The following is a 56,357-nucleotide window of genomic DNA, read 5'->3' as shown; positions in this document are numbered from 1 at the left end:
AGACATAATCGGTCTCGACTCCGGGCACAGACTCCGCCAGCCAGTCATTGAGAAAACTCTCGACCGCCATGACGCCGTCACTCATCGCGTTCAGCCCAACCATGCGACAGCTACCTTTCAGCGTATGAAAACCGCGCCGCAGAACAATGACGTGCGCCATATTGGCGGGCTCACTACGAGAAGCATTCAATGCTTTTTCCAGCGTACTCAGAATGTCATCGGCCTCGATCAGGAAAACGTCCAGCAACTCGAGGTCGATATCTTCTTCTGCCGGCTCTTCCGCCACCACATCTTCGGGTAAGTCAGGCGCGGCCTGCTCCAGCGGCTCAACCTTCTCGGCGTGTTCAGCTTGCACGACCGGCACCAGGACATCACTCTCGCCTCCAGCCATATCGTCTTGTCGGCCTCGATAAGGCATTACGGAGCCATGCCGCATCAGGGGCAGAGACAAACTCAATGCGGCGAGGTTGTGCACGGTGTTTCTCACCGCGGAAGACTCCATGGTCACCGCTTCGCCGGCATCGGATATTTTTTCGATGCTCAGAGCATCTGCACTCAGCAAGGTCGCGGATTCGTCAAACTGCAGGCGGCCGGCCATGACAGCGAGCTCACGCATTGCTTTTACAACTTCGGCCCAGCTGCGTTCGCCATTGAAACTGTCCTCCGTTAACGCTTCCACACGCGCCAAGGCAGTCGCCAATTCCGTCAGCGCAGTTTCGCGGGGGTCTTGTAAAAACCTTGCGGAGCGTTCCGGATCGGGGGCCGCATAGTAAGACTTCTGATAGTCGGTCTGCTGCAGATCAGGCAAAGAATTGGCCTGCTTGATCATACCTGCTGCGACATTCGATGCCGGGGCCAGTGCGATGAAAAACAAGCCTTCGCGCAGTAGTCGCGGATCGCCTTCGCATGTTCCACCGACCAGGCGCCGTAGTTGTAAATTAACCTGGCCAAGAAATTTCTTTGCGTACTGATCTACTTCCACGTCACCGTCAGCAAATAAGGTAACGACGGTGTTGATAACACGCCAGAAATTCCTGTGAGAAGTAACTGCTGGTGTATTGACTACGTTGCCGACAATCTCTGCCATGCACCGAAGAATCTTCGCATCACTTTTTATCTCAGCGGTCCGCAGATAGTTAAGCAGATGGCCCTCGAATCCGGTGCGGCAAGCTGCCAGATCTACATTTGACGATACCGGATCTGCCTCGCCGGAGGCCTCGAAACGCACGTCGTTTTCGTCAATGCCAGTTGGCAAAGTTGGAAAAACCAGATCGGCAGGGTGAAGCTTTTCCTGGCCTCTCGCCACCAGCAGCATTTTATAAATGCTGAATAACCGTAGAGTGGACGGCGCCGAGATTCCATTCACTTCTTCGAGATAGTGCAGCAAGGACTTACAAGCCGTTACAGCGGCATGTACTTTTCTGGCGGGGATAAGCTCTGGGTTCTCCTCCTCGAGTACCAGATCGATGGCGCTGACAAAAGTTGCCAGCGGCTGCTCATCGACAAAGCACAGCGCCTTCGCAACGGTTTGCATCGTGGTGCGAATGGGAACAATGTCTTCACTCGTCTTTGCCGCTTCCAGCGAACGGCATGCCTCAACGATCGCCGCCTTCAAACCTGCCGCAAGCAGAATCAGGCCATCTGGAGCACCCCGCGCCTCCATTGCAGGAAAATCACGGCTGGCGGCATCGGTATTCATCGCGGCATCAGGAGATCGTTACCCGGAACCGAGAAACCGAGTTCTTGAGCAATTCGGCGAGATCGTGCAGCTCATTGAATAGTGAAATCACTTCCTCGCGGCGCTCCTCAATGCTTTCGTTTTCGCTGAGAATATTCTGAATATTTTGCGCCACGCTGTTGGCGGACGTAGCCTGGTTGCCGGTGGAAGAAGAAATGTCCTGAATCAGTTCCGCCAGTTGATTGGATACGCGCCGGATATCCGACAGCGATGCGCCGGCGGCATCTGAAAGTTTTGCGCCTTCGACCACACCCGCGGTTGATTTTTCCATCGCAGCAACGGCATCGTGCGTATCCGCCTGAATCATGCGCACCAGTGCGCCGATCTGGCGGGTCGCAGCACTGGAGCGTTCCGCCAGCCGCTGCACCTCTTCCGCCACCACGGAGAATCCGCGTCCGGCCTCGCCCGCGGAAGCAGCCTGGATGGCGGCATTGAGCGCCAGCACGTTGGTTTGCTCGGTAATGTCGGAAATCAGCTCCGTAATTTCCCCGATCTCCTGCGACGACTCGCCAAGACGCTTGATGCGTTTCGACGTTTCCTGAATCTGTTCGCGGATTTCATTCATGCCCTTGACGGCATCTTCCACCGCCTTGGCGCCGCGTTCGGCCACCACCACCGAATGCCGCGCGACGTCGGCGGACTTGTTGGCCGAGATCGAGACGTCGGTGATCTGGATCGACATCTCCAGCATGGATTGTCCGGTTTCCAGAATCCGGCGAGCCTGAATCTGGCCTGCGCTGGTGAGTTCCTGCGTATTGTTGCGGACCTGGTTCGATGCCGCCGCTACCTGCGACGCCGTGCGCGTGACCTGGCCGACCAGCCCGCGCAAGGCTTCGACGGTATAGTTCACAGAATCGGCGATGGCACCGGTGATGTCTTCCGATACCGTGGTGTGCACCGTCAGATCGCCGTCCGCCACTTTCTGCAATTCGTTCATCAATCTCAAAATGGCCGCCTGGTTGATGGCGTTGGTGCGCATGGCGCGCTCTTCCTGCTGCTGTGCGTGCAGTCGCTGCGCTTCAGCATCCTGACGCCGCAATTCCGCTTCTTCGGCATTGCGCCGGCTGCTCTGCAATTGCACCCAGGAGATACCAATGCCGCAAATCAACGCGGTCGCCATGGACAGCAGCATGATCCAGAACGTCCAGGAACGCGTCTCCTGCGCCAGCCGATAATCATTTTGCAAGATGGTCAGATGTTGCTTGAGTGTTTCATTCTCCAGAAAGACCAGTTGTTCGGATTGCTTGGCAGCGATGAAATTTTGCAGATTGCCGAGGATGCTGGCGACCAGCGGCTGATACTCGCCGAAGACTTTTTCCAGTTCGCTCAGCTTGTCGCGCACATCTTTGTCGCGAACGGCAGTCAGGCCGAGGATTTCGCTACCGTTCATAAAGCCATCGATGATGTCGTGGAAGGTGTTGACGTCTTTTCCGAGCAGGAAGGCCGTCTCGGGGTTGACACCTTCAGAAGTCAGAAATTCATTTGCGCTGCGCCCCAGCCGCAGCGTCAACAGGACCAGTTGCCCGGCAGCGGCAACTTCGCGCGGAGAATTTCCCCCCTGCGATTGCTGCATCGAAATCTGTTCGCTGAGATCCAGCAGATTGGGGGATAGCAGACGCAAGCGCGCCAGGGTGGCGCCGAAGCCGGTGAGCTCGGGTTGCAGTTTGAGTATGGTGGCGGCGGCTTTGTCGGTGTGGCCCCAGATTTTCTGCACATCAGTCAGCACCGTGCGCATCTCCGGCTCCGGCTTGCGAATGGTATAGCCCTGGTATTCGCCGCCTTGCATCAGCACGTTCATGCCTTGATTAAATTCCTTTCGGCTTTCAGTGAGCTGGCTGAAGGCCTCGCGATTGCCTTGAATGGCGTTGGGTACGGCTTTACCGATGCGCTGGGAATGCATGACCAGATCGCTGGTAATGTGCGCCTGAAGGCTGGCGTGAATGTAGTGCTTGGATCCCAGCCACAGAAAGAAAAACGTCGAGATCAATGCGAGGATCAACAGCAGCAGCAAAATACGTGTCTGCGCGCGCAGCGAGTGGCGGCCAATGAAAGGCAAGCGCGTGTGCTGATAGCGCTGCATGTATTTTTCTGCCTTGGAGCTGACGGTCGTTGCCATACTCGCCGGACTTTCCGTGGGCGCGGCCGTTTTATTTTTTGACATCTGCGGCAGCTTGAATGCCATAAGTGAGACTCCTTGTTACCTGCGTTTCCCGGCAAGCGGGCAGCGCACGCCGTTACAAACCGACCTGCAAAAAGCGCGCGTCGCCGATGATGGCGGCGAGGCTGATTTCCAACCATTCCTGCCGGTTGCGATCAAGATAGCGCCGCCCTGCGCCGATGTCCGACACTTCACCGGCGTCCTGCAACAAACTCATTTCCTGGATGTGACGCAACCCCAGCACGCGCGACACCAGGAAGCCGCTGGTTCCAGACAAACCCGCAGAGACAACGATGACGCGACTTTCCTTGCCCGAGGCCTGCAATCCACCGCCAAGAAAACGCTCCAGATCAACCACGCCAATGAGGTTGCCGCGCACGTTGGCAAGCCCCAGATACCAGTCTTTGGTCAGCGGCACTTTGGTGACGGACAAGAAATTGGCGATTTCACTGGTTTCACGCAAGTCGAGCAGGCAGTGCCGGCTCCCCACGACGACGCCGAGACGGCTGTCGCGCATGCCGGAGCCGTCGCGCGCGGCCTCCATGCGCTCCAGCAGACGTGCCTGGAATTCACGCAGACGGTTGCTCTTCCATTGTTCCGACGGTGAAATCATTGCACCCTCTTGCATCATCACGTCTCTTTTCCATCTTTTACCGGCACCAGCCCCCTCGTTACGCGAGGGCGGCGATTTTGGCGACCAGTTCGTCGGCATTGACCGGCTTGACAATATAGTCGCAAGCTCCCTGGCTCAGCGCCCAAATGCGATCGGTCTCCTGACCTTTGATGCTGCAGATCATTACCGGAATATGTTTCAGATCAGGATCGCGCGCAATCTGGCGCGTGATCTGAAATCCATTTTTCCCCGGCATGACGATATCCATCAAGATCAATTGCGGCTCAAATAATCGTATTTTGTTGAGAGCCACGTCGCCATCATCCGCAGTTTCAACCTCGAATCCTTTTTTGATCAAGATATCCGCCAACAAATATCGATCCGTTGGCGAATCGTCGACGACAAGTATTTTCTTTATCCTCATTAAGCCCTTGCTCCACGCTTTGAAAAATACGCTGATCAGGACTCAACGGCGGTGTAGCGTCCTTTCGCATATGTATTGACGGCCTCCAGCAAACCATCCTGCGAAAACGGTTTGGTCATGAATGCGGCCGCACCTACCACTGCAGCGCGAGCACGATCAAACAGCCCGTCCTTGGACGACAGCATAACGACCGGAGTTGCATGAAATCTTGCATTTTTTTTAATTAATTCACAAGTCTGATAGCCGTCCAGCGTGGGCATCAGAATGTCACAAAAAATAAGAGCGGGGTTGCTCTCCGCGAGCGCGGCGAGCGCATGAAAACCGTCCGTCGCCAGGATAACCCTGTGACCGGCCTGGCGCAGAAACAGGTCCGCCGAGCGCCGTATGGTGCCGCTGTCGTCAATGACAAGGATAGTGAGGTGGGCTTGCGGTGCAGTATCGGACATCGATTTCCCTCTGGAATGCCGCCCGATAGGGGCCTGTCCGCCGACTATAGCAAAATGACAATCAGGCCATAAACGGAACAGGCCTGCCTTCCCCCCTCATTTGGCGGGAAAGCAGGCCTGCCGATGCAGCAGACGTCTGCTGCAGGATAAATTGCCGGTTTAGAGGGCAACCATCTCAAAATCTTCCTTGCGGGCGCCGCATTCAGGACAAGTCCAGTTGATCGGCACGTCTTCCCAGCGCGTGCCGGGAGCAATACCTTCATCCGGCAGGCCGGCCTCTTCGTCGTAGACCCAACCACAGATCAGGCACATCCAGGTCTTAAATTCTGTTTTGCTATCGCTCACGGCTGACTATCCCTCAAATCAATCAAGTAAAATGGTAAACCAGATATCTTAATCTACTCGTCGTGCAAAACCAAACTTCTCCTCTGATATTAACTTTTGGCGCAGCCGACCCAGTCGGGGCAACCGGCATCCAGGCCGACCTGGCCACCTTTGCCGCCATGGGCTGCCACGGCCTGTCCATTATCACGTCGCTGCTGGTCAGCGATACGGCGCGTATCGAAGATATTCAGGTCATCGATGTGGACTGGATGGCCGATCAGGCCCGCGTCATCCTCGAGGATATGCCGGTAGCCGCGTTCAAGGTCGGCGCGGTCGGCAGTATTGAAAACATTTCGGCCATCGCCGAGATTGTCTCGGATTACCCCGATATTCCGCTGATTCTGGATCCTTTCATCACCGCCATGCCCGCACAGGATGGCGATGATGACGATAACCTGATCGCCATCCGCGAGCTGCTGATCCCGCAAACCACGCTGATGCTAGCCTCTGCGGTCGAGCTTAACCGCCTGGCGGAAACCTGGCGCGAGCCGGTGCCTGGCGACGCGTTGCAACTTGACGCCACACGCATCGTTGAGATGGGCTGTGAGTACCTCTTTGTCACCGGCATGCCGGGCGAAATGCATGAAGTCGTCAACGCACTGTTCGACGACACGGGCATCATCCGCCGCGACAGCTGGCAGCGCCTGCCGGGTTCGTTTACCGGTGCCGGCACGACCCTGTCCGCAGCCATCTGCGCCATGCTGGCCAACGGCCTGGAAATCCCGGAGGCCGTCTCCGAAGCACAGGAATTCACCCTTGCCGCTCTTGCCCATGCGCAACGCCTGGGCATGGGCAAACTGATTCCCGACCGCTACTTCTGGGCCCGCGAATCAGACGAAACCAACTGAACCGACTACTTTCTCCCACATTCTCGTATGAACCAGAAAAGCTCCGGCACCACCAACGAATCCCTGTTCGCGCGCGCTCAGCAAACCACGCCCGGCGGCGTCAACTCGCCGGTGCGCGCCTTCCGCTCCGTCGGCGGTACGCCACGCTTCATCACCAAGGCGCAGGGCCCTTATTTCTGGGACGCTGAAGACCGCCGCTACATCGACTACATCGGCTCCTGGGGCCCGGCGATTGTCGGTCATGCCCATCCTAAAGTCGTGCAGGCCGTACAAGAAGCCGCCGCGCGCGGATTGAGCTTCGGCGCGCCGACCGAAGGCGAAATCGAGATGGCAGAGGAAATCTGCAAACTGGTGCCGTCGATTGAGCAGGTGCGCCTGGTCTCCAGCGGTACCGAAGCGACCATGAGCGCCCTGCGCCTGGCGCGCGGCGCCACCAAACGCGACAAGATCGTCAAGTTCGAGGGCTGCTACCACGGTCACGCCGACTCTCTGCTGGTGAAAGCCGGCAGCGGCTTGTTGACGTTCGGCAACCCGACTTCCTCCGGCGTACCTGAAGATTTCGTGAAGCACACGCTTGTGCTGGACTACAACAATACGCAGCAACTGGAAGAAGCTTTCAAGGCCGCCGGCAATGAAATCGCCTGCGTGATCGTTGAGCCGATCGCCGGCAACATGAACCTGGTGCGCGCAACACCGGAATTCCTGCAAACCATGCGCCGCCTCTGTACCGAGTACGGCGCCATTCTGATTTTCGATGAAGTCATGTCAGGCTTCCGCGTAGCGCTGGGCGGCGCACAATCGCTGTTTGGCATCACGCCGGATCTGACCGCATTGGGCAAGGTCATCGGCGGTGGCTTGCCGGTTGCCGCCTTTGGCGGTCGCGCTGACATCATGAAGCATCTGGCGCCGCTGGGAGGCGTGTATCAGGCCGGCACCCTGTCCGGCAACCCGGTGACCGTCGCAGCAGGCCTGACAACGCTGCAGATCGTCCAGGAAGCCGATTTCTACACTAAGCTGAGCACACAGACGCGCAAGCTCGCCGACGGTCTCTGCGAGGCTGCCAAGGCCGCCGATGTGACGTTCTCGGCCGATACCGTCGGCGGCATGTTTGGCCTGTATTTTGCGCCGGGCGTCCCAACCAGCTATGCGGAAGTCATGCAAGGCAACAAGGACAAGTTCAACGTGTTCTTCCACGCCATGCTGGATGCGGGTATCTATTTGGCGCCGTCTGCGTTTGAAGCGGGATTTGTTTCGGCTCAGCATGACGATGCAGTGATTGACGCGACTATCACCGCTGCACGCGGCGCTTTCGCAGCGATCAAATGAGCATGCAAAAAATGCAGCAAATAAAAAAGGACGCTTAAGCGTCCTTTTTTACGTCTGGAGAAACAGTTGAAACTGTTGTTTCCCGGTCAGATTATCCTGGCAAATTAAGCCGAGAACGACGAACCGCAACCGCAAGTGGTAGTTGCATTCGGATTCTTGATCACGAATTGCGCGCCTTCCAGATCATCCTTGTAGTCGATCTCTGCGCCGACCAGGTACTGGTAGCTCATGGAGTCGATCAGCAGCTGGACGCCGTTCTTGGTCATGGTGGTGTCGTCTTCGTTGACGATTTCATCAAAAGTGAAACCGTACTGGAAGCCCGAGCAGCCGCCGCCTTGCACGAACACGCGCAGCTTCAGGTCTGGGTTGCCCTCTTCTTCGATCAGTTGCGCAACCTTGGCGGCGGCGCTGTCGGAAAAGATCATTGGCGATGGAATCGAGGTTTCTGGAATTTCTGCAACGGCATTCATATTAAGCTCCTGCTAATCAGCGGACAATGGAGTGATTATAAGGCCTATGGAAAATTCATGCATCGCCGCCAGCCGAAGCCGCCAGTTTGAGCACCGGCGCCTCTTCGGTCTGACCGTGGCTGAGCTTGCCGGACACCAATGCGCCGCCGTGCATTTCCAGAGCCTTGTAATAGACATCTCCAGTTATGCGGGCTTTTGGCTGTAATTCAAGGAGTTCGACTGAATGTACGTCACCGATAATTTCACCGTTGACGATCAGGTGCACAGCGCGGATCTCGCCGACGATCTTGGCGTGCTCCGAAATGACCAGCACGCTAGGCTGGCCCGCTTCGGCGTTGATGTTGCCTTTGATATGGCCGTCAATACGCAGGCCGCCCTTGAAATTGACGTCTCCCTGGATATTGGTGGAAATGCCGATCAGGCTGTCGATGGTGCTTTTGGATTTACGTCCCAACATGATTCACCTCACAAATTCACGGATTGTTGAGCTCGCATCTGGCCTCTTTCGAGAACGCGAGCCTGAACCGCCTTGATGGTTGCACCTTCGGGAAGCGTTAAGACTCCGTCAACCCGTTGATAGTACTTGAATGCGAGCTTATAGCGCGCGAGATCCGTGGCGTTTTGCTCGGGGAAGTTGATAATAACACTTTTGCCGCCCTGCAACACTGTTACGCTGAACTGCAAATTACCAACGAATTGCCGGCCTTTTTCACCCTGAATAGCGAGCAATTGGTAACGCACCTGGTTCGGCGCGACAATCTCGGCTTTCAATCTCTGGATGGTGACGCCATCTGCGCCAACGTTGGTCGGGAGCAAGCTTTGGAAGAAAGAGAGATCTTCTTTCAGCTTAGCATTTTCCGCCTCCAGTGTCTTGATCTGTCCGGCCAGTTGCGCCTGCGCCGAACGCTCGATATTGAGCTGGCTTTCCGCAGCATTGGCCGTCGTCGAAAACTGATCGCGCTCGGCGTTGAGCTTCTTGACCTGTTCTGACAGCGCCTCCACGTGGTCGCGCATGCCGTCAGGGTTCAAGCCCGAAAAATTATTGCGCCCCAGGTCGTAAGCCCACATCGCCATCGCACCGCCGACCGCGATCACGACCACCAGTATCAGCGCACGCAGCGGCCACGGCATGTGGCGCTTGATGGTCATCTTCGGCGCAGAAATCGACATGCGCCGAACCCATAGCTTGTATTTCACGGTAAGACTGGGACGTGCATCAGACCGGTGGTTTCTTCCAGTCCGAACATCAGGTTCATACATTGCACCGCCTGGCCGGATGCGCCCTTGACCAGATTATCCTGCACTACCAGCACGACCACGGTGTCGCCGTTGTCGGGACGATGCAAGGCGATGCGCAGCATGTTGGAAGCACGCGTAGTGCGGGTTTCCGGATGCGAACCGAACGGCATGACGTCAACGAAAGGCTCGTCCTTGTACGCGTCTTCGAACAAGGCCTGCAGCGTGGCGTTATCGATGTCTTTGGTCAGGCGCGCATAGAGCGTGGAATGCATGCCGCGAATCATCGGCACCAGATGCGGCGTGAACAGCAGGCCGACCTTGTCGTCCGTCAGCTTACCCAGTTGTTCCAGGGTTTCCGGCGAATGGCGATGGCCCGAGACACCATAGGCTTTGAAATTGTCCGATGCTTCCGAAAACAGGGTAGCGATTTCCGCCTTGCGACCGGCGCCCGACACACCTGATTTGCAATCGGCGATGAGATGCGACGCATCGATTACGCCGGCCTTCAGCAGCGGCGCATAACCCAGCTGCATGGTAGTCGGATAGCAACCGGGATTGCCGATCAGGCGCGCCTTCCTGATGTTTTCGCGATTGAGTTCCGGCAGACCGTAAGCAGCTTCTTTCAGCAGCTCAGGGCAGCTGTGCGGCATCTTGTACCACTTCTCGAACGCTGCGATGTCTTGCAAACGGAAGTCCGCCGCCAGATCGATGACCTTGACGCCGGCTGCCAGCAGCTCCGGCGCCTGCGCCATCGCAACACCATGCGGCGTTGCAAAGAAAACGACGTCGCACTCGGTCAACTTGGCATTGTCAGGCGACGAGAAAGCGATATCGACACGGCCGCGCAGCGATGGGTACATTTCAGCGACCGGCATGCCATCTTCTTTGCGCGATGTCACTGCCTGCAACTGCACTTGTGGATGCATGGCGAATATACGCAGCAACTCCACGCCTGTGTATCCTGTGCCGCCGACGATACCTACCTTGATCATGTTTTTTCCTTGCTGAAAGAGCGTGCCCGAGAGCGTTTTATTTTAACAGGAGAATATTTCTGTCACATTACCCCAAACTACAGCGATTCAAAGCGCGAATAAGGCGGAAAAATGACTTTGATACTGAAATGAAGTCTGGTCCTACGCTACCGATACCCGCGCAAACAGGTCCGCAAAATACAAAAAGCCGCCAAGCTTGAAGGCTGGCGGCTTTTTGGTGTGCTGAAACAGCACGCGTCGTGATTAACGCTTCGAGAATTGCTTTGCGCGACGTGCTTTGCGCAGACCAACCTTCTTACGTTCGACTTCACGTGCATCACGTGTAACGAAGCCTGCCTTGGACAGTTCTGGCTTCAGTGTTGCATCGTAGTCGATCAGAGCGCGGGTGATGCCGTGACGAACAGCACCAGCCTGGCCGGATTCACCGCCGCCATGGACGTTGACCATGATGTCGAAACGCTCAACATTGTTGGTCAGTTCCAATGGCTGACGAATCACCATCAGACCGGTTTCGCGCGAAAAGTATTCATTCGCTGGCTTGCCGTTGACGACGATCTTGCCCGAGCCGGACTTGATGAAAACGCGAGCCACTGCACTCTTGCGACGGCCGGTTCCGTAATTGTAGTTACCGATCATGTCTATTCCTTAGAGTTCGAGTGCTTTAGGTTGCTGAGCAGCGTGCGGATGGTTGCCATCTGCATAAACCTTCAGCTTCTTGATCATCGCGTAGCCGAGCGGGCCCTTAGGCAGCATGCCCTTGACCGCTTTTTCCAGCGCGCGACCTGGAAAACGCTGTTGCATTTTCAGGAAATTGGTTTCGTAGATGCCGCCTGGATAGCCGCTGTGACGGTAGTACGTCTTTTCAGTTGCTTTAGTGCCAGTGACACGCAGTTTGCCGGCATTGATCACGACGATGAAATCGCCCGTGTCGACGTGCGGAGTAAATTCTGGTTTGTGCTTGCCGCGCAGTCGGAGTGCCACTTCGCTGGCAACACGTCCGAGGACTTTGTCCGTCGCGTCAATCACGAACCACTCGCGCTTTACCTCATGGGCTTTAGCGGAAAAGGTTTTCATGATGACTTCCTAATGTAATTAAATAAACGCTCAATTTGGCGGTTCTGCGGCTACCGAAACGATGCTGATCCTATGCTTCGTATTCGTCATACCGACGCAGACTCTTCCTTGTTGTCTTTCCAGAGCGCACGGAAAGCCGAGAATTATAGCCTTTTCAAGGACTTAGCGTCAAACCCTTTCTTCGCCCAGCCGCGCGCCATGGGCTTTTCCGCACATTTGCCTATGAGAAGATGTTCTGAACACAGGGGAGCTAGGGACAAAAAAAACCCGAAACGAGGGTTTCGGGTTTAAATCCACACCAAAGGAGGAGGGTGGAGGAGACTCGGTTTGATTGCGCCGGAACGTCAATCAGTGAATTCAATATAGCAAACGGAATTGTGCAGCGCAAGATTTAATTTTTACTATGTAGCTTGATACAAAGTTAAATAAAAGTAAGTATTTTTGCTGCTTTGCAATATGCATATTTTTGCCTATTTCCTTATCCATTCCCGCCATCGAAATCAAACGCGATTTCCCGGAAAAGCTACAATAGCCGCCTCCCTCTAATTACCCTGTGAGAACGCACATGGAATGCACAGTACGCTGGACCGGTCTTTCCGGCATGACCTTCTTGGCTGAAACCGGCTCCGGCCATGTTGTGGCAATGGATGGCGCCCCGGACGGCGGCGGCCGCAACCTGGCGCCGCGCCCGATGGAAATGGTGCTGCTCGGCACCGGAGGCTGCACTGCTTATGATGTGGTGGTGATTTTGCGCAAAAGCGGCCAGGATATTCGCGGCTGTGAAGTAACGCTCAAGTCGGAACGTGCGGAACAGGATCCCAAAGTTTTTACCAAGATCCATTTCCACTTCACGGTGCGCGGCCGCAATCTGAAGACCAATGTTGTCGAACGCGCCATCAAGTTGTCGCATGACAAATACTGCTCCGCCTCGATCATGTTGGAAAAAACTGCAGAAATGACACACTCTTTTGAGATCGTGGACGATCTGAGCGATGAAGTACAGGTTCAGGCACAACAATAACTGCCCCCCTCTCTCGTCCTTCGCTGTAGTCGACGCAGCCGGCGAAATGAAGGATGCAAAACAAAACAGGGCTTCACGCCCTGTTTTTTTATACCCGATAAGCCACCGCGGTCATGACTTTTGACATCATTTTCATGACGCCGCGAATCGGCGCCGGCATCTCCGCGGCGCCTAACGCCTTGGCCGCCTCGCCGTGCGCCACCTCATCCTTGCGCATCTGATCGACGATGGCGCGTGATTTGGCGTCTTGCGGCGGCAATTTCTCCAGATGGCTGATCAAGTGCAGTTCAACCTGGCGCTCGGTCTCGGCAACGAAACCGAGATTGCGCGCATCGCCCACGCGTGCAGCAATGGTGCCCAGCACGTAGGAACCCGCGTACCACAGGGGATTGAGCAGACTGGTGTGCGAACCGAGCTCACGCAGGCGCTCGGCCGTCCATGCCAGATGATCTTCCTCTTCAATGCCCGCATGTGCAAACTGCTGCTTCAGCACCTGCGCCTGGGCAAAACGCCCTTGAGCATCGTACAACGCCTGTGCGCACACTTCGCCGACATGATTGACGCGCATGAGACCCGCGCTGTGCAGCTTCTCCGCATCGCTCATGGCGGCGTCGCCGATCTGCGCTGCGGGATTCGGACGCGATGACGCGACCACGCCGCTGACTACGCGCAAGGCCTTGTCCAGATCAGTAATCAGTTGATCAACGAATTGCATGAATACAAATTCCAGTAAGAATTAATGCCGAGCGAACGATAAGGCAGGCGACTCCGCTCAGACCATCTTCCAATTGATTGTTTCCCCGCCATTCAACGGCACGACCGTCGCATCGCCCATCGGCAACTCGGCCGGAATCGTCCAGTTCTCGCGACGCAAGGTAACGGTACCCTCGTTGCGTGGCAAATTGTAGAAAGCCGGACCGTTGAAGCTGGCAAAGGCTTCCAGCTTGTCCAGCGCGCCAGCCTGATCAAAGGCTTGCACATACAGCTCCAGCGCATGCAACGCGGTATAGCAGCCGGCACAACCACAGGCATGCTCTTTCAACCCCTTGGCATGCGGCGCAGAATCGGTGCCGAGGAAGAATTTGTCGCTGCCGGAAATCGCCGCTGCCACCAGCGCCTGGCGGTGCGTCTCACGCTTCAGGACAGGCAGACAGTAGTAATGCGGACGGATGCCACCCTTGAAGATTTCATTACGGTTGTACAGCAGATGATGCGCTGTGATCGTTGCCGCAGTCGGTCCTTCGGATGCCATGACGTAGTCAGCGGCGTCTTTGGTGGTGATGTGCTCGAAGACGACTTTCAGCTCAGGCATGTCCTTGCGCAGCGGCGTCATGACGCGATCGATGAAGACGGCTTCGCGGTCGAAAATGTCGATCGCCGGATCGGTGACTTCACCGTGAACCAGGAACGGCATGCCAACCTCCTGCAAGACCTCCAGCGTCTTGTAGCAGTTGCGCAGATCGGTGACGCCGGCATCGGAATTGGTCGTTGCGCCGGCTGGATACAGCTTGACGGCTTTCACGAAACCGCTTGCCTTGGCCTTGCGGATTTCCTCCGGCGGCGTGTTGTCGGTCAGGTAAAGCACCATCAGTGGTTCGAACTTCACACCGGCAGGCAATGCGGCAAGGATGCGGTCGCGGTAGGCGCTGGCCTGCTCAGTCGTCGTGACCGGCGGCTTCAGGTTCGGCATGATGATCGCGCGCGCGAATTGATGAGCGGTATGCGGCAATACGCTTGCCAGTGTCGCGCCGTCGCGCAAATGCAAATGCCAGTCGTCCGGACGGGTAATGGTCACTACGTCGCTCATCGCTCTTCTCTTCCCTCAGAATTAGTGCTCGTGCGAGTGCACGAAACCCCTTATTTTACCGCAAGGGCCAACATCTCCGAATTGCGGCGCATCAAACCCAGCCCTGAAAAACAAAAACCGCCGCGGCCTGAACCGGGCGGTTTTCGTCAAACGGCTGAACTGGCTGAATGGGCGCGGACAACCGTACCCATTCAGCAGATCTGCAGCGTCTTAGTGCGTAATGATCTTGGCCAGGAAGTCGCGGGCGCGTTCCGAGCGTGGCGAACCGAAGAAATCTTCCTTCTTGCAGTCTTCCACCACCAGACCTTTGTCCATGAAAATGACGCGGTTGGCAACCTTGCGTGCGAAGCCCATTTCATGGGTCACGACCATCATGGTCATGCCTTCTTGCGCCAGGCCGACCATGACGTCCAGCACTTCATTGATCATTTCAGGGTCGAGCGCCGATGTCGGTTCGTCGAACAGCATCGCGATCGGGTCCATCGACAGCGCGCGGGCAATCGCCACACGTTGCTGCTGGCCGCCGGACAACTGGCCTGGGAATTTATCCTTTTGCGCGATCAGGCCGACGCGGTCCAGATACTTCAGACCCTTTTCGGTCGCTTCCTCAACGCTGCGGCCCAGCACTTTAACCTGGCCGATAGTCAGGTTCTCGCGGATCGACAGATGCGGGAACAGTTCGAAGTTCTGGAACACCATGCCGATGCGCGCACGCAGCTTCGACAGATTGGTTTTCGGATCGCCGACGGACACGCCATCAACAGTGATCGTGCCCTTCTGGAACGGCTCCAGACCGTTGACGGTCTTGATCAGCGTCGATTTGCCCGAACCCGACGGACCGCAGACCACGACCACATCGCCCTTGGCGACGCTGGTGGTGCAATCGGTCAGAACCTGGAAGCTGCCGTACCACTTGCTGACGTTATTGAGTTCAATCATTTATTTCTCCTAATTCCTGAATACGGTATCAGCCGGCCATGCATCTGATATGTGCTGGCCGGCGTGTGTCGGTTAGCGAATGATGGCGATCTTGTGCTGGAAGCGCTTCACTGTTTGCGACAGTACGAAACTGAGCACAAAGTAGACAACGGCGACGAACAGGTACATTTCCACCAGACGGCCGTCACGCTGAGCGATCTTAGAGGCGCTGGTCACGAAGTCCGGCACCGAACCCAGCACGTACACCAGCGACACGTCCTGGAACAGCACGATGGTTTGTGTCAGCAAGATCGGGGTCACGTTGCGGAAAGCCTGCGGCAGCACCACGTTGCCCATCATCTGCCAGTAGTTCATGCCAATCGCGTAGCCTGCAAACACCTGGCCGCGCGGAATCGACTGAATACCCGAACGCATGATTTCGCAGTAGTACGCAGCTTCAAACAAGATGAAGGTAATCAATGCCGACTGGAATGCGCCGACCTGAATTGGTTCGCTGGCGCCGATCACCCAGGCGCCGATGAACGGCACCAGGAAGTAGAACCAGAAAATCACCAGCACCAGCGGCACCGAGCGGATCAGGTTGACGTAGGTCGTCGCCACGAAAGACAGCGGCTTATTGCTGGACAGGCGCATCATCGCCAGCAAAGTGCCGAGGATGATGCCGCCGACCATTGCAGTAATGGTCAGCACCAGCGTGAACTTCAGACCGGTCGTGATCAGGTAGAACCACGAACGCTGAATGATATCGAAGTCAAAATTAGAAAACATAGTTTAATGTCCTCCCGTACTGGAGCTGCCCGTCGTGATGTAGCCAGGCACGGCGGTAACTTTTTCCAGGATGCGCGCCAACAGCAGCGCAATAACGGAAATGATGATGTAGATGATGGTGGCGCCGGTGAGCGATTCGAACGTCTGGAACGTGAATTCGCGCATCGAGTAAGTCGCCGCTGTCAGCTCGACCAGACCGATGGTCAAGGCCACCGAGCTGTTCTTGATGATCGCCGCAAACTCATTGGTCAGTGCCGGGATGATGATGCGGAAAGCCATCGGCAGCAGCACGTAGCGGTAAGTCTGCACAGGCGTCAGGCCCAGTGCGGCGCCGGCCATGCGCTGGCCGCGCGGCAAGGCGTTGATACCGGTGCTAACCTGCACGGCGACCCGCGACGAGGTAAAGAAACCCAGCGCCAGGAAGGCAGTGACGAACGACGCTTCCGGCAGGCTCTTGAGCCAGTCGCCGATTGCAGCAGGCACCAGCTCCGGCATTACGAAGTACCAGAGGAACATCTGGACCAGCAGCGGGATATTGCGGAACAGCTCAACGTAGCCGTTGGCGATGCGCACAGCCCATGGTTTCTGGGTCGTGCGGATGGTGCCGACGATCGTGCCGAGAACCAGCGCCATGATCCAGGCCAGCACGGCCGTGGCGATGGTCCATTTCAGGCCGATCAGTAATGTATCGATATAGGGGATGCCATCGGGAGACTGCTCCCAGAATATGCCCCAGTTCCAGTTGTAATGCATAGATGCCCTCGTCTTCTCGTCTCGACTCGTTTGCGATCAGGAACGCCGCATTGCCACGACACTCCCAGGCGGCCTGCACCGGATTACAGGGATGTAAAAACGGTTTTCTGAGCAGGTCTTGCTTTCTTCGCCAACTTAAACAAAACGGGGGACAACTCCCCCGTTTCGTTTTTCATGCTGTGCAGCAATCAAATGCCGCACTTCTGACTCACTTCTGAAGCTTATTTCTTCTTCGAAGATTGCTTTTGCGCTTCTGGCACAGCTGCGTATGCAGATGGTTCGCCGGAATCGGTAGGCTTAGCAAAGACGGCTTGCAGTTGTGGGCTCATCGGCACGTTCAGGTTGACACCCTTTGGTGGGATAGGCGACTGGAACCACTTCGCATAGATCTTCTTGATGTCATCGCCCTTGTAGACGTTGATCATCGCATCGTCGACAACCTTCTTGAAGGCTGTATCGCCCAATGGCAGGATCAGACCGTACGGCTCAACCGACAGCGCTTCGCTGGAAACGACATAGTCGCCAGGCGCCTTGGAGTTGGCAGCCAGCGAAGACAGCAGAATATCGTCCATCACGAACGCGACTGCACGGCCGGTTTCAACCATCAGGAAAGCTTCGGCGTGGTCCTTGGCAGCCAGGATGTTCATACCCAGGTTGCGTTCGGTGTTCAGCGTAGTGATTTGCTTCAGGTTGGAAGTACCGGAGGTCGACACGATGGTCTTGCCCTTCAGGTCGTCCAGAGTCTTCAGGTTAGCGGCTTTCTTCGACAGGAAGCGGTTAGCTGTAACGAACTCGGTCACGGCGAAAGCAACTTGCTTTTGGCGTTCCATGTTGTTGGTAGCCGAATCGCAAGAGATGTCGGTTGTGCCGTTGGCGATCAGTGGAATACGGGTTGCCGAAGTCACAGGAACCATCTTCACGTTCAGCGAAGTCAGGCCCAGCTTCTTCTGGATCGCCGTTGCCGCTTTCAGGCACAGGTCGATCGAGTAACCTTGGTACGATTGTTTGTCATCGAGGTAGGAGAACGGGATCGATGCATCGCGCACGCCCAGTGTCAGCGTGCCGGTTTCTTTGATCTTCTTCAGACGACCGGTGAACTCTTCGGCGTGGACCGAGCCCATCAAAACACTTGCCCCAACCAATACCCCTGCTAGCTTTAATAACTTCATGTGACCTCCTGGAAAAATTTTTACGTAGTGTACCAAAAGCCATTCTTCAAAAATAGTCTTCATTCCTGAAAAGAGGCTATTTTGCCCTTAAATTACCTTAGTTTTCGAAAACTTTCCTGCTTCGCAGAATCCAGCTCAAAAACCGTTATTTCATGCGGAAATTCCGCCAAATTCATTCATCCGCGACTTTATCCGTCGGATAGCGCAGCGTGTCGCGCAGCAGATACCCCATCGGCATGTCCATTGCAGGAATCGTGGCGCTGATCGGCTTCATGAACCACCGGTCGTAAATCCTGAAAATCTCACCCGACCGAACCGTCTTCACCATCTGCAAATCCACGTAGCGCTTGAACTCCGGATCGCCTTTGCGCATCATGATGCCGTAAGGCTCCAGGGACAGCGAATCGCCGACCACCGCGTAACGTTCAGGGTGCGGCACCGATAGCAGATAGCGGCGCAACAGCACGTCCTCCATCACGAAGGCATCCGCCATGCCCTTTTCCACGCTGTTGAAGGCTTCTTCGTTGAAGGCCACCTCCACGATTTTGATGCCGAGAGAACGGATACGGCTGCGTTCTTCAATCTGCTTCACCATCGGCGTATTGCGCGGCACCACCACCGTTTTGCCGCGCAGGTCTTCCCAATTGCGAATTCCCGAGTTGGCCTTCACGAGCATGCGCACCGAAGCGAAGAAATGCGGCACGGTAAAACTCTCAATCTTCCGGCGCTCCGCATTGTTCGTCGACGTGCTGCACTCCAGATCTGCCTTGCCCTGATCCAGCGCAATAAAGCGCGTCACCGTATCGACCTCCATGAACTGCACCTGCAACTGCGGTAATTTAAAATCCTTCCGAATCCCTTCCGCAATTTTTCGGCACAACTCGATCGCATAACCCGTCACCTGCTTGTCGTCATTCACAAACGCGAACGGCATCGTGCCGTTCAGGTAAGCAATCACAAACGTGTTCGTGCGTTTGACTTTATCGAGCGTTCCCTCCGCCTGCGCTTGCAACGACATACAGATACTCAATGCAAGGACCACCCAACCGCACCATCGTTGCCTGACCGCGCTCTTCGTCATTTGCGACTCGCATGCCAGCTTTTCGGCTGGAGAAATTCAATGAGCAAGTATCATGCCAGAAAATCAAGCAAACAATCTTGCAATCAACAGCATAATTCACGTCCAATCCGGCCATTCGCGCATGCATAGGACACGCGCAAAAGTCTGACTGCCATAGCCGGAATGCGATTTTTAAAGGGATGTTTTGCCGCCTTCGAGAAGCACTGCAAACGACATGGCGCAACTGCGTGCGCAGGACATATTTGCAGCGAGCACAAACGCGCTCGCGCGGACAACGATATCGTTGTTGTCCACATGTTTCGAATGTTGGGCGTAGACATCTCCTCCTTACGCACAAATTACACGGTATCGGCATGCGCAAAAAATGCGATAAAAACGCACACGCGCTTTTCGCATTTTTCATCAGGCCGATGCAGGCATGCCTGCAACCGTCACTTATCTTTTTCTATTTACGGCAGCAAGGAACATTGATTTTATTGTCTTCCCTGCCGCCGCTTATTTCAGTTACCTGCCATCGATGGCATCAAGGATACAAACCGCGCATTTCACGCGCTTGCAACACGCGCGTACATGCCACGATGAATGCCGCTGTGCGCAAGGATACCTTCTTCTCTTCCGCCAGTTGCCAGACGGCCGCAAACGCTTCGCGCATGATGCGAGTGAGGCGCAGATTAATCTCGTCTTCGGTCCAGAAGAAGCTCGAGAAATCCTGCACCCACTCAAAGTAACTCACGGTCACACCGCCTGCATTGGCGATCACGTCAGGCACGATCAGCACGCCTTTGTCGGTCAGAATATCGTCGGCTGCCGGCGAAGTCGGACCATTGGCGCCTTCGAGAATGATCTTGGCACGAATGGATGGCGCATTGTTGACCGTGATTTGCTGTTCAAGTGCAGCAGGCACCAGAATGTCGCAATCGGTTGCCCAAAACTGGGCGCGGTCTTTTACTTCATCAGCGCCCGGGAAACCGGCGACGCTGCCGTGTTGCGCAACATAGGCCTGCAACGCAGGCACATCGAGACCGCTGTCGCGCACCACTGTCGAAATATGATCTTGCACCGCGACGACCTTGGCGCCGGCTTCAGCAAACAGACGCGCAGCGATGCCGCCGACGTTACCGAAACCTTGCACGGCGATGCGTGCATTCTTGATGTCGAGATTGCGTTTTGCGGCGGCTTCGCAACCAACCACAAACACACCGCGACCAGTCGCTTCGTGACGACCGAGACTGCCGCCCAGCGAGATCGGCTTGCCGGTAACAACACCGGAAGCGGTACTGCCCTGATTCATGGAATAAGTGTCCATCATCCAGGCCATGATCTGCGAATCGGTATTGACGTCCGGCGCAGGAATATCTTTGTTCGGTCCGATGATGATGCCGATTTCGCTGGTGTAGCGACGTGTCATGCGCTGCAGCTCGCCGCGCGACAAGGTCTTCGGATCAACGCGGATACCGCCTTTGGCGCCGCCGTACGGCACGTTCACCGCCGCGTTCTTGACCGTCATCCAGGCCGACAGCGCCATCACTTCGGACAGTGTCACGTCCTGGTGAAAACGCACACCGCCCTTGCCGGGACCGCGCGAGGTATTGTGCTGCACGCGATAACCTTCGAAGTGCGCAATGGTACCGTCGTCGCGTTCAATGGGAACATCAACGATCAGCATGCGCTTCGGGCGCTTCAGGGTTTCGACCCAGCGCGCCAGCGAGCCGAGGTACGGGGTAACGCGGTCGATTTGTTCGAGATAATCACCCCATGGACCGATGCCATGCGGAGTAAGGTAGGAAGGGACTTCGTGTTTGACTGGTTCGTTCGACATGATGCAATCGCTCCTTGATGTTGCCACGCTTTAGCCATGCTGGCCGACGCTGCTGCAAAATTAATCAAACCGCGAAACTCAGGGTTACGCCATCCTACTCCTTCCGGAGTCGGAGTTGTCGCGCGATGTTGCTTAATTTTTCAGCCGCCGGCGAGGAAGAAACCTCGCCAGGCGTGTGGACATCTCTGCACAGGAAAACCGCGCAAACCAGACTCCAGAGCACGCCATCGACAGCGACGCCATCGTAGGGCAATGCGATGCACCAATGCTAATGCTTTGTGCGCATGCAACTATGCAATCCATGCATAACCTCAAAGGAGGCCTTGTATTACGCGCCTTTCGGAGGTTTTTTTGCCCGCGCCGCCGCAGTTTTGCGATTCTCCTCCAGTTCCTGGAGGTAATCCCACAAGCGCGCGACCACGACCTTTCCGCTGCGCTGCGGCGTCGGGCGTTCCCGATAAAGGCGGATTTCCATCTCGACCTCCCATTCGCCGTTGGCGCCGTCGGCGCGCGCCAGCTGTTTATTGCGCACTTCGCGGATCACCGACGACTCCGGCAAAAAGGCCACCCCATGCCCTTCCAGCGCCATCATCTTGAGACTTTCCGACATGTCTGTCTCGTAGTGTTTTTCCAGATGCAGCGGCTTCTTGGCGTCCGTCAGGATCAGCTCAACCATGCGCCCCAGATAGGCATTCGGGGTGTATGACAAGAACGGCAGCGGCGACTTGGAGCTGCCCGGAAAAACGTAATCCGGCTTGCCGCTGCGGTCGCAGCGCGAATACGGGCGCACGCTTTCACGCCCCATGGTCAGCATGTCGTAGCGGCTGGAATCCAATTGAACCGGCTGGCGCGGGTGGTGATAACACAGCAGCAGATCGCAGCCGCCTTCGACGATGGTCATCACCGCATCATGCACGTTGAGCGCGATCAGGCGCGTATTGAGCGCGCCGAACCCTGTCTCCAGAGAACCCAGCCATTTTGGAAAATAGGTCAGCGACAGGGTATGCGGTACCGCAAAATCGACTGTGGTTTGCGCCGCCGGCCGCTTCCCTCGCAACAGGGCGCGCGTGTTATTGATCTGACCGAGCATCTCCACCGCCTGCTCGTAGAACACTTCTCCCGCCGCCGTCAGCCGCGTCGGATACGACGTGCGGTCGATCAGATCGGAACCCAGCCACGCCTCCAGCGACTGGATGCGCCGCGAAAATGCCGGTTGCGTCACGTGCCGCAATTCTGCGGAACGGCTGAAACTGCGCGTCTCAGCCAGGGAAATAAAATCTTCCAGCCACTTGGTTTCCATTCTTCCTACCCCGCCTCAGGAGAGCATGATGCCGACAATGCTTCGTATTGTTGTAGCTTAAGCCAGTTGCAGCGATGGCGAAGGTTCGGACGCGCCCTCATCTTCGTCGTCATCCTTGGCTTGCTGCCGCGCCCACATCTGCGCATACGCGCCGCCCGATGCCAGCAATTGCGTGTGCGTGCCGCGCTCGATAATGTGGCCGTGTTCCAGCACCAGAATCTGATGCGCATCGACGATGGTCGACAGGCGATGCGCGATGACCAGCGTGGTGCGGTTCTGAGCGATCTCGCTCAGTTGCTCCTGAATTGCCTGTTCCGATTTGGAATCGAGTGCAGAAGTCGCCTCATCGAAAATCAGCACCGCAGGATTCTTCAGCAAAGTACGCGCAATCGCCACACGCTGCTTTTCGCCGCCCGACAATTTCAGGCCGCGCTCGCCCACGGTTGTCGCATAGCCATCCGGCAGCGATTCGATGAAATCGTGCACGTAAGCAGCCTTGGCGGCAGCGATGATCTCTTCCTTGCTGCTGCCGGGCTTGCCGTAGGCGATGTTGTATTCGATGGTGTCGTTGAACAGCACCGTATCCTGCGGCACGATGCCGATCGCCTGGCGCAGCGATCCTTGCGTGACCTTGCGCAGATCCTGGCCATCGATCGTGATGCTGCCGGCATCGACATCGTAAAAACGATACAGCAAGCGAGAGAGAGTCGACTTGCCTGAACCGCTGTGACCGACCACCGCCGTCGTGGTGCCCGCGACGATTTCAAAATCGACGCCGAACAAGATCTGGCGCTTGCTTTCGTAGCTGAAATCTATGTTTGAGAAACGCACTGCCGCACCGTCGGTGACGAGCGGTTTGGAATCCGGCGTATCGGCGATTTCCTTGTTCTGCTCCAGCAGTGAAAAAAGGCGCTCCATATCGGCCAGACTCTGCTTGATTTCACGATAGATCACACCAAGGAAATTCAGCGGAATGTACAACTGAATCATGAAGGCATTCACCAGCACCAGATCACCCAGACTCATGGTGCCGTTGATCACCCCCTGCGTTGCGCGCCACAAAATCAGCGTCACGGCGATCGCGATGATCGCCGATTGTCCCGAGTTCAGCAGCGACAGCGAGGACTGCGATTTGATCGCGGCCGTTTCGTAACGCTGCAGTCCTTCGTCGTAACGGCGTGCTTCGAAATCTTCATTGCTGAAATACTTCACCGTCTCGTAGTTAAGCAGTGAATCGATCGCCTTGGAATTGGCGCGCGAATCGAGATCGTTCATCGTGCGGCGGAAGTGCGTGCGCCATTCGGTCACAGTGATGGTGAAGATGATATACAGCACCAGCGCGCCACCCGTAATGACGGTGAACCAGATCTCGTAATGCAGCACCAGATAGACCATCACCAGCGCGATTTCGATCAGCGTCGGCAAGATGCTGAACAAGGCATACGACACCAGTGTCGACACGCCCCGTGTACCGCGCTCAATGTCGCGCGTCATGCCGCCGGTCTGGCGATTCAGATGGAAGCGCAGCGACAGCGAATGCAGATGGCGGAATACTTGCAAGGCAATCGTGCGAACCGCGCGCTGCGTCACTTTCGCGAATACGAACTCGCGCAGTTCGGTAAAGACCGTGGTCGCCAGACGCAACGCGCCGTAAGCTACCAGCAGCGACAGCGGCAACACCAGCAAGGCCTGAGGATTGTTCGGCCCGATCGTCATGCGATCGACCAGTTGTTTGAGCAACAACGGCACGCCGATATTGGTCAGTTTGGCCCCGACCAGAAAACCCAGCGCCAGCAGCACGCGCCATTTGTAGGTCCAGAGATAAGGCAACAGCGTGCCCAGCGTTTGCCAGTCGCTGTGCGCAGGAACAGAAGTACCGCGCTCAGCTTGCGGCGCGGAAGATGGCGGATATCGACGCATGAAAGAATTGACCGAAAAAATTTGTGCTTTTGTTTGGTGGCGGGGGCGACGCAGGACGCGGTAGTCCTATAAACTAGACCTTTCGCCACATGCACGCTTCTTCCACATTATAAGAGTCCGCAGGACTTCACGCTTTGAAAAGGGAACGCAATGACAAGCCAGCATAACACCTCGCTGCCGGTAGGAAAGATGCCGCAACTGCGCGTCATGCCGATGCCGGCCGACGCCAACGTCTACGGCGACGTCTTCGGCGGATGGATCATGGCGCAGGTCGACATCGCCGGTTCCCTGCCCGCCACCAAGCGCGCCAACGGCCGTGTCGCCACCATTGCTGTCAACTCGTTCTTATTCAAACAACCTGTCTTCGTCGGCGATTTGCTGTCGTTTTACGCCGATATCGTCAAAGTCGGCAATACCTCGATTACCGTCAACGTCGAAGTCTATGCCGAACGCAATCGCCTCCAGACCGAGATCGTCAAGGTGACCGAAGCGACCCTGACCTATGTCGCCACCGACGAACATCGCCAGCCCCGCGCCTTGCCTCCGCTGGCGCCGGGCGACAGCGTTCCGATCACCAGCGGCCTGCAGGATCTGGGCGGCGGCTGGTCCGCAGCCTGATGCTGCAATGATGATTTTCTGATTTTTCCGGGACAGGCCCGCCTGCTGCGACCTGTCTTTTTATCCACTGCCAAGACATTTCCATGACCTCCACTTCCGCACGTCCCGATGTTCTCATCGCCGCCAGCCTTCCTCCACACCTGAGCCAACGCCTGCATGAGCATTTCAATTGCCATGACATCAACACCCTGAGCGAAGCCGAACTGGCCGCCATTGCACCGTCCATCCGCGCCATTTCTTCCAAGGGCGAAACCAAAGTCACGCGCGACTTCATCGCCCGCTTTCCCGCACTGGAAGTCATCTCAGTGTTCGGCGTCGGCTATGACGGCGTCGATGCCGTCGCCGCACGCGAACGCGGCATCGAAGTCACCAACACGCCCGACGTGCTGACGGACGACGTCGCCGACTTCGCCATGACATTATTGCTGTCGACTGCACGCCAGGTCGTACACGCCGATCGCTTCGCCCGCAGCGGCGAATGGAAAAAAGGTCCGCACGCGCTGACCACCAAGGTCACCGGCTCGCGTCTGGGCATCGTCGGCCTGGGCCGCATCGGCAAAGCCATCGCCAAGCGCGCCGAAGCCTTCGACATGAGCATTGCCTATCACAACCGCTCGCCGCAAAGCGACGTCAGCTACCGCTATGTCGCCGATCTGAAGACACTGGCCTCCGAAGTCGACTTCTTGGTGCTGTCCATGCCGGGCGGCGCCGGCACGCGTGCACTGATCAACGCAGAGATCCTCGAAGCGCTCGGCCCCAAAGGTTTCCTGATCAACGTCGCACGCGGCTCGGTGGTCGATGAGACGGCGCTGATCAAGGCCCTGCAGGATGGCAAAATCGCCGGCGCCGGTCTCGACGTGTTCGAGAACGAACCGAATGTGCCGGAAGCGCTGGCCAAGCTCGACAATGTCACGCTGACGCCGCACATGGCCAGCGGCACCGTGATCACACGCACCGCAATGGCAGATCTGGCGTTCGACAATCTGCAGGCGCACTTCAGCGGCAAGCCCTTGCTGACGCCGGTGCCGCGTTAAGAAGAAAGCGACAGCATGAGCACAACCCGACTGATCGCGCTCGACTGGGGCACAACATCATTGCGCGCCTATCGCCTTGGCGACAACGGCGTGGTCCTCGACAAGCGCAGTCTGCCGTGGGGCGTCATGAACCTGCCCGTGGCCGACGCTGCCGACGTCGCCGATGGCAACGGCAGCCGCCATGCCGGTTTCGTCAAGGCGTTCGACGAAGCCTGCGGCGACTGGCTGCGCAACGCGCCCGGCGCACCCGTCATCGCCGCCGGCATGGTCGGCAGCGCTCAGGGCTGGCGCGAAGCGGCCTATGTCGACATGCCGCTGGCGGTCGCCGACGTCGGCAAGCAACTGACGCGCGTCGATGTCGGCGGCGGACTGGTGCTGCACATTGTGCCGGGCTTGCTGCAACGCGCCGGCTTGCCCAACGTCATCCGCGGCGAAGAAACACAAGTAGTCGGGATTCTGGAATCGCTGCAAGGCAATGCCGAAGTTCTGATCGGCCTGCCGGGTACGCATTCAAAATGGGTACGCGTGCAGGAGCGGCGCATGACGCATTTCGACACCTTCATGACCGGCGAGGTGTATGCCGTCCTCAGCCAGCACACCATCCTCGGCCGCACCATGGAACGCGGAGCTGATCCCGACCACGCAGCTTTCGAGCGCGGCTTGCGCGTGGCGCAAAGCGAAGAAGGAAGCGCCGGCGTGCTGTCGACCATCTTCAGCAGCCGCACGCTGGGCCTGGTCGGCGAACTCGGACCGCGCAGCCAGCCGGATTATCTGTCCGGCCTGCTGATCGGCCATGAGATCGCCGCCCTGAAATCGACCCGCGAGGCCGCCGGATGCGCACCTTCGCCGCACATCATCCTGATCGGCGACGACAAGCTCTGCGCCCGCTATCAGACCGCCCTGAATCTGTACGGCTTGCACCATATCGACATCGCAGCACAAGCCACCGAAAACGGCTTGTGGAAAATCGCCCTGCAAGCCGGCCTGCTGAGTTAAAGCCCGGCATCACTGGAGACGCATCATGTTAAAAGAAGCACTCAAACAATGCGGACTGATCGCGATCCTGCGCGGCATCCGTCCCGACGAAGTCGAAAGCATCGGCAAGGTGTTGTATGACGCGGGATTCCGCATCATCGAAGTACCGCTTAATTCTCCCGAGCCGTTCGAAAGTATCCGCGTGCTGCGCAATATCCTGCCCGCCAATTGCATGGTCGGCGCCGGTACCGTGCTATCGCCTGCGCAGGTCCTGCAGGTCAAAGATGCGGAAGGACAGCTGATCGTCATGCCGCACAGCGATCCTGAAGTGATTCGCGCCGCGACTGCCGCCGGCCTCGCCAGCGCACCGGGCGTGGCGACGGTGACCGAGGCATTTGCCGCACTGGCCGCCGGCGCCGACATCCTCAAGATGTTCCCGGCCGAACAGCTTGGCCCTGCGATCGTCAAAGCCTGGCGCGCGGTGATTCCGGCCAGCGTGATGCTGGCGCCGGTCGGCGGCATCACGCCTGCCAGCCTCAGGGAATTCGTTGCGGCCGGCGCATCGGCATTCGGTCTTGGCTCCGCGCTGTACAAACCCGGCATGAGCGCAGAGCAAGTGAAGCAAAATGCCGAAGCCTTCGTCAGCGCATGGAAGCAAACGCAGGCCTGATTCAATTGAATCTGACCGGCGTCACTTCACAGCCATAAAAAACGCGACCGGCAAGGTCGCGTTTTTTGTTTTTGCTGCTCAAAATCCTCAACCTTAAAATCAGGCTGCCTTCTTTTCTTCTTTTTTCTCATCACGCAATTCACGGCGCAAAATCTTGCCGACGTTGGTCTTCGGCAGTTCATCGCGGAACTCGATGTACTTCGGTTTCTTGTAGCCGGTGAACTGCTCCTTGCAGTAAGCCATCAGTTGCTCGGCCGTCAGCGACTTGTCCTTGCGCACCACGAACAGTTTGACCGCTTCGCCGGTATGTTCATCCGGCACACCGACGCAGGCGCATTCGAGCACGCCGGGATGGGCCGCCACCACGCCTTCGATTTCATTCGGATAGACGTTGAAGCCGGACACCAGAATCATGTCCTTCTTGCGGTCGACGATGCGGGTATAACCGCGCTCGTCCATGATGCCGATGTCGCCAGATTTGAAGAAGCCGTCCGGCGTCATGACCTTCTCGGTTTCGTCGGGACGATTCCAGTAACCGGCCATCACTTGCGGTCCGCGGATGGCAATTTCACCAGGCTGGCCCAGCGCCACCGGCTTGCCGTCGTCATCCAGGATTGCCATGTCGGTTGACGGCAGCGGCAGCCCGATGGTGCCGGTGTATTCCTCGATGGTGCAAGGATTTGCACTGGCGATTGGAGAGGTCTCCGACAAACCGTAACCTTCGATGATCGGACAGCCGGTGATCTTCTTCCATTTGTCCGCCACCGACTTCTGCACCGCCATGCCGCCGCCGACGCAGCAGCGATAGCCGGAGAAATCCAGCTTGGCGAAGTCGGGATGGTTCAGCAGCGCGTTGTACAGCGTGTTGACCGCCGGGAAGGTGTTGACCTTGTACTTGCCCAGTTCCTTGATGAAGCCGGGAATATCGCGCGGATTCGGGATCAGCACGTTGAGCGCACCTTCACGCGTGCCCAGCATGTTGCAGACCGTCAGCGCGAAGATGTGATACAGCGGCAGCGCGCAGATGAAGACCAGTTGATCCAGCTTGGCGCCTTGCTTGAGCGCCGGCATCAGCCACTCTTCAGCTTGTAGCACGTTGGCAACCAGATTGCGATGCGTCAGCACCGCGCCCTTGGCGACGCCGGTGGTGCCTCCGGTGTATTGCAGGAAGGCGATGTCGTCATGGCCGATCTCGACCGGCGATGGCTTCTTGCCTTCGCCCAGCGCCAGCGCCTTCTTGAAAGTGATCGATTGCGGCAGCGAGAACGGCGGCACCAGCTTTTTGACATGGCGCACCACCAGATTGACGATCGCGCCTTTGAGGCCGCCCAACAGCTCGCCCATGCTGGCGACGACAACGTGTTTGACGTCGGTATTGGCGATCACCTTGGCCAGCGTGCAGGCGAAATTTTCCAGCACGAAGATGGCTTCGGCGCCGGAGTCCTTCAACTGATGCTCAAGCTCGCGCGGGGTGTACAGCGGATTGACGTTGACCACCGTATAGCCGGCACGCAGGATGGCGGCGATGGCGATCGGATATTGCAGCACGTTCGGCATCATGATCGCCACGCGTGCGCCCTTTTTCAGGCCGGTGCTTTGCAGCCACGCCGTCAGGGTCGTGGACAGCTTGTCCAGTTCGCCATAGGTGAGGTATTTACCCATGCAGGCATAGGCATTGCGGTCTGCGTATTTGCCAAAAGCTTCGTCAATCAGCTGAACCAGCGAGCGGTAGCGGCTTGGGTCGATGTCGGCTGGGACGCCTGCGGGGTACGATGCAAGCCAGAATTTATCCATATTGTTCCTTTTGTCTCCGATTCAGAGCGCAGCCTGGCTGTATTCTCAGGACTTGGATGCACTCCGCAAAAAAAAGCACGGTTGTGTTTTTATTTATTGCAGATGCTATCCACCAATCTCATTAAGGGCAAGTATTTTGAGAAAATTTAAGAAAATTTTCTTGTTTTGCCGCCAGCCGGACCTGTCGGCTGATACCTTGCGCCATCTTTTTCAAACTGGCAACTTTTTCTGGCGATACGCAGCTATTTTCACAAATAGTCAATCCGGTAACAACATTTCCACGTAAACACATCTCGCCACTGTAGCACTGACGACTGCTTATTTTGCCGCCGTCGCCGATGCGCCCTGCAAACGATCCAGTTGTTCGTCGCGCTGCGGCTTGTCCAGTTTTGCCAGCGCTTTCACACGCTCGAAGAAGTCAGCGAAATCGCGGCTCTGACGAAACAAGGCGCGAAATGCAGGTACGCGGTCATGATAGGTGCCGACCAGCGCGAGGTGCGCATTCGACAGCGGCATGGCGAACCAGCGGTCATAGCCGCTGAATCCACCCCAGCGTACTTTGAGCTGCTGGTAGTCGGCGCGCAAGGCGTCGAAGATCGCTGCCTTGCGCTGCAGCTTGCCGGCGTCGCCTGTATCACTCTGATAATTGGCCTCCAGTTGAGACCGGTATTTCAGCAGGAGTTCCAGAAAATCTTCCTTGCGCGCGGCAAAAACGCGATAGGCCTGCGCCAGTTTGTCGTCGTGCCGCGCTTGCAGCCAGCGGTCCAGACCCAGCTCTTCCACCGTGGTGGCATAGGATTCGTTGAATTGCGAGTCGCCTTTGACGTAGACCACCTGATGGCCCAGCTCGTGGAAAATCAGCCGCGCCAGTTCGCCATCGGGATAGTTGACGAAGGTCGACATCACCGGATCATTGAACCAGCCCAGCGTCGAATACGCGGGCACGCCCAGCACCTGCACGTCATAGCCTTGCTTCACCAGACCGTCGGCATAATCCTGAGCGTCCTGCTGGCTGTAGTAGCCGCGATAGTCGACACACCCGGCAATCGGGAAGCACCACTGCTTCGCCTGCAAGGACAAGGCCGGCGCCGCCACCACATTCCAGACGACATAAGGACGATGCAGCTGCGCGTAGTTCTTGTAGCTGCCATTGTCAGGCAAGGACAGTTGCTCCACCGCGAAGCGGCGGATCTCGCGCACGGTCTGCAGCTTCGCGCGCAAGCGTTCGGAGGTCGCCGGATCGGCCAGCCAGTCGTCGATAGGCTTGGCCTGCGCCAGCAATGAGAACTGTCCGTGTGCTGCCTGTGCGTAATAACCCAGCGAAGAACAGCCGGCCACCAGCAGACAGGCTGCAGCGACGCCGGCCATCAGAGTAATTTTTGCTATGCGCTTCCTGCGCATGCTTCCACCTGCACCAGCACGTCATAGAACGTCGGCGCATTGCCCATATCGGTCAGACGCTGGCTGGTCACTTCATTGGCATTCTTGCCGTCGGCGGAAAATTTCTTCCACCAGATCGACAATCCCACCACCAGGCCGGGACGCGCCTTCGGCGTCACGCGCACCTTGGCCAGCATGCTGCCGCGGTCGTTGAAAATACGCACCGCGCCGCCATTGGAGATGCCGCGTGCAGCAGCGTCATCGGGATGCATGTCCAGATGCGGCTCGCCTTCGGTATCGCGCAGACTCTGCACGTTGACGAACGACGAATTGAGAAAGTTACGGGCCGGCGGCGAAATCATCGCCAGCGGATATTTTTCGGCCAGCGCCGCATTGCTGGCGACCGATTCGTGCGGTGCGATGTAGGCCGGCAACGGATCAAAACCATCGGCCAGCATGCGTGCAGAATAAAATTCGCACTTGCCCGACGGCGTGCCGAAGCCACCGTTGGCGAACGGCGCCACGGGCATGTTCAGACGCTGCCAGCCCTTTTCCTTGAGACGCGTCCAATCGTAATCGACGGCACGCTCGTTGCGGCGATCGAACGCCTGCGCCGCGATCGCGTCGTCGCTATCCTTGAAGCAGTCGTCATCAAAACCCATGCGCGCTGCCAGCAGGCGGAAGATTTCCGTATTCGACTTCGACTCGCCCAAAGGGGCGATAGCGGCGTTGTTCGCCATCATGTAGACATGGCCGTAAGTGGCGTGGACGTCGACGTGCTCCAGCTGCGTTGTCGCAGGCAAGAGGATATCGGCGTAGTCCGCGGTATCGGTCTGAAAATGCTCCAGCACCACCGTGAACAAATCCTCGCGCGCAAACCCTTGCACCACTTTTCCCGACTCGGGAGCGACTGCAACCGGATTAGAGTTGTAGACAATCATGGCTTCCACGCGCGGGCCAAATTCTTCGGAAGCATCGCGCAGCAGATCGTCGCCGATGGTGCTCATGTTAATCGTCCGGATAGCCACATCATGCTCCCGCAAAAAATCAGGACGCTGCAAGAAAGCGCTGTTCTTCGGGAAAGAATCCGACGTCGACAATTGCAAACCGCCGCCTGCGTGCCGCCAGGCACCCACCAACGCCGGCAGGCAAGCCACATTGCGCACGGCCATGCCGCCGCCGTGCACGCGCTGCAAGCCGTAGTTGGCGCGGATCATGGTGATCTCGCCACGCTGCGCAGCGCCGCCGTATTCGCGCGCGAGCTGGATCACTTCTTCGGCGCTGATGCCGCACACTTCCGCTACGCGTTGCGGCGGCCACTCCTGCGCACGCTGCTTCAACTGATCGAAGCCCAGCGTATATTGCGCGATGTAATCGGTGTCGAGCAGGTTTTCGTTGATCAGTACATGCATCATGCCCAGCGCCAGCGCAGCATCGGTGCCGGGCAACAGTGCAATGTGCTGATGGCATTTGTCGGCACTCAGCGAGCGATAGGGATCGATGGCGATCAGCTTGGCGCCGCGCCGTTTTGCTTCCTGCACGCGTGTCCAGAAATGCAGGTTGGAAGCAATCGGATTGCCGCCCCAGATGATGATCAGTTTGGCGTCTTGCACGTGCTCGGTGTCGGCGCCGATGCGCGTGCCGATGGTGTATTTGTAGCCCACGCCGCCGGCCGATGCGCAAATCGTGCGATCGAGCAGCGAAGCGCCAATCTTGTTGAAGAACCGCATCGACATCGATTCGCCCTGCACCAGGCCCATGGTGCCGGCATAGCTGTACGGCAGGATGGCTTGCGGGTTGCGCGCGGCGACGTCTTTCAGGCGCGCAGCGATGGTGTCCAATGCCTCGTCCCAGCTGATGCGCTCGAACCTCCCTTCGCCCTTCTTGCCGGCACGCTTCATCGGATGCAGCAGACGCTCCTTGTGATAGGTGCGTTCGGTATAGCGCGAGACCTTGGTGCACAGCACACCCGCCGTCGTCGGATGATCCGGATCGCCGCGCACTTCGGTGGCGACGCCATCTTTGACGGTGACCAGCAAGGCGCAGGTATCGGGACAATCGTGCGGGCAGGCGCCACGGACGATGACGGGACCGGCGCTGGAAGCAACGGGATTCGAAGCAGAGTTCGGTACGGAATTCATGACAATTAGGAAACTGAGAAGAAACTGAAGGCGGATTAGGCTGCAAGATGCTTACTTTATCTTAAAATGCAGCATCCCTTTCAGAAGCTTTCATCATGCAGGCTCAAGACTCCCTGGTTCCGGATAGCGCTCCCGCAGTCGAGTTCTGGCGCGATCCGGCATTGCCTTTCTTCGAAGGCCGGTGCGCCGTCGGCAGCGTCAGCTGCTATACGCCGCACACGCATCCGACGTTTTCCATCGGCATCGTCGATGCCGGGACGAGCACATTCTCGCTGCCGGGCCGCGAAACGTCCATCCATCCTGGCGACGTGGTGTTGATTGCCGCCAGCGAAGTGCACTCCTGCAATCCGGCGCAATGGGAGAGCTGGAGCTACCGCATGTTTCACATCGATCAGGAGTGGCTGTGCGCGTTGCTCGGCGAAGCGGGCCTGCAGCCGCGGACGGCACTGGTCTCGCAGGTGCTGCGTTCACCGCGCGCCCGCGCCCTGATGGACGGCATCAGCGACGCCATGCGCAACGGCGAAGACGCCTTGCAAAAAGAGACCGTGCTGGTCGATGCATTGTGCGAATTATTTGCTTCGTTTTGCACGTCGTCATCGGATGAAATGAGCGGCGCCCATACCGATGCAGCGATGGAAGATTCCGACCTGCGACCTGCGCACGACTATCTGCTGCACTATTGCTGCGACAAGGTTGCACTGGACACGCTGGCGCAACTGGCCGGCACCGGCCGTTATCAGCTGATCCGGCAGTTTCGCCGCCGCTACGGCATGACGCCGCATGCGCTGCAGCTCGACATGCGCATCAACCTGGCGCGCGATTTCCTGCGACGCGGCGCATCACTGGCAGATGTCGCTTACCGCACCGGCTTTGCCGACCAAAGCCATTTCCATCGCGCCTTCAAGGCACGCGTCGCCGCAACGCCGGCGCAATACCAGCTCGGTGGCTAAACGAAGAGCGTCACGGCCACGATACCCAGTGCAGCGACCAGCAATACCACGCCCGCCAGCCATTCCGCACGCGAGAAATAGCGCGCAATGCGCGCGGCGATGCGCTCGTTGGACACCGCCAGCACCAGCGCCGCATCCCAGGCAAAGACCGCCGCAAACATCCACGCGCCGTACAGCATCTTGATTTCCATGCCGGTTGTGGCGCCCACCATCAGCGTGAACAGACCCAGATAGAACAAACCGTTCTTCGGATTCAGGCCGCCGGACAGAAAGCCGGCAGCGAAGCCCGTGAAGAAGCCGTGATGTTCTCCCGTTTCGCGACCGGCATGCTGCCATGCCAACGGCTGCAGACTGCGGCTGGCTCGGATGAAGGCCCAGCCGATATAAGCCAGATAGCCGCCGGCCAGCAATTTCATCGCCAGCAGCAAGGCAGGACTGCGTTGCAGCACGCTAAAACCGGCCAGCGCCATCACGATGTATACGCCGTTGGCGCAGGCAATGCCAAGACTGGTGCCGATGCCGTTGCGTCGGCCATGACGCAAAGCGTTGCGCAACAGCAGAAGAAAGTCAGGGCCGGGACTGACCAGCGCCAGCCAGTGCGCCGTCGCCAACAGGAGAAATTCGTGCAAGACCATGGTTCGCTATCCGGATGTGTCGATTGAAATGGCGATGCTAGGCGCGCGCGTGCCGGCCGTATTGAACAAAATTGCGCAGCAGCCCCTGTACGTGCGAAGCCTTGTTGCGTTACTCTACGTTTCCCCACCGCAACACATTCTTATAACGAAGGAGACACTTCCCATGACATTCCGCCTTCCTCCCTTGCGCCATATCGCCTGCGCGGCAGCGCTCGCAACCTGCGGCAGCGTCTTTGCCCAGACGCAAACCCTGACGCCGGAACAGCAGCGCTTCCACGCGATTTACAAAGAGCTGGTTGAAATCAACACCACTCATTCGGTCGGCAGCACCACACAAGCAGCACAGGCCATGCAAGCCGTGTTGCTGAAAGCCGGTTTCAGCAAGGAAGAGATGCAGATCATCGAACCCTTCCCGCGCAAGGGAAATCTGGTGTTGCGCTGGAAAGGCACAGGCGCGAAACAGCCGATGCTGCTGATGGCGCATATCGACGTAGTCGAAGCCAAACGCGAAGACTGGAAGACCGATCCCTTCAAGTTGCAGGAAAGCGACGGCTATTTCACCGCGCGCGGATCGATCGACGACAAGGCGATGGCGTCCTCCTTCGTCTCCGTGCTGGCGCAATTGAAACAGGAAGGCTTCAGGCCCACGCGCGACATCATCATGGCGCTGACCGCCGATGAAGAACGCGGCGACGTCGAAAGCAACGGCGCCATGTGGCTGCTGAAGAACAAGCCCGAGTTGCTGAAAGCGGAATTCGGCATCAACGAAGGCGGCGGCGGTGAGCTGCGCAACGGCAAGCCCAATCTGCATCGCGTGCAGATCGCCGAGAAGCTGTACACCACTTACGAATTCGAATTGCGCGACGTCGGCGGCCACAGTTCGCTGCCGACCGCCACCAATCCGATCTACGGCATGTCGGAGGCGCTGGCGCGTCTTGGCGCTTACCGCTTCCCGGTGATGCTGGCCGACGTCACCAAGACCTACTTCAGCCGCACCGCGCCGTTGATGTCGGGCCAACTGGCGGACGACATGCGCGCAGTCGGCAATGGCAGCACCGATACTGCCGTCATCGATCGCCTGTCGAAGACGCCGCTGTATAACGCGCAGCTGCGCACCACCTGTACCGCCACCATGGTCAACGCCGGCCACGCCGAGAACGCCTTGCCGCAATCGGCCAAGGCCGTGGTCAATTGCCGCATGCTGCCGTTCGACGATCCGGATAATGTCGAGAAGCAGTTGAAGCAAATCATGACCAACAACGGCGCCAACGACAAGATCACCATGCGCCAGTTCGCCAAGCCGACCCGCAGCCCGGTGTCGCCGTTGCAGGGCGAGATGTTTTCGACCATCGAAACACTGACCAGGGAAATGTGGCCTGGCGTGCCGGTAATTCCTTTCATGAGCACGGGCGCCACCGACAGCCGCTTTGCGCGCAATGCCGGGATTCCGATGTATGGCGTCTCAGGTTTGTTCTTCGATCCGGCCGACCTGCGCACGCACGGGCTGGATGAGCGTGTGGAAATTCCACGCCTGTACGACAGCCGTGAATTCATTTTGAAGCTGGTGAAGAAGCTGGCCTCGTAGTGCGCAGATGTTCTGACGCTTGAAAAAAACGCCGGCATGATCGCCGGCGTTCTTTATTGTGCGTCGTTGAGATGGCACGCGGACATGTGGCCCGGCGCGATCTCTTTCAGCAAGGGCTTGTCCACCGAGCAGCGCGGCATCGCATGCGGACAACGCGGATGAAAATGACAACCCGATGGCGGATTGAGTGGCGACGGGATCTCACCCTTGACTGCAAAATACGTCGCCTTGCCTACTTCCAGTTTGGGCGCCGACGCCAGCAAAGCTTGCGTGTAAGGATGGTTGGCATGGGCAAAAACGGCGTCGGTCGGCGCCGACTCCACAATGCGGCCGAGATACATGATCAGCACGCGGTCGGAAATATGCCGCACCACGCCGAGGTCGTGGCTGATGAACAGGTACGTCAGGTCGAGTTCGTCGCGCAGCTTGATGAACAGATTCAGCACCTGCGCCTGAATCGATACATCGAGCGCCGCCACGGCTTCATCGCACACCAGAAACTTCGGCTTCACCGCCAATGCGCGTGCGATACCGACCCGTGCCCGCTGGCCGCCGGAAAACTGATGCGGGAAACGACGCAACATGTCGCCGCTCAAACCCACGCGCTGCAAGAGCTCCGCCACGTATTCCTGCTGCTGTCGCTTGCCGATGAGGCCGTGTACCACCGGCGCCTCGCCGACGATGTCGACTACGCGCAGACGCGGATTCAACGACGCATATGGATCCTGAAAGATCATCTGGATGGCCAGTTGGCGCTCACGCTTTTGTTGCGGCGACAGTTTGTCGAGATCCTCGCCCTGCCACAGCCGCGTTCCTTCACTCAGGCTGTGCAAACCCACAACCATGCGCCCCAGCGTCGACTTGCCGCAGCCGGATTCGCCGACCAGACCGACCACCTCACCGGCGTTGATGTGCAGGCTGACATCATCGACGGCGTGCACGACCTCTTCCTTCAAGACGCGACCGAATGGCTGCGTAAACAAGTTGGCTGTTTTCGCAGCGCTGTCGAGTGGTTTGACGAAACGTTTGGCGACATGCTGCAGTTCAAGCAACGGCTGCGCATCCACGTCCTTGTGCACGGCTTGTTCTTTCAATGTCATGGCGTCACCTCCAACGGCGCATCCGCCATCGGGTGGAAACATCGCAAGGCACGGCCGTCGACGATACGGGTCTCCGGCGTCTGCGTGCATTCCGCCGTAGCGTGCGTGCAGCGGTCGCGGAAGGCGCAGCCGGACGGGAGGTTCAGCAACGACGGCGTGCTGCCCGGAATCTGGCGTAGCGCCTGGCCGCGCGGGTTGCGCGACGGCGCCGAGGCGATCAGGCCGTAGGTGTAGGGATGGCGCGGCTGCGTCAGTACTTGCGCCACGGCGCCGCTTTCAACGATGCGACCGGCGTACATGACGCTGACGGTATCGGCCAGTCCGGCGACCACGGACAAATCGTGCGTGATCCAGATCAGGGCCGTGCCGGACTCGCGGCACAGCTTCTGCATTTCAAACAAAATCTGTCCCTGGATGGTGACGTCAAGCGCGGTGGTCGGCTCGTCGCAGATGATCAGGTCCGGCTTGTTGAGCAAGGCAATGGCAATCGCGACGCGCTGGCGCATGCCGCCCGAAAACTGATGCGGATAAGCATGCAGCCGCTCATCCGGAGCAGCAATGCCGACCCGCACCAGAGCATCGCGCGCCAGTGCCAGCGCGGCATCCTTGCTGATGTCCTGATGCGCCAGTACGGCTTCGACCATTTGCGTATCGATGCGCAACACCGGGTTCAGGGTCATCATCGGATCCTGAAAAATCATGGCAATGCGATTGCCGCGGATTTCGCGCATCCGGTTCGCCGGCATGGTGCGCAGATCTTCGCCGTTGAGCAGGATGCGGCCGCCGACCACTTTGCCGGGTTCATCGATCAGGCCCATGACGGAGTAACCGGTCATCGACTTGCCCGAACCGGATTCGCCGACCAGGCCCATCACCTGCCCCGGCTCGACCGTGAATGAGACATCGTCCACCGCGCGCGCAATACCTCCGCGCGAAAAGAAATGCGTCTGCAGGTTTTCTACTTGTAATGTGGCCGTCATCGCATTGTCTTCCTACTGTCCTTGCAAACGTGGATTGAGCACATCGCGCAGCTGGTCGGCGACCAGATTGATCGCCACCACCGTCGCCAGCAAGGCCACGCCGGGGAAGAAACTGATCCAGTATTTGCCCGACAGCAGGTATTGAAAACCGTTGGAAATCAGCAAGCCCAGCGATGGCTCGGTCACCGGCAAACCCAGCCCGAGGAAAGACAACGTCGCCTCCAGCGAAATCGCCGATGCCACCTGCAAGGCGGCGATCACGATCAGCGGCGGCAGGCAGTTGGGCAGCAGATGGCGGAACATGATGCGCAGCGGCGACAGGCCGAGCAGACGCGCGGCTTCGATGTATTCCTTCTTGCGTTCGACCAGCGCCGTACTTCTGGTTGTGCGCGCATAGTAGGCCCATTGCACGGTAACCAGTGCGATGATGATCTTGTCGATGCCCCGCCCCGTCAACGCCAGCAGAATCAGCGCCACGAGAATGGGCGGAAACGCCAGCTGGATGTCCGCCACGCGCATGATCAGCGCTTCGATGCGACCGCCGGCATAGCCTGCCAGCAGGCCCAGCGACAAGCCGATCGCCAATGCGATCACAGTACTGGTGACACCGACCATGACCGAGATACGCAAGCCATAGAGGATCGCCGACAGCATGTCGCGGCCCTGATCGTCGGTGCCGAGCAGGAAGGTCATGCCTTCCATCGACGTCTTGCCCGGTTCCAGACGTGAATCCATGACGTCGAGATGCTCCAGGTCGTAAGGATTTTGCGGCGAAATAATCGGTGCAAAAATCGCCGCCAGCAGAATCAGCAGCAGCAGAATGAAACCAAAAGTCGCGATGCGGCTGCTGAAAAAGCCTTGCAGGAAACGCGTGAACGGCGTGTCGGCCTGTGTGATTTTCCCGGTTAATTTCGAATACATATCAGCCCTTCGCCTCCGACAGCCGCACGCGCGGATCCAGCACCGAGTACAGCACGTCGACACACAGGTTGATCAGGATGAAGATGACCACGATCAGCGACAGAAAAGCGACGATTACCGGCCGGTCGAGCACACGAATGGAATCGATCAACAGCTTGCCCACACCCGGCCAGGCGAAGATGGATTCGGTCACGATGGAGAATGCGATGATGGAACCGAACTGCAGCGCGACCACGGTGACGATCGGGATCAGGATGTTTTTCAGCACATGCACGCTGACGATACGGCTGTTGCGCAGACCCTTGGCGCGCGCGAACTTGATGTAGTCCTGCAGCAGCGCCTCCTGCGTGCCGGCGCGCGTGAGACGGATGATCAGCGCGATGTTGAACAGCGACAGATTCAACGCCGGCATGAACAGATGCTTGAGGCCGTCCCAGGTGAGAAATCCGACCGGAACACCGAGCAGCATCACCGTCTGGCCGCGCCCGCTGGTAGGCAGCCAGCCGAGTTCGACCGCAAACACCATGATCAGCATCAGCCCGACCCAGAACGTCGGCAGCGAAAAACCGAAGATCGACACCGTCATGATGGTCTTGCTGGCAATACTCTTGGGCCGCAGACCGGCCCACAACCCCAGCGGCAAACCGATCACAATGGCGATCAGGATGGCCGAAATCGCCAGCTCCAGCGTGGCAGGCAGGCGTTCCAGGATCAGGCCGAGCGCCGGTGTGGCATAGACGAAGGAGCGTCCCATGTCGCCTGCCAGCGCGTTCTTGATGAAATAGAAGTACTGTACCCACAGCGGCTGATCCAGCCCGAAAGCGGCAATCACGCGCGCCCGTTCGATCTGGTCGGCGTCGGCGCTGATAAGGATGTCGATGGGATTGCCGATGGCGTAGACGCTGACGAAGACCAGCAGCGACATCAGGAGCAGCACGGCGACACTCTGTACGCAACGACGGATGATGAAGACGAGCATTGGCTGTTTTGGCTAGACTATAAAAATGGCTGGAGCGGCAATCTGCGCACGAAGTTGTGATGGTGCATAAATCATGCCGGATAAGCAACTACATTTATCGGGACTGCTTAGGCCTGAGAGTAATATAAGCGCAATGCCAGCGCATGATCGGCGTCCGGGGTATCCTTCAGGTACCCCGTTCACGCCGGACTGGTTCGGTCAAATCCGAACCAGTGGCAGCACATGGCGAAATGACAAGACAGAAAACGCTCCACAAGTTTTACCACAAGGTACGCATCATGAAACTCATCGACCCGATCACCCAATTCCATTCCGAACTGCAAAAAATCCGCCGTGACATTCACGCGCATCCCGAACTGAGCTATGAAGAACAGCGCACCTCCGACGTGGTTGCGCAGAAACTGACCGAATGGGGCATCCCGGTCGTGCGCGGCCTCGGCGTCACCGGCGTTGTCGGCATCATCAAGAACGGCAGCAGCACGCGCGCCATCGGCCTGCGTGCCGATATGGACGCACTGCCGATGCCGGAGCTGAACACTTTCCCGCATGCGTCCAAGCACGAAGGAAAGATGCACGCCTGCGGCCATGACGGCCATACCACCATGTTGCTGGGCGCGGCGCATTACCTGTCGCAGCATCGCGATTTCGACGGTACGGTGTATGTGATTTTTCAGCCGGCGGAAGAAGGCGGACGCGGCGCCGAGCGCATGATCCAGGACGGCCTGTTTGAAAAATATCCGATGGATGCCGTGTTTGGCATGCACAACTGGCCGGGCATGAAAGCCGGCACCTTCGGCGTGACGCCGGGCCCGATGATGGCGTCCAGCAATGAGTTCGAAGTGGTTGTCAAAGGCAAGGGTTCTCATGCAGCACAACCGCATAAGAGCATCGATCCGGTCATGACGGCGGTGCAGATTGCACAAAGCTGGCAGACCATCGTCTCGCGCAACACCAATCCCAACGATTCGGCCGTGGTATCGATCACTCAGATCCACGCCGGCAGCGCGACCAACGTCATACCCGACAATGCCACACTGATTGGCACGGTACGCACTTTCAGCACGGCGGTGCTGGACATGATCGAACGCCGCATGAAGGAAATCGCCGAGCACACCTGCGCCGCCTTCAATGCTGAAGTCGATTTCACCTTCAACCGCAACTATCCGCCGCTGGTCAATCACGCCAAAGAAACCGCTTTTGCGGTCGAGGTGATGCAAAGCATCGTCGGTGCTGACAACGTCAATGCGACCGTCGAACCGACCATGGGCGCAGAAGATTTCGCCTTCATGCTGCAACACAAACCCGGTTGCTACGTCTTCATCGGCAACGGCGAAGGCGGGCATCGCGACAGCGGTCACGGCCTGGGTCCGTGCAATCTGCACAATCCGAGCTACGACTTCAACGACGACCTGCTGCCGATCGGCGCGACATATTGGGTGCGCCTGGCAGAGGCTTTCCTGAAACAGAAATAATCCTGCATCGGAACCGTTGCTCTCTCAAGGCAACGAAAAAAGGCGAGCTTGCATGCTCGCCTTTTTTATTGCTGCGGCGACAAATTCCACCTAGTGCTGATGTGAGGGATTGTTGCAGCTTGCTACATGACCGGCATCGTTCCATGCCGATCCGCGGATGATGCTGCAGAAATTCAGGCGCTTGTAGGCCGGATCCTTCAGCGCAAGTACGTCGGCATTAACTGTGCCGAAAGTCGACAAAGGCTTGTGCAGCATGCCGCCGGCAAAGGCGTCAATGATGCCCTCTTTGAAATGCTCACCGCGCGGATGTGCGGCCACCACGAGCTTGCGCTGTTCTTCGCTGAATTCGTTGTACGCCAGGCCGAGCACATCCATTTCCACACCTGCGGTGACCAATGCTACGACGGGCTTTTTATGCTCTGGAATACCGGGCGTGGTATGCAGCGCAATCGCGTCCCAGACCAGCTCGACATCAGTCTCGGCGACGCCGTGCTGGCGCAGGAAATTGCGTGCTGCGTTGGCGCTGTCGACTTCGAATCTATCCTGCGGGCTGCTGAATTTTTCGGTCAGACCCATGTCATGGAACATGGCGCCGATGTAGAGCAGCTCGGGATCGAAGTCGAGTTGCTTGCGTTGTCCAGTCAGTGCACCGAACAGAAAGACACGGGTGGAATGATGAAACAGCAGATCCGATTCCGTGTCGCGCACGAGCTGTGTCGCTTCGCGCGCCATGATGCTGTCGGGAATCCTGATGCCGGCAATGGTAGTGGTCATGTTTGCTCTCCTGAGCGATAGTGCGCAAGCTGCAACCGGCTGCGTGACGGTAACCTGAAACGGTGAAGTCAGTATGGCAGCGGCGCATTGCGGAAACTACCACCGGGAACGGTGGATACCCGCCAATCACAGGTGTTTTACGGCCATCGTCCGATGCAGCCGATAACGCTATCCGGCGTCATGGGGAGTAATGGGAAAACACGACGGCACACTGTGTGCGCCATCGCGTTTTTTAACATTGCATCACCGCAGAGATAACAACTCAATCGGCAAATCAGTCGGTAAGAATCGCCACCGCTTGCTTGCCGTAGGCAACGATGTAACCGCCGTTCTGCTGCTGCCATTCGCGCGCGGCCTGCTCGTCGCTGAACCAGTTCTGCCGGAAGTCGCCGAATTGGCCTTGCTCGAAGCGGTAGCGATCCAGCACTTCGATGCCGCAACGATCGATCTCCTGCTTGCATGCTTCCCAGCCGGAAAAGCCCAGTTCGCGGCCCAGCATGTGCAGGACGTGCTTGAGCTGCAGCGTGTCGCGCACGGCGTAGAGATCGGTGACGCTCAGCTCCGGCATGACGCCGGTGTCGATGACCCGGCGCAGTACCGGCAAGGCTTTGCTGGGCTGCGCATCGCGGCCGCTGCGTACCAGACGGCGCGCGTGGCGACGCAGGAATTCGCTGTTGCTGCCGGGTTCGCCGGCGCCATTGCCGATGGCGCTGGTAGTGCCGGGGGATTTAAAAAGAGGATGGGAGGTAGACCACATAACGTTCCTTTCATAGTGCCCGCTCTCGCAACGGTCATGATCAAGGTTGTACGTCAGGGTTTATCCGAAAAAGGAAGTACCGCTTCGACATCGGCAGGTGCATCAGCTTTCGCGAGAGCGGGCCTCCTGTCAGGCCCGGCGCTATTCTAGCCCCGGACTCGCATGCAAGGCAATGCCTGTTCAGAAACTGTTGTTTCGGGCATGATCGGCGCTTACTGCTTATCTTACTTAGCTGCTCAACGATAACAAGGAGAAACAATGAAACTGGTCGCCGATTTCCTGGTAGGACTGATCGCCGTGTTGCACGTCTGGATTCTGGTGCTGGAGATGTTCTTGTGGACCAGGCCTTTTGGCCTGAAAACCTTCGGACAGTCGCGTGAAGCGGCCGAGGCATCCAAGGTGCTGGCGGCGAATCAGGGCTTGTATAACGGCTTTCTGGCCGCCGGTCTGGCGTGGGGACTGATCAGCGGCGACGGCGCCGTTAAACTGTTCTTCGTCGCTTGCGTGCTGGTCGCCGGGATCTATGGCGGCCTGACAGCCAAGCGCTCGATTCTGTATGTGCAGGCATTGCCGGCGTTGCTGGCGCTGATTGCGCTGCTCGCATCCCGCTAGATCAGTGAGCGATTACTGCGCCGTCGGCTGCGCTTCTGGCGCCTCTGATTTCGCAGCGACGGTGGCCTGGCGCAGCAGACGGATGTCGCCGTACCAGGCTTCCACTTTCTCTTCGGTATTGTCGGTATCGGTCAGCACGCCGACGCCGATCAGCCGTCCCGGTTGTTCGCCGTAAATCTTCACGTAATCGTCAACGATATTGCGCTGATAACTGACCCACTTGCCGACGTTGGTCGCCCCGCTTTCGGCCACCAGCATCTGAATACGCCCAGTGCGCGTATTGGAAATGACGGTTTCCTTCGGCGCCTTGTTTTCCCAGATGTACATCAGCGTCGCATAGGGAAAGTCATGTCCCGACACCAGCTTGGCGGTATCGAACAGGATGGTGTCCATGAAGGACAGCTTGCTCTTGTCGCCGTCGAAGGCCAGCACGATGCGCACCGGTGAATCTTCGGTATCACGATGGTAGTTGTCGGCGGTCTTGATCAGGGCCGAGGTCTTCCAGCTCCAGGTCAGCCACGGTTGTTTGACGGGATCGATGTTGACCTCATGGCGCAAGCCTGAGGATGCCTTGTCGGCATAGGCGCGCAAGACGGTTTTGTCGCCATCCTTGACCAGCATGTAATCGGTGGTCTTCTTCTTGCGCATCAGGATCAGCGGTTCCCACTCATTGGGCAGGCCGCCCGCCGGATTGGTCGAGAACAGAGCCAGCGCCTGATCGAGACGAATCTGCTTGGCTACCGGATCGTGGGTCTTTTGGGTATTGGCGCATGCCGCGAGCAGCGCCACGATACTTGTCAATACGGCCAGACGCAACGTTGAGGGAACTGAAGAAACTGAGCGAGGAACAACTGACTTCATGAGCTTCTTTACAATATTTGAGAGGTGATGCGGTCGCTGGCCTGGGCTCAGTTTTGCTGACGCAGGATATTGATGAACATCTTGCCGATCGAGGACAAGGTGGCATTTTTGCGGGTCACGATACCATAGTGCTCGATGCGGGTCTTCAAATGCACGGGCAGGATGCACAGCATTTGCTTGGCGGCGAAGAAGTGCGCAATGTCGAGCGGCATCACGGCCACCATGTTGGATTGCGCCAGCAAAGTGACGGTAACGAAAGGCGATGCGGTCTCGATGACATTGCCGGGCACCTTCAGGCCTTCCAGTTTGAATTCATGCTCGATCCAGATTCGCATCGGCATATTGCTGGAGTACAGAATCCACGATGAACTCATCAGTTCCTGCAGGCGCACCTTCTGCGCCGTCGCCAGCGGATGCTCAAGACCGGTGACGATGCACATCGGCTCGCCGCGCAGCATTTCATAGTTGTACAACTGCGGTTGCGAACTGACCGATGAACGCCCCACCATCAGATCGATACGCCCCTGATCCAGCAGCAGCAGCTGGCGCGCGCTGGTGTCTTCGGTAATTTCGATCGAGACTTCCGGCTGTACTTCGCGCAGGCGAGTCAGCGCGCGCGTGACCATCGGTGCGGCGCCCATGATGGTGCCGATCGACAAGCGGCCGCCCTGCCCGGTCAGCATGCCTTGCAACTCGTCGCGCAGATTGCTGATGTCGCTCTGGATCAGGCGCGCGTAACGAATCACGCAGCGGCCCAGCTCGGTCGCTTCAATGCCCCGGGGCGAGCGGTCGAACAAGGTGACGCCCAGCGCCGATTCCATTTCATGCAGGGCCTTGGTCGCGGCCGGCTGGGTCATGTGCATGACTTCGGCGGCTTTGTGCAAGGACCCCTGCTCGTCCAGCGCGGTCAGCAAGGCGACCTGCTTGAAGCGCAGGCGGCTGACGATGGCGCTGACCGACGGCAGCACGGATGGCGCATCCTGCGGTGTTTGCGGCAGATGTGACTCGTCCGCATCGTCCTGCCCTTGCAGTTGGTTATCACCCGATGAATTAAGGTCATTAGACATCGTTGGGGAAGCCTCTTATATTCTGATCCAGCAAAACCACAATGCTAACGCATCCATCCCTAATACTCATAAGGATGCGAATAATTTCATCGAGACATTTGCGAAATTAATCTGAGTTTGACCTCAATCGATTGATTTCTTCCTCTTGCAGGCGCAACGCAAAATATTTGCTGCGCCACAGCATCAGATGCATTTTGCAAATTTCTCGCTATAAAAGACGGAGACACCGTGAGACTGATTCAATTCGAAGACCGCCAGGGCGGCCGCAAAGTCGGCATCGTCAATGGCAAGGCCATCAACGTGGTTTCCCAGATCAGCACCATGCACGAGCTGGCCCTGCTGGCGATTGCCGAAGGCAATTCGCTGGAACGCCAGGCGCAACTGCTCAATAGCAACACCCAGGAAGACTATGCCGCGATCCTGAAGGAAAACCGCATCCTGGCGCCACTGGACCACGAAGATCCGGCGCACTGCCTGGTCTCCGGCACCGGCCTGACGCATCTGGGCAGCGCCTCCACCCGCGACAAGATGCACCAGAAGCTGGACGATGACGAAAGCGCCATGACCGACACCATGCGCATGTTCAAATGGGGCCTGGAAGGCGGACGTCCGGGCCGCGGCAAGGTCGGCGCGCAGCCGGAATGGTTCTACAAGGGCGACGGCGATATCGTGGTCAATCCGGGCGCCCCCTTTCCGATGCCTGAGTTTGCTGAAGATGCCGGCGAAGAACCGGAACTGACCGGCCTGTACATCATCGACAACGACGGCCAGCCGCATCGCCTCGGTTTTGCCATCGGCAATGAGTTCTCCGACCACGTGGTCGAACGCAAGAATTATCTGTACCTGGCGCATTCAAAGTTGCGCTACTGCTCTTTCGGCCCGGAACTGCTGGTCGGCGATCTGCCCACCAACCTGGTCGGCATGAGCCGCATCCGCCGCGACGGCCGCGTGATCTGGGAGAAGGAATTTCTCTCCGGCCAGGACAACATGTGCCACGCCATCGAGAACCTGGAGTATCACCACTTCAAGTACAACCAGTTCCTGCGTCCGGGCGACATCCACGTGCACTTCTTCGGCACTGCGACCTTGTCGTTCGCTGACGGTGTGCGTACGCAACTGGGCGATTGCTTTGAAATCAGCCTGCCCGATTTCGGCGAACCGCTGGTCAACGGCATCGCGCGCGAGCAATCGCGCGTCGCCATCGACGGCATCAAAGTACTTTGATTTTCAGATAGCAAGTTTCAGGAATTTTGTTTTAACCCACAGAAAAGCGTCCATCAAGAGGCGATTGCCGATACGCTCTGCAGACCGGACATTCGATCCGCAGAGCGCATCACCATAATGAACGGTCCTGTGCAACGGACATTCCCGGTCCGGCGCCAGGCCTCAGCAAGGAGACCCAGCAATGCCACAACACTTCCATCCGACGTGCGCGTCAACGCGCGCACCGGCGACTTCCAGTATTTCATCCATTCTGCCGCAGCCGTCTGCCGCAACGCGACAGGCACGGTAACGCGCAGCAGCGTACGATCGCGGCCGGCATTGTCTGACGACGACCGGCCTTCACGCATCAGCTGCTGTCCCGAAGACTTCTGGAGACTTCATGCATTACACCTTTGATTTCATGAGCGTGTTCGTCAACTGGCCCCGTTTGCTCGAAGGCGCCTGGCTGACGGTACAGTTATCCGCGCTTTCCATCGTATTGGGCTTTGTGGTCGGCACCCTCTGCGCCATCGCCTTCAAGAGCAAGAGCTGGCTGCTGCAGGCGCTGGTCAAGGCTTATGTCGAGATCATCCGCAATACGCCGCTGCTGGTGCAGGTGTTCCTGGTCTATTTCGGGCTGGCGAGCATCGGCCTGAAACTGACTGCGGAAACCTCCGCCGTGATCGCGCTGACCGTCAACGTCGGCGCCTACACGGCAGAGATCATGCGCGCCGGCATCAACTCCATCCATCCCGGCCAGATCGAAGCGGCCGAATGCCTGGGCATGTCGAAGTTCCATGTCTACTGGCATGTGGTGTTGCTGCCTGCGGTGGAACGCGTGTATCCGTCGCTGACCAGCCAGTTCATCCTGCTGATGCTGGCCTCGAGCATCACGTCGCAGATCTCTGCCGAAGAACTGACAGCTACCGCCAACCTGGTGCAGTCGGAGACCTTCCGCAGCTTTGAAGTGTATGTGGTGATCGCCGTTGCCTACCTGGCCTTGTCCTTCCTGTTCCGCGCCGCCTTCTGGCTGATCGCAAAGACAGCGTTTGTGCGCAAGCGCAAGCTCGGCACCAATCTGTAAGGAGACCACGTGACCTCATTTACCTTTTTACACGTCGAATACCTGCTGCAGGCGGCGGTCTGGACCATTGTCCTGTCGCTGGTGGCGTTCGTCTTCGGCGGCGTGGCCGGCTTCGTGATCGCGCTGTGGCGCGTGTCTCCCAACAAGACACTGCGCGCCATCGCCAGCTGGTACATCCAGATCGTCCAGGGCATTCCGCTGCTGGTGATTCTGTTCGTGGCCTACTTCGGCCTGGCGATTGCGGGCTTCAAGCTGTCGCCGCTGGTGGCTGCCGGGATTTCGTTTGCGGTGTATTGCGCCGCCTTCCTCGGCGAAATCTGGCGCGGTTGCATCGAAGCGGTGCCGAAAACCCAGTGGGAAGCCTCCGAATGCCTGGGCTTCAACCGCTTCGAACAATTGCAGAAAGTGATCCTGCCGCAAGCGTTCAAGATCGCGATCCCGCCAACCGTCGGCTTCATGGTGCAGATCGTCAAGAACACGTCGCTGGCGTCGGTGATCGGCTTCGTCGACCTGTCGCGCGCCGGCCAGATCATCAACAACTCGACGTTCCAGCCGTTCACCGTGTTCGGCTGCGTGGCCCTGATTTATTTTTGTCTCTGCTATCCGCTGTCGGCGCTGAGCAAGCACTTTGAAAGGAAATTGAATGTCAGCAATCGTTAGCATCAACAATCTGCACAAGAGCTTCGGCACGAACAAGGTGTTGAACGGCGTGTCGCTGGATGTGCAGAAGGGCCAGATGGTCGCGATCATCGGCCGCAGCGGATCGGGCAAGAGTACTTTGCTGCGTTGCCTGAACGGGCTGGAGCGGATCGACTCGGGCGACATCAACGTCTGCGGCCACGACATCCATCATCCCGACAAACTCAATCTGCGCGAACTGCGCAAACAGGTCGGCATCGTGTTCCAGAGCTACAACCTGTTCCCGCACGTGACCGTAGAACGCAACATCACGCTGGCGCTGACGACCATCAAAAAGATGGCGACAGCGGAAGCGAAAAAAATCGCGCACAATGTCTTGACGCTGGTCGGTCTGGAAAACAAGAAAGATGCATACCCGGAACAACTCTCCGGCGGCCAGGCGCAGCGCGTGGCGATTGCCCGCTCGCTGGCGATGGCCCCGGAACTGATGCTGTTCGACGAAGTGACCTCGGCGCTCGATCCGGAACTGACCGGCGAAGTGCTGAAGGTCATGGAAGATTTGTCCAAGCAAGGCATGACCATGGTGCTGGTCACGCACGAAATGGCGTTTGCGCGCAAACTGGCCGATATTCTGGTGTTCATGCATCAGGGCAAAGTCTGGGAAATCGGACCGCCGGATGAGCTGTTCACCAATCCAAAAACCGCTGAGCTGGCGAAGTTCGTCAGCAGCGATTTGTAATCACGGCAATATCAGCAATACCGTCAGTAACATTGTCAGTAACTTCACCTAGCAGTAAAAATCTATACATCAGGAGACAACATGAAATCATTACTGAACTTCACCAAAAAAGCCGCCGTCGTCATGCTCGGTCTGGCGTGTTTCGCCCAGGTCGTCCACGCTGACACGCTGGCCGACATCAAGGCGCGCAAGAAAGTGCTGATCGCCGTCGACCTCGGCGCACCCCCGTTCGGCATGACCAACGCCAAGCTGGAGCCGCAAGGTTCTGACGTGGAAACAGCGCGCGCACTGGCCAAGGATCTGGGCGTGGAATTGGAAATCGTGCAAGTCACCGGCCCGAACCGCGTGCCTTTCCTGATGACCGGCAAGGCTGACATGGTGATCGCAACGTTCAGTATCACGCCTGAGCGCGCCAAGGTCATCACCTTCACCCATCCGTACGGCGCTTCGCAGTTCGTCGTTGCCGCACCGAAGGGCACTGCAATCAAGGGCCTGCCTGACCTGACCGGCAAGCGTATCGCTGTCGTGCGCGGCAACATGCAGGATTCGCTGCTGACGCCGCTGGCGCCTAAGGGTGCGACCATCGTGCGTTTTGACGATGACGCTACTGTGACTGCCGCTGTGGTGTCGGGCCAGGTTGACGGTCTGTGCACACCGAATGCGCTGGCTGCAGCAATCGCTCGTCAGAATCCGACCAAGGGCCTGGAAACCAAATTTGCAATCAAGGACATCCCTTACGCCATCGGCATCCGCCAAAATGAACCTGAGCTGCAAAAGTGGCTGAACGCCTGGATCGACACCAACACCAAGAACGGCCGTCTGGGTCAGATCTATCAGCAATGGGTTGGCACACCAATGCCTGACCTGGCGCAATTTGCAACCAAGTAAGCACCAACACATTGCGTGAGCAGCAACATGTACAGCACGACCGGTGTTCCGGCATCAGAACACACCGGCCGGCTTGCGTGACATTCTCTTAGTTGTCGATACTTAGTTGCCAATATTTACCGAGATCATCATGAAACCAATTTCTCCCGTCATCCGATTGAATCCTGTCGATGATGTTGTCATTGCGCGCCGCCAGCTGATCACCGGCACCATTCTCGAAGAAGAGAACGGTCTGAGGGTCGCGGCCCTGATCCCTGCCGGTCATAAGATGGCGACACGCGCCATCGCCGCCGGCCAGCCGATCAAGCGCTATGGACAAATCATCGGCACCGCCAGCCAAGCCATCGAGCCAGGTCAGCACGTGCACACGCACAATCTGGCTATGGCGGAGTTTTCGCGCGAACACTCCTTCGGCGCCGATTTCAAACCTGTCGACTATGTCGACGCACCGGCGACCTTCATGGGCATCAAGCGTCCTGACGGCCGCGTCGCCACGCGCAACTACATCGGCGTGCTGACCTCAGTGAACTGCTCGGCCACCGCCGCGCGCGCAATTGCGGATTACTTCCGCCGCGACATTCATCCGGAGGCTCTGGCGGATTTCCCCAACGTCGACGGTATCGTCGCGCTGACCCACGGCCTCGGCTGCGCGGTCGACTCGGAAGGCGAACCGCTGGCAATGCTGCGCCGTACCTTGGCTGGTTACGCCAAGCATCCGAACTTCGCCGCCGTGCTGATCGTCGGCCTCGGCTGCGAAACAAATCAGATCTCGGGCCTGCTGGAAGCGCACAACCTGAAAGAGAACGAATACTTCCACACCTTCACGATCCAGAGCACCGGCGGCACCGCCAAGACGGTTGCGCTGGGTATCGAGAAGATCAAGAAGATGCTGCCTAAGGCCAACGACATCAAGCGCGAGCCGGTTCCGGCCAGCCATCTGACACTGGGTCTGCAATGCGGCGGTTCCGATGGCTATTCGGGCATCACGGCCAATCCGGCGCTGGGCGCCGCAGTCGACTTGCTGGTCAAGCACGGCGGCACGGCAATCCTGTCGGAGACGCCTGAAATCTACGGTGCGGAACATTTGCTGACCCGTCGCGCGGTCTCGCCGGAAGTCGGCGAAAAACTGCTGGCGCGCATCGCATGGTGGGAAGAGTATTGCGCCAAGAACGGCGCCGAGATGAATAACAATCCATCGGCGGGCAACAAGGCCGGCGGCCTGACAACCATCCTGGAGAAATCCCTGGGCGCCGTTGCCAAGGGCGGCACGTCGAATCTGGTGGACGTCTACAAGTATGCAGAGACGGTAACGGCCAAGGGCTTCGTTTTCATGGACACACCTGGCTACGATCCTATCTCTGCAACCGGACAAGTCGCCGGCGGCGCCAACATGATCTGCTTCACCACCGGCCGCGGCTCCGCTTATGGCTGCGCACCGTCGCCGTCGCTGAAGCTGGCGACCAATACCGCGCTGTGGCAACGCCAGGAAGAAGACATGGACATCAACTGCGGCGAGATCGCTGACGGCATGGCCACGCCGCAGGAAATCGGCGCCAAGTTCTTCCAGATGATCCTCGACACGGCATCCGGCAAAAAAACCAAGAGCGAATTGCATGGCTACGGCCAGGATGAGTTCGTGCCTTGGCATATCGGCGTCTATACCTGATCGTTTTTTCTCCTTGCTGCTGCCGGCGTTGTATTTGCCGGTGGCAGTTTTTACTGCAAGGGTGTTGCGGCATGCTTCAGGATTCCGGCAGTTTTTCCTGGGAGCATTTCTCAGCATCTCATTCGGGCGGAGATCGTCGCATCTCCTCCGGTATGTCGATATTCGACTGACCTTCATCTGGAGCAGGCATGGCACAAGCATTCACAATTCAGGCACATCTGCCTGAGGATCACCAACAAGCGACCCTGATCGGCCGCATCTGGCAACCTGACGTCGGACCGGTGCTGGTCAAAGTGCAGGCCGACGGCGTGTACGACCTGAGCGCCATCGCAGCGACGTCGAGCCAGTTGCTGGAACTCGACAACCCGGCCGCAGCGGTGGCACAAGCCAAGGCGCCGCGCCTGGCTTCGCTGGAAGAATTGCTAGGCAATGCCGATGCCGCCACGCGCAATACCTCGCGTCCATGGCTGCTGGCGCCGATCGATCTGCAGGCGGTCAAGGCCAGCGGCGTGACGTTCGTCGCCAGCATGCTGGAGCGTGTGATCGAAGAGCAGGCGCGTGGCGACGCCGGCAAAGCCGAATCCGTACGCAAGGCCATTACCGCCGTCATCGGCGACAACCTGTCGAGCGTAGTGCCGGGTTCAGACGGTGCAGCCAAGCTCAAGGAGGTGCTGCTGGAACAAGGCGTGTGGTCGCAATATCTGGAGGTCGGCATCGGCCCCGATGCGGAGATCTTCACCAAAGCGCAGCCACTGTCTTCCGTCGGTCTCGGCGACGAAGTCGGCATCCATCCGAAATCGGTCTGGAACAATCCCGAACCGGAGATCGTCCTGGCCGTCAACAGCCGCGGCGAGACGGTCGGCGCGACGCTGGGCAACGACGTCAACCTGCGCGATTTTGAAGGCCGCAGCGCCCTGCTGCTGGGCAAAGCCAAGGACAACAATGCGTCGTGCGCAGTCGGGCCTTTCATTCGTCTATTCGATGCAAACTTTTCAATTGACGATGTACGGCGCGCCGAACTTACAATGCGGGTAGACGGTACGGAAGGCTTTACGCTCAAAGGCAGCAGCTCGATGTCGATGATCAGCCGCGATCCGCTGAACCTGGTGGAACACGCGATCGGTCCGAACCACCAATACCCTGATGGACTGGTGCTGTTCCTCGGTACGATGTTTGCGCCGACGCAGGATCGTTTCGGCCCGGGACAAGGCTTCACGCATCAGGTCGCCGACATCGTGACCATTGCAACGCCGAAATTGGGCGCGCTGGTGAACAAGGTCAACTTTACCGACAAGGTCTCGCCGTGGACATTTGGACTGACGGCGCTGATCAAGAATCTCGCACAACGAAAACTCATTTAAAGGAAATCCTCCATGTCGCAATCGCAATCTTCTGGACGCCTGGCCGGCAAGACCGTATTGATCACTGCTGCTGCTCAAGGCATCGGCCGCGCTTCGACCGAATTGTTCGCCAGGGAAGGCGCCCGCGTCATCGCGACCGACATCAGCAAGCAGCATCTGGACGAGCTGTCGGGCATCGCCGGCGTGGAAACCCGCCTGCTGGACGTGACCGACGATGCCGCTATCAAGCAACTGGTAGCCGACATCGGCGCCGTCGACGTGCTGTTCAACTGCGCGGGCTATGTCGCTGCCGGCAATATCCTGGACTGCGACGACAAAGCCTGGGACTTCTCCTTCAACCTGAACGCCAAGGCGATGTTCCACACCATTCGTGCGGTGCTGCCGGGCATGCTGGCCAAGAAGTCAGGTTCCATCGTCAACATCGCGTCCGCAGCATCGAGCGTCAAGGGCGTAGCCAATCGCTTTGCGTACGGCGCCAGCAAGGCTGCGGTGGTCGGCCTGACCAAGTCGGTAGCCGCTGACTTCGTCGCGCAAGGCGTGCGCTGCAATGCGATCTGCCCAGGCACCATCGAATCGCCTTCGCTGAATCAGCGCATCACCACGCAAGCCAAGGAAAGCGGCAAGAGCGAAGAGGAAGTACGCCAGGCATTTGTGGCGCGTCAACCAATGGGCCGTATCGGCAAGGCGGAAGAAGTGGCATTGCTGGCATTGTTCCTTGCCTCGGAAGAGTCGGCTTTTACCACCGGCGCCATTCACATGATTGACGGCGGCTGGTCCAACTGATTTTTTGCGAATGTATCCGATGATGTAGTTTGCTACATCGCTACGTTGTTTGACTGAATGCACTTCAGAAGGTTGTATGTAGCGCATCCTGTAGTAAAGCTTGTCATTGTCCTGCGGCCTCCACCGATAGCACTATCGCCGGAGGCCGCAGTGTTTTGGGTGCCGTTGTGAATGCTGTCGGTGCATTCCGCCTCATGTTTTTTCTTGGCCATTTGCGTCCGCGGCGTTGTGTCATCCGAGGCAGAGTGGGCATAATGCTGTTTCTTCTCACGGATAGCCCGCCATGTCTTCAACTGAAATCCAGGTCGCCTTCGAACCTCCCATGCAACTTGGCGAATGCCCACTGTGGCACGCCGGTGAGAACGCCTTGTATTGGATCGATATCCCGGGCAAGGCGGTGCATCGTCTGCACATCGCCAGCAAGGCGCATCTCTCGTGGCCGGTGCCGGAAGAACCAGGCTGCATCGCCATGCATGCTGACGGCGGTCTTGTGGTCGCGTTACGCAATGGCTTGTTCCGGCTCGATACGGAGAGCGGCAGCCTGATCCTTTTGCACAGCGCCCCCTACGACGTGAGCAAGCTGCGCTTCAATGACGGTCGCTGTGATGCGATGGGACGCTTGTGGACCGGAACGATTTACGAACCGCGCGATCAGCAACTGGGCAGTCTGTTCTGTTTCGAACGCGGCGAATTGCGGGACGCAGCGCATCCTGTCACGACATCCAACGGCGTCGCGTTCAGCACAGATGGACGCACCATGTTTCATTCGAATACGCCGGCACACCGCATTGACGCCTACGATTTCGATCTCGCCAGCGGCAAGACGAGCAACAAGCGCTTGTTCAAGCAGTTCGATATGGATAAGACCGTGCCCGCTTACGGCGGCCGCCCCGACGGCGCTGCGGTGGATAGCGAAGGCGCCTATTGGTGCGCCATGTTTGAAGGTGGGCGTGTATTGCGTCTCTCGCAGAATGGCGAGATTTTGCAGGAGATCAAACTACCCATCCGCTGCCCCACGATGGTTGCATTTGGCGGTGAAGACCTGCGCACGCTCTACATCACCACCGGCAGAAATGGCCGCAGCGAAGCGGAGCTGGAACAGTATCCGCTGTCGGGGTGCGTTTTATCTGTACGAGTTGATGTCGCCGGTTTGCCGGAATTTGCTTATCGGAGCTGAGTGAGAGGGCACGCCTGTTTTCCGGTTGCGGTCTCTGTCGGAATGCTCTCCCTCTTCCTGTTGGATGGAACCCAAGCTGAGGATCCATTGCATGTTTGCCAATGGAATACCGGTATTCTGCTGCATCGCCTGCAAAGCTGTGCAATTTCAGCGACAATCACGGTCACGCTTGTTGCAAGACTTGCTTTCTTTGCTAGTTGTTATGAGAAAATACATCCAAGTGTTCACGGATCTTATTCCTTCTCAGCACAACTGATTCCATTTCGATATTCAACAATATTTACTCTAGCGAAAATTCCATGTCGATGAAAAAATTTGCCCTCAAACTCACAGTTGCCGCCGTCGTCCTGATCGGCCTGCAAACTTCCAGCTACGCTGTTGACTCCGTGTCTGTCGAAGCCGGCGCCGGCTCCAAAGTGCAGATGCTGCGTCTGGGTGCACAATGGGATTGGAAGAACACAGCCTGGTGGCAATCCAACGGCACCCACATCGGCGGCTACTGGGATCTGACCGTGGCAGAGTGGCACGAAAAGCGTTACAACAACACCGACAGCAGCAAGAACTTCACCGACATCGGCTTTACTCCGGTCTTCCGTTTCCAACGTGATGACAAGAAGGGTTTCTACGGCGAAGCCGGCATCGGCGTTCACCTGTTCTCCTCTCTGTACAACAACGACACCAAGAAGCTGTCGACCGCATTCCAGTTCGGTGACCACCTCGGCACCGGCTACGTATTTGCCAACGGCCTGGACGTCGGCCTGAAGCTGCAACACTTTTCGAACGGCGGTATCAAGCAGCCAAACGGCGGTGTGAACTTTGCTGTGCTGAAGGCTGCTTACAAGTTCTGATCAGCTGAACAGCCGATCGTCCGTCGCGACGGTTGATGCGTTAAAAAGAAGCCGGTCAATGACCGGCTTTTTTTCGTCTGTACGTTGCGAATTGCAAGGCAATCGGCAGGATTGAGACGAATAGTCGGGAGTGTCTGGCTGAGGTTGAGGTGGGGCTGTTTTGAAGCGAAGAAGAGCGACGAAGAGGAAGAGTGCGTTGAAGAGTTCGGGGGAATGCGGGGTGATGTGGGAGGGAATGCTGGAGGGTGATGAGAGGGTGATGAGAGGGTGATGAGAGGGGGCAGCGAATATTGCTCGCACAGCAAAAAGCCCCAGACCTTGAGATCTGGGGCTTAAGCTTAATTAATAGCCTGACGATGACCTACTTTCACACTG

At 57.8% G+C, this 56,357-nt stretch carries 55 protein-coding genes (1 of these 55 running past the window's edge); 21 read left to right on the top strand and 34 right to left on the bottom strand.

Features of this window, described 5'->3' with window-relative positions; all coding sequences use genetic code 11:
• From AC1RN6_RS23520 to AC1RN6_RS23495, 6 genes are all read right to left on the bottom strand, one after another.
• Window positions 1-1,699, bottom strand: the start of a protein-coding gene (locus tag AC1RN6_RS23520) for a hybrid sensor histidine kinase/response regulator (RefSeq protein ID WP_493007890.1). Its footprint begins 2,990 nt before the window's first position; only the first 1,699 of its 4,689 coding nucleotides appear in the window; it begins with the start codon at window positions 1,697-1,699; the stop codon falls past the left edge of the window.
• A 7-nt stretch (window positions 1,700-1,706) separates the two neighbouring features.
• Window positions 1,707-3,920: a methyl-accepting chemotaxis protein gene (locus tag AC1RN6_RS23515; protein WP_493007889.1), complete on the bottom strand. Its 2,214-nt coding sequence runs from the start codon at window positions 3,918-3,920 to the stop codon at window positions 1,707-1,709.
• 52 nt (window positions 3,921-3,972) lie between these two features.
• On the bottom strand, window positions 3,973-4,527 hold the full coding sequence (locus AC1RN6_RS23510) for a chemotaxis protein CheW (RefSeq protein ID WP_493007915.1): 555 nt from the start codon (window positions 4,525-4,527) through the stop codon (window positions 3,973-3,975).
• 40 nt (window positions 4,528-4,567) lie between these two features.
• Window positions 4,568-4,933, bottom strand: coding sequence for a response regulator transcription factor (locus AC1RN6_RS23505; protein WP_493007888.1), 366 nt, complete (start codon window positions 4,931-4,933; stop codon window positions 4,568-4,570).
• 35 nt (window positions 4,934-4,968) lie between these two features.
• A complete protein-coding gene (locus tag AC1RN6_RS23500) occupies window positions 4,969-5,379 on the bottom strand; it encodes a response regulator (RefSeq protein WP_493007887.1) in 411 nt (136 codons plus the stop codon).
• A 159-nt stretch (window positions 5,380-5,538) separates the two neighbouring features.
• Window positions 5,539-5,691 (bottom strand): rubredoxin, encoded by a 153-nt coding sequence (locus AC1RN6_RS23495; protein WP_034379480.1) that lies wholly within the window; start codon window positions 5,689-5,691, stop codon window positions 5,539-5,541.
• Between the two features lie 95 nt (window positions 5,692-5,786).
• Here AC1RN6_RS23495 and thiD point away from each other — a divergent pair, with 95 nt between their 5' ends.
• Both thiD and hemL read left to right on the top strand, forming a co-directional pair.
• The gene (gene thiD / locus AC1RN6_RS23490; protein ID WP_493007886.1) at window positions 5,787-6,611 is read left to right on the top strand and encodes a bifunctional hydroxymethylpyrimidine kinase/phosphomethylpyrimidine kinase; all 825 of its coding nucleotides are present in this window, start codon (window positions 5,787-5,789) and stop codon (window positions 6,609-6,611) included.
• A gap of 27 nt (window positions 6,612-6,638) precedes the next feature.
• Entirely contained in the window at window positions 6,639-7,937 is a 1,299-nt protein-coding gene (gene hemL, locus AC1RN6_RS23485; RefSeq protein WP_493007885.1) for a glutamate-1-semialdehyde 2,1-aminomutase, read from the top strand.
• 104 nt (window positions 7,938-8,041) lie between these two features.
• On the opposite strand, the gene erpA is transcribed toward hemL, so the two are convergent.
• From erpA to rplM, 6 genes are all read right to left on the bottom strand, one after another.
• Window positions 8,042-8,407, bottom strand: a complete 366-nt coding sequence (gene erpA / locus AC1RN6_RS23480) for an iron-sulfur cluster insertion protein ErpA (protein ID WP_007877914.1) — start codon at window positions 8,405-8,407, stop codon at window positions 8,042-8,044.
• A 55-nt stretch (window positions 8,408-8,462) separates the two neighbouring features.
• A complete protein-coding gene (locus tag AC1RN6_RS23475; RefSeq protein WP_493007883.1) occupies window positions 8,463-8,864 on the bottom strand; it encodes a bactofilin family protein in 402 nt (133 codons plus the stop codon).
• A gap of 8 nt (window positions 8,865-8,872) precedes the next feature.
• Window positions 8,873-9,577 carry a DUF6776 family protein gene (locus tag AC1RN6_RS23470; protein ID WP_493007881.1) on the bottom strand — a complete coding sequence of 235 codons (705 nt, stop codon included), beginning with the start codon at window positions 9,575-9,577 and terminating at the stop codon, window positions 8,873-8,875.
• A gap of 23 nt (window positions 9,578-9,600) precedes the next feature.
• Window positions 9,601-10,638 (bottom strand): N-acetyl-gamma-glutamyl-phosphate reductase, encoded by a 1,038-nt coding sequence (gene argC, locus AC1RN6_RS23465; protein WP_493007880.1) that lies wholly within the window; start codon window positions 10,636-10,638, stop codon window positions 9,601-9,603.
• Between the two features lie 243 nt (window positions 10,639-10,881).
• The gene (rpsI, locus tag AC1RN6_RS23460) at window positions 10,882-11,274 is read right to left on the bottom strand and encodes a 30S ribosomal protein S9 (protein WP_034299906.1); all 393 of its coding nucleotides are present in this window, start codon (window positions 11,272-11,274) and stop codon (window positions 10,882-10,884) included.
• Window positions 11,275-11,283: 9 nt separating this feature from the next.
• A complete protein-coding gene (gene rplM, locus AC1RN6_RS23455; RefSeq protein WP_007877931.1) occupies window positions 11,284-11,712 on the bottom strand; it encodes a 50S ribosomal protein L13 in 429 nt (142 codons plus the stop codon).
• 565 nt (window positions 11,713-12,277) lie between these two features.
• Here rplM and AC1RN6_RS23450 point away from each other — a divergent pair.
• Entirely contained in the window at window positions 12,278-12,733 is a 456-nt protein-coding gene (locus AC1RN6_RS23450) for an OsmC family protein (RefSeq protein WP_050479552.1), read from the top strand.
• An 88-nt stretch (window positions 12,734-12,821) separates the two neighbouring features.
• Here AC1RN6_RS23450 and coq7 read toward each other — a convergent pair whose 3' ends face one another.
• From coq7 to AC1RN6_RS23400, 10 genes are all read right to left on the bottom strand, one after another.
• Window positions 12,822-13,448, bottom strand: a complete 627-nt coding sequence (gene coq7 / locus AC1RN6_RS23445; RefSeq protein WP_493007879.1) for a 2-polyprenyl-3-methyl-6-methoxy-1,4-benzoquinone monooxygenase — start codon at window positions 13,446-13,448, stop codon at window positions 12,822-12,824.
• 57 nt (window positions 13,449-13,505) lie between these two features.
• The gene (gene pyrC, locus AC1RN6_RS23440; RefSeq protein ID WP_493007878.1) at window positions 13,506-14,540 is read right to left on the bottom strand and encodes a dihydroorotase; all 1,035 of its coding nucleotides are present in this window, start codon (window positions 14,538-14,540) and stop codon (window positions 13,506-13,508) included.
• A gap of 210 nt (window positions 14,541-14,750) precedes the next feature.
• Entirely contained in the window at window positions 14,751-15,479 is a 729-nt protein-coding gene (locus AC1RN6_RS23435) for an amino acid ABC transporter ATP-binding protein (protein ID WP_493007877.1), read from the bottom strand.
• A gap of 72 nt (window positions 15,480-15,551) precedes the next feature.
• Window positions 15,552-16,247 (bottom strand): amino acid ABC transporter permease, encoded by a 696-nt coding sequence (locus tag AC1RN6_RS23430; RefSeq protein WP_493007876.1) that lies wholly within the window; start codon window positions 16,245-16,247, stop codon window positions 15,552-15,554.
• A gap of 3 nt (window positions 16,248-16,250) precedes the next feature.
• Complete coding sequence (locus AC1RN6_RS23425) at window positions 16,251-17,000, bottom strand: amino acid ABC transporter permease (protein WP_493007875.1); 750 nt, start codon at window positions 16,998-17,000, stop codon at window positions 16,251-16,253.
• A 221-nt stretch (window positions 17,001-17,221) separates the two neighbouring features.
• The gene (locus AC1RN6_RS23420) at window positions 17,222-18,169 is read right to left on the bottom strand and encodes an amino acid ABC transporter substrate-binding protein (protein WP_007877948.1); all 948 of its coding nucleotides are present in this window, start codon (window positions 18,167-18,169) and stop codon (window positions 17,222-17,224) included.
• A gap of 172 nt (window positions 18,170-18,341) precedes the next feature.
• A complete protein-coding gene (locus AC1RN6_RS23415) occupies window positions 18,342-19,187 on the bottom strand; it encodes an amino acid ABC transporter substrate-binding protein (RefSeq protein ID WP_493007874.1) in 846 nt (281 codons plus the stop codon).
• 586 nt (window positions 19,188-19,773) lie between these two features.
• The gene (locus AC1RN6_RS23410; RefSeq protein ID WP_493007873.1) at window positions 19,774-21,069 is read right to left on the bottom strand and encodes a Glu/Leu/Phe/Val family dehydrogenase; all 1,296 of its coding nucleotides are present in this window, start codon (window positions 21,067-21,069) and stop codon (window positions 19,774-19,776) included.
• A 328-nt stretch (window positions 21,070-21,397) separates the two neighbouring features.
• Complete coding sequence (locus AC1RN6_RS23405; RefSeq protein ID WP_493007872.1) at window positions 21,398-22,369, bottom strand: LysR family transcriptional regulator; 972 nt, start codon at window positions 22,367-22,369, stop codon at window positions 21,398-21,400.
• A 57-nt stretch (window positions 22,370-22,426) separates the two neighbouring features.
• Entirely contained in the window at window positions 22,427-24,289 is a 1,863-nt protein-coding gene (locus AC1RN6_RS23400) for an ABCB family ABC transporter ATP-binding protein/permease (protein ID WP_493007871.1), read from the bottom strand.
• Window positions 24,290-24,439: 150 nt separating this feature from the next.
• On the opposite strand from AC1RN6_RS23400, the gene AC1RN6_RS23395 reads away from it, so the two are divergent.
• The 4 genes from AC1RN6_RS23395 (at window position 24,440) to AC1RN6_RS23380 (ending at window position 27,586) form a co-directional block, all read left to right on the top strand.
• Window positions 24,440-24,907: an acyl-CoA thioesterase gene (locus AC1RN6_RS23395; RefSeq protein WP_493007870.1), complete on the top strand. Its 468-nt coding sequence runs from the start codon at window positions 24,440-24,442 to the stop codon at window positions 24,905-24,907.
• An 83-nt stretch (window positions 24,908-24,990) separates the two neighbouring features.
• Entirely contained in the window at window positions 24,991-25,941 is a 951-nt protein-coding gene (locus AC1RN6_RS23390; protein WP_493007869.1) for a 2-hydroxyacid dehydrogenase, read from the top strand.
• A 15-nt stretch (window positions 25,942-25,956) separates the two neighbouring features.
• The gene (locus AC1RN6_RS23385; RefSeq protein ID WP_493007868.1) at window positions 25,957-26,937 is read left to right on the top strand and encodes a 2-dehydro-3-deoxygalactonokinase; all 981 of its coding nucleotides are present in this window, start codon (window positions 25,957-25,959) and stop codon (window positions 26,935-26,937) included.
• A 25-nt stretch (window positions 26,938-26,962) separates the two neighbouring features.
• Window positions 26,963-27,586 (top strand): 2-dehydro-3-deoxy-6-phosphogalactonate aldolase, encoded by a 624-nt coding sequence (locus AC1RN6_RS23380; protein WP_493007867.1) that lies wholly within the window; start codon window positions 26,963-26,965, stop codon window positions 27,584-27,586.
• Window positions 27,587-27,685: 99 nt separating this feature from the next.
• Here AC1RN6_RS23380 and AC1RN6_RS23375 read toward each other — a convergent pair whose 3' ends face one another.
• The 3 genes from AC1RN6_RS23375 to AC1RN6_RS23365 all read right to left on the bottom strand — a co-directional run bounded on the left by AC1RN6_RS23375 (window position 27,686) and on the right by AC1RN6_RS23365 (window position 32,901).
• Window positions 27,686-29,380, bottom strand: coding sequence for a long-chain fatty acid--CoA ligase (locus tag AC1RN6_RS23375; protein ID WP_493007866.1), 1,695 nt, complete (start codon window positions 29,378-29,380; stop codon window positions 27,686-27,688).
• Window positions 29,381-29,698: 318 nt separating this feature from the next.
• A complete protein-coding gene (locus AC1RN6_RS23370; protein WP_493007865.1) occupies window positions 29,699-30,781 on the bottom strand; it encodes an aminopeptidase in 1,083 nt (360 codons plus the stop codon).
• On the bottom strand, window positions 30,763-32,901 hold the full coding sequence (locus AC1RN6_RS23365; RefSeq protein ID WP_493007864.1) for a molybdopterin-containing oxidoreductase family protein: 2,139 nt from the start codon (window positions 32,899-32,901) through the stop codon (window positions 30,763-30,765). The genes AC1RN6_RS23370 and AC1RN6_RS23365 overlap by 19 nt, the downstream gene beginning before the upstream one ends.
• 95 nt (window positions 32,902-32,996) lie before the next feature.
• Here AC1RN6_RS23365 and AC1RN6_RS23360 point away from each other — a divergent pair, with 95 nt between their 5' ends.
• Window positions 32,997-33,851, top strand: coding sequence for an AraC family transcriptional regulator (locus AC1RN6_RS23360; protein WP_493007862.1), 855 nt, complete (start codon window positions 32,997-32,999; stop codon window positions 33,849-33,851).
• Here AC1RN6_RS23360 and AC1RN6_RS23355 read toward each other — a convergent pair.
• Entirely contained in the window at window positions 33,848-34,486 is a 639-nt protein-coding gene (locus tag AC1RN6_RS23355) for a LysE family translocator (protein ID WP_493007861.1), read from the bottom strand. The two genes, AC1RN6_RS23360 and AC1RN6_RS23355, sit on opposite strands and share 4 nt — an antisense overlap.
• 163 nt (window positions 34,487-34,649) lie before the next feature.
• On the opposite strand from AC1RN6_RS23355, the gene AC1RN6_RS23350 reads away from it, so the two are divergent.
• Window positions 34,650-36,071: a M20/M25/M40 family metallo-hydrolase gene (locus AC1RN6_RS23350; RefSeq protein WP_493007860.1), complete on the top strand. Its 1,422-nt coding sequence runs from the start codon at window positions 34,650-34,652 to the stop codon at window positions 36,069-36,071.
• A gap of 53 nt (window positions 36,072-36,124) precedes the next feature.
• Here AC1RN6_RS23350 and AC1RN6_RS23345 read toward each other — a convergent pair whose 3' ends face one another.
• Genes AC1RN6_RS23345 through AC1RN6_RS23330 form a run of 4 tightly spaced genes read right to left on the bottom strand, consistent with a single transcriptional unit; the run spans window position 36,125 to window position 40,051 of the window.
• Window positions 36,125-37,171, bottom strand: coding sequence for an ABC transporter ATP-binding protein (locus AC1RN6_RS23345; RefSeq protein WP_493007859.1), 1,047 nt, complete (start codon window positions 37,169-37,171; stop codon window positions 36,125-36,127).
• The gene (locus AC1RN6_RS23340; RefSeq protein WP_493007858.1) at window positions 37,168-38,151 is read right to left on the bottom strand and encodes an ABC transporter ATP-binding protein; all 984 of its coding nucleotides are present in this window, start codon (window positions 38,149-38,151) and stop codon (window positions 37,168-37,170) included. Before AC1RN6_RS23340 ends, AC1RN6_RS23345 begins: the two co-directional genes overlap by 4 nt.
• A 12-nt stretch (window positions 38,152-38,163) precedes the next feature.
• Window positions 38,164-39,072 (bottom strand): ABC transporter permease, encoded by a 909-nt coding sequence (locus AC1RN6_RS23335; RefSeq protein ID WP_493007857.1) that lies wholly within the window; start codon window positions 39,070-39,072, stop codon window positions 38,164-38,166.
• A gap of 1 nt (window position 39,073) precedes the next feature.
• Window positions 39,074-40,051 carry an ABC transporter permease gene (locus tag AC1RN6_RS23330; protein WP_493007856.1) on the bottom strand — a complete coding sequence of 326 codons (978 nt, stop codon included), beginning with the start codon at window positions 40,049-40,051 and terminating at the stop codon, window positions 39,074-39,076.
• Window positions 40,052-40,329: 278 nt separating this feature from the next.
• Between AC1RN6_RS23330 and AC1RN6_RS23325 the strand changes: the two genes are divergently transcribed.
• On the top strand, window positions 40,330-41,523 hold the full coding sequence (locus tag AC1RN6_RS23325; RefSeq protein WP_493007855.1) for a M20 aminoacylase family protein: 1,194 nt from the start codon (window positions 40,330-40,332) through the stop codon (window positions 41,521-41,523).
• 90 nt (window positions 41,524-41,613) lie between these two features.
• Here AC1RN6_RS23325 and AC1RN6_RS23320 read toward each other — a convergent pair whose 3' ends face one another.
• Window positions 41,614-42,297 carry an HD domain-containing protein gene (locus AC1RN6_RS23320; protein ID WP_493007854.1) on the bottom strand — a complete coding sequence of 228 codons (684 nt, stop codon included), beginning with the start codon at window positions 42,295-42,297 and terminating at the stop codon, window positions 41,614-41,616.
• A gap of 274 nt (window positions 42,298-42,571) precedes the next feature.
• A complete protein-coding gene (locus tag AC1RN6_RS23315) occupies window positions 42,572-43,054 on the bottom strand; it encodes a hypothetical protein (protein WP_493007853.1) in 483 nt (160 codons plus the stop codon).
• 258 nt (window positions 43,055-43,312) lie between these two features.
• Here AC1RN6_RS23315 and AC1RN6_RS23310 point away from each other — a divergent pair, with 258 nt between their 5' ends.
• Window positions 43,313-43,666, top strand: coding sequence for a DUF1304 domain-containing protein (locus AC1RN6_RS23310; protein WP_493007852.1), 354 nt, complete (start codon window positions 43,313-43,315; stop codon window positions 43,664-43,666).
• A 12-nt stretch (window positions 43,667-43,678) separates the two neighbouring features.
• Here the strand turns inward: AC1RN6_RS23310 and AC1RN6_RS23305 are convergent, their stop codons facing one another.
• Window positions 43,679-44,527 (bottom strand): DUF3047 domain-containing protein, encoded by an 849-nt coding sequence (locus tag AC1RN6_RS23305; RefSeq protein WP_493007851.1) that lies wholly within the window; start codon window positions 44,525-44,527, stop codon window positions 43,679-43,681.
• Window positions 44,528-44,574: 47 nt separating this feature from the next.
• Window positions 44,575-45,594: a LysR family transcriptional regulator gene (locus tag AC1RN6_RS23300; protein ID WP_493007850.1), complete on the bottom strand. Its 1,020-nt coding sequence runs from the start codon at window positions 45,592-45,594 to the stop codon at window positions 44,575-44,577.
• 228 nt (window positions 45,595-45,822) lie between these two features.
• Between AC1RN6_RS23300 and araD1 the strand changes: the two genes are divergently transcribed.
• The 10 genes from araD1 to AC1RN6_RS23250 all read left to right on the top strand — a co-directional run bounded on the left by araD1 (window position 45,823) and on the right by AC1RN6_RS23250 (window position 55,982).
• Complete coding sequence (gene araD1, locus AC1RN6_RS23295) at window positions 45,823-46,818, top strand: AraD1 family protein (protein WP_493007849.1); 996 nt, start codon at window positions 45,823-45,825, stop codon at window positions 46,816-46,818.
• Window positions 46,819-47,197: 379 nt separating this feature from the next.
• Window positions 47,198-47,881 carry an amino acid ABC transporter permease gene (locus AC1RN6_RS23290; RefSeq protein WP_493007848.1) on the top strand — a complete coding sequence of 228 codons (684 nt, stop codon included), beginning with the start codon at window positions 47,198-47,200 and terminating at the stop codon, window positions 47,879-47,881.
• 9 nt (window positions 47,882-47,890) lie between these two features.
• A complete protein-coding gene (locus AC1RN6_RS23285; RefSeq protein WP_007878016.1) occupies window positions 47,891-48,541 on the top strand; it encodes an amino acid ABC transporter permease in 651 nt (216 codons plus the stop codon).
• Complete coding sequence (locus AC1RN6_RS23280; RefSeq protein WP_094562669.1) at window positions 48,525-49,259, top strand: amino acid ABC transporter ATP-binding protein; 735 nt, start codon at window positions 48,525-48,527, stop codon at window positions 49,257-49,259. Before AC1RN6_RS23285 ends, AC1RN6_RS23280 begins: the two co-directional genes overlap by 17 nt.
• An 81-nt stretch (window positions 49,260-49,340) precedes the next feature.
• Entirely contained in the window at window positions 49,341-50,147 is an 807-nt protein-coding gene (locus AC1RN6_RS23275; protein ID WP_493007847.1) for a transporter substrate-binding domain-containing protein, read from the top strand.
• A 130-nt stretch (window positions 50,148-50,277) separates the two neighbouring features.
• On the top strand, window positions 50,278-51,813 hold the full coding sequence (locus tag AC1RN6_RS23270) for a UxaA family hydrolase (RefSeq protein ID WP_493007846.1): 1,536 nt from the start codon (window positions 50,278-50,280) through the stop codon (window positions 51,811-51,813).
• Between the two features lie 188 nt (window positions 51,814-52,001).
• Window positions 52,002-53,174: a fumarylacetoacetate hydrolase family protein gene (locus AC1RN6_RS23265; RefSeq protein WP_493007845.1), complete on the top strand. Its 1,173-nt coding sequence runs from the start codon at window positions 52,002-52,004 to the stop codon at window positions 53,172-53,174.
• Window positions 53,175-53,186: 12 nt separating this feature from the next.
• A complete protein-coding gene (locus AC1RN6_RS23260) occupies window positions 53,187-53,957 on the top strand; it encodes an SDR family oxidoreductase (RefSeq protein ID WP_493007844.1) in 771 nt (256 codons plus the stop codon).
• 283 nt (window positions 53,958-54,240) lie between these two features.
• Window positions 54,241-55,134, top strand: a complete 894-nt coding sequence (locus AC1RN6_RS23255; RefSeq protein ID WP_493007843.1) for an SMP-30/gluconolactonase/LRE family protein — start codon at window positions 54,241-54,243, stop codon at window positions 55,132-55,134.
• Between the two features lie 299 nt (window positions 55,135-55,433).
• Window positions 55,434-55,982: an acyloxyacyl hydrolase gene (locus tag AC1RN6_RS23250; RefSeq protein WP_493007842.1), complete on the top strand. Its 549-nt coding sequence runs from the start codon at window positions 55,434-55,436 to the stop codon at window positions 55,980-55,982.
• The last annotated feature ends 375 nt before the right edge of the window (window positions 55,983-56,357 follow it).

Source organism: Herbaspirillum sp. GW822-FHT03A08, from assembly GCF_058801885.1.
This window is presented reverse-complemented; position numbering and strand designations above follow the sequence as displayed.

What these genes read in the sequence shown, in the direction of transcription:
- AC1RN6_RS23320 (WP_493007854.1), bottom strand. Translation starts at nt 42,297, where the DNA reads ATGACCACTACCATTGCCGGCATCAGGATTCCCGACAGCATCATGGCG.
- AC1RN6_RS23365 (WP_493007864.1), bottom strand. Translation starts at nt 32,901, where the DNA reads ATGAATTCCGTACCGAACTCTGCTTCGAATCCCGTTGCTTCCAGCGCC.
- AC1RN6_RS23275 (WP_493007847.1), top strand. Translation starts at nt 49,341, where the DNA reads ATGAAATCATTACTGAACTTCACCAAAAAAGCCGCCGTCGTCATGCTC.
- AC1RN6_RS23280 (WP_094562669.1), top strand. Translation starts at nt 48,525, where the DNA reads ATGTCAGCAATCGTTAGCATCAACAATCTGCACAAGAGCTTCGGCACG.
- AC1RN6_RS23270 (WP_493007846.1), top strand. Translation starts at nt 50,278, where the DNA reads ATGAAACCAATTTCTCCCGTCATCCGATTGAATCCTGTCGATGATGTT.
- AC1RN6_RS23425 (WP_493007875.1), bottom strand. Translation starts at nt 17,000, where the DNA reads ATGCATTACAACTGGAACTGGGGCATATTCTGGGAGCAGTCTCCCGAT.
- AC1RN6_RS23515 (WP_493007889.1), bottom strand. Translation starts at nt 3,920, where the DNA reads ATGGCATTCAAGCTGCCGCAGATGTCAAAAAATAAAACGGCCGCGCCC.
- AC1RN6_RS23415 (WP_493007874.1), bottom strand. Translation starts at nt 19,187, where the DNA reads ATGTCGTTGCAAGCGCAGGCGGAGGGAACGCTCGATAAAGTCAAACGC.
- AC1RN6_RS23300 (WP_493007850.1), bottom strand. Translation starts at nt 45,594, where the DNA reads ATGTCTAATGACCTTAATTCATCGGGTGATAACCAACTGCAAGGGCAG.
- AC1RN6_RS23500 (WP_493007887.1), bottom strand. Translation starts at nt 5,379, where the DNA reads ATGTCCGATACTGCACCGCAAGCCCACCTCACTATCCTTGTCATTGAC.
- AC1RN6_RS23260 (WP_493007844.1), top strand. Translation starts at nt 53,187, where the DNA reads ATGTCGCAATCGCAATCTTCTGGACGCCTGGCCGGCAAGACCGTATTG.
- AC1RN6_RS23385 (WP_493007868.1), top strand. Translation starts at nt 25,957, where the DNA reads ATGAGCACAACCCGACTGATCGCGCTCGACTGGGGCACAACATCATTG.
- AC1RN6_RS23305 (WP_493007851.1), bottom strand. Translation starts at nt 44,527, where the DNA reads ATGAAGTCAGTTGTTCCTCGCTCAGTTTCTTCAGTTCCCTCAACGTTG.
- AC1RN6_RS23420 (WP_007877948.1), bottom strand. Translation starts at nt 18,169, where the DNA reads ATGAAGTTATTAAAGCTAGCAGGGGTATTGGTTGGGGCAAGTGTTTTG.
- AC1RN6_RS23345 (WP_493007859.1), bottom strand. Translation starts at nt 37,171, where the DNA reads ATGACATTGAAAGAACAAGCCGTGCACAAGGACGTGGATGCGCAGCCG.
- AC1RN6_RS23265 (WP_493007845.1), top strand. Translation starts at nt 52,002, where the DNA reads ATGGCACAAGCATTCACAATTCAGGCACATCTGCCTGAGGATCACCAA.
- AC1RN6_RS23510 (WP_493007915.1), bottom strand. Translation starts at nt 4,527, where the DNA reads ATGATGCAAGAGGGTGCAATGATTTCACCGTCGGAACAATGGAAGAGC.
- AC1RN6_RS23410 (WP_493007873.1), bottom strand. Translation starts at nt 21,069, where the DNA reads ATGTCGAACGAACCAGTCAAACACGAAGTCCCTTCCTACCTTACTCCG.
- rpsI (WP_034299906.1), bottom strand. Translation starts at nt 11,274, where the DNA reads ATGATCGGTAACTACAATTACGGAACCGGCCGTCGCAAGAGTGCAGTG.
- AC1RN6_RS23400 (WP_493007871.1), bottom strand. Translation starts at nt 24,289, where the DNA reads ATGCGTCGATATCCGCCATCTTCCGCGCCGCAAGCTGAGCGCGGTACT.
- AC1RN6_RS23405 (WP_493007872.1), bottom strand. Translation starts at nt 22,369, where the DNA reads ATGGAAACCAAGTGGCTGGAAGATTTTATTTCCCTGGCTGAGACGCGC.
- rplM (WP_007877931.1), bottom strand. Translation starts at nt 11,712, where the DNA reads ATGAAAACCTTTTCCGCTAAAGCCCATGAGGTAAAGCGCGAGTGGTTC.
- AC1RN6_RS23290 (WP_493007848.1), top strand. Translation starts at nt 47,198, where the DNA reads ATGCATTACACCTTTGATTTCATGAGCGTGTTCGTCAACTGGCCCCGT.
- AC1RN6_RS23330 (WP_493007856.1), bottom strand. Translation starts at nt 40,051, where the DNA reads ATGCTCGTCTTCATCATCCGTCGTTGCGTACAGAGTGTCGCCGTGCTG.
- AC1RN6_RS23375 (WP_493007866.1), bottom strand. Translation starts at nt 29,380, where the DNA reads ATGGATAAATTCTGGCTTGCATCGTACCCCGCAGGCGTCCCAGCCGAC.
- pyrC (WP_493007878.1), bottom strand. Translation starts at nt 14,540, where the DNA reads ATGAGCGACGTAGTGACCATTACCCGTCCGGACGACTGGCATTTGCAT.
- AC1RN6_RS23355 (WP_493007861.1), bottom strand. Translation starts at nt 34,486, where the DNA reads ATGGTCTTGCACGAATTTCTCCTGTTGGCGACGGCGCACTGGCTGGCG.
- AC1RN6_RS23390 (WP_493007869.1), top strand. Translation starts at nt 24,991, where the DNA reads ATGACCTCCACTTCCGCACGTCCCGATGTTCTCATCGCCGCCAGCCTT.
- hemL (WP_493007885.1), top strand. Translation starts at nt 6,639, where the DNA reads ATGAACCAGAAAAGCTCCGGCACCACCAACGAATCCCTGTTCGCGCGC.
- AC1RN6_RS23340 (WP_493007858.1), bottom strand. Translation starts at nt 38,151, where the DNA reads ATGACGGCCACATTACAAGTAGAAAACCTGCAGACGCATTTCTTTTCG.
- argC (WP_493007880.1), bottom strand. Translation starts at nt 10,638, where the DNA reads ATGATCAAGGTAGGTATCGTCGGCGGCACAGGATACACAGGCGTGGAG.
- AC1RN6_RS23505 (WP_493007888.1), bottom strand. Translation starts at nt 4,933, where the DNA reads ATGAGGATAAAGAAAATACTTGTCGTCGACGATTCGCCAACGGATCGA.
- AC1RN6_RS23450 (WP_050479552.1), top strand. Translation starts at nt 12,278, where the DNA reads ATGGAATGCACAGTACGCTGGACCGGTCTTTCCGGCATGACCTTCTTG.
- AC1RN6_RS23380 (WP_493007867.1), top strand. Translation starts at nt 26,963, where the DNA reads ATGTTAAAAGAAGCACTCAAACAATGCGGACTGATCGCGATCCTGCGC.
- coq7 (WP_493007879.1), bottom strand. Translation starts at nt 13,448, where the DNA reads ATGCAATTCGTTGATCAACTGATTACTGATCTGGACAAGGCCTTGCGC.
- erpA (WP_007877914.1), bottom strand. Translation starts at nt 8,407, where the DNA reads ATGAATGCCGTTGCAGAAATTCCAGAAACCTCGATTCCATCGCCAATG.
- AC1RN6_RS23350 (WP_493007860.1), top strand. Translation starts at nt 34,650, where the DNA reads ATGACATTCCGCCTTCCTCCCTTGCGCCATATCGCCTGCGCGGCAGCG.
- AC1RN6_RS23430 (WP_493007876.1), bottom strand. Translation starts at nt 16,247, where the DNA reads ATGTTTTCTAATTTTGACTTCGATATCATTCAGCGTTCGTGGTTCTAC.
- AC1RN6_RS23335 (WP_493007857.1), bottom strand. Translation starts at nt 39,072, where the DNA reads ATGTATTCGAAATTAACCGGGAAAATCACACAGGCCGACACGCCGTTC.
- AC1RN6_RS23250 (WP_493007842.1), top strand. Translation starts at nt 55,434, where the DNA reads ATGTCGATGAAAAAATTTGCCCTCAAACTCACAGTTGCCGCCGTCGTC.
- AC1RN6_RS23495 (WP_034379480.1), bottom strand. Translation starts at nt 5,691, where the DNA reads ATGTGCCTGATCTGTGGTTGGGTCTACGACGAAGAGGCCGGCCTGCCG.
- AC1RN6_RS23470 (WP_493007881.1), bottom strand. Translation starts at nt 9,577, where the DNA reads ATGTCGATTTCTGCGCCGAAGATGACCATCAAGCGCCACATGCCGTGG.
- AC1RN6_RS23315 (WP_493007853.1), bottom strand. Translation starts at nt 43,054, where the DNA reads ATGTGGTCTACCTCCCATCCTCTTTTTAAATCCCCCGGCACTACCAGC.
- AC1RN6_RS23360 (WP_493007862.1), top strand. Translation starts at nt 32,997, where the DNA reads ATGCAGGCTCAAGACTCCCTGGTTCCGGATAGCGCTCCCGCAGTCGAG.
- AC1RN6_RS23370 (WP_493007865.1), bottom strand. Translation starts at nt 30,781, where the DNA reads ATGCGCAGGAAGCGCATAGCAAAAATTACTCTGATGGCCGGCGTCGCT.
- AC1RN6_RS23475 (WP_493007883.1), bottom strand. Translation starts at nt 8,864, where the DNA reads ATGTTGGGACGTAAATCCAAAAGCACCATCGACAGCCTGATCGGCATT.
- AC1RN6_RS23255 (WP_493007843.1), top strand. Translation starts at nt 54,241, where the DNA reads ATGTCTTCAACTGAAATCCAGGTCGCCTTCGAACCTCCCATGCAACTT.
- AC1RN6_RS23325 (WP_493007855.1), top strand. Translation starts at nt 40,330, where the DNA reads ATGAAACTCATCGACCCGATCACCCAATTCCATTCCGAACTGCAAAAA.
- AC1RN6_RS23395 (WP_493007870.1), top strand. Translation starts at nt 24,440, where the DNA reads ATGACAAGCCAGCATAACACCTCGCTGCCGGTAGGAAAGATGCCGCAA.
- AC1RN6_RS23435 (WP_493007877.1), bottom strand. Translation starts at nt 15,479, where the DNA reads ATGATTGAACTCAATAACGTCAGCAAGTGGTACGGCAGCTTCCAGGTT.
- AC1RN6_RS23310 (WP_493007852.1), top strand. Translation starts at nt 43,313, where the DNA reads ATGAAACTGGTCGCCGATTTCCTGGTAGGACTGATCGCCGTGTTGCAC.